The sequence below is a fragment of the Erythrobacter donghaensis genome, from assembly GCF_002155425.1.
In the GTDB taxonomy this organism is placed as follows: domain Bacteria; phylum Pseudomonadota; class Alphaproteobacteria; order Sphingomonadales; family Sphingomonadaceae; genus Erythrobacter; species Erythrobacter donghaensis.
Genome location: NZ_MUYG01000006.1, coordinates 56,026 through 110,184 on the forward strand (window position 1 = coordinate 56,026; position 54,159 = coordinate 110,184).

Consider the following 54,159-nt stretch of genomic DNA (forward strand, 5'->3'; position numbering starts at 1 on the left):
TGGTGGACGAGGAAGCCTCGCTCAAGGCAGCGCTGCGGGAATGGCAGACCTCGCCCGAAGCGCAGCGCTTCCGCCTGCCCGATATCGGCGGCAAGTTCACCGCCGGTCTGTTGCAATCGCTGGATGCCTGACGCGCCCGGGCGCGGGTCGGCTCAATAGCCCTGCAACCAGTTGCGGCGGCTGTTCCACACCTCGCGCCACATGTCCCGCTTGCTGCCGCCCTTCCCAAGCAGGCCGAACAGCGCATAGGCGGCATTGCGGTTGAAGGCGGTGAACCATAGCAAGGCGAGCGCAGCACGCTTGCGCAGCGCGCCAAAGTGGTCGCGCACGATCGTCGCCTTGCCGCGATAGGACTGAAGCTGCTTGGTCGCGCTGGAGATCGCCGAAGCGCCGCCGTGGTGAATGATGGTGGCCGCCGGGGTCACCATTGGCCGATAGCCCAGCTTGCCGGCCCGCAGGCACAGATCGGTCTCTTCGGCATACATGAAATAGCGCAGATCGAAGCCGCCCAGCTCGCGCCACAGCTCGGTCTTGAGCAGGAAGAAACACCCGGTCACGACGTCGACCTGACGCACTTCATCCATCATCGAACCGGTCACGCGTTCAGTATCGAACAGCGGGTTGCCCTTGAAGATCTGCGAGAGATAGGTCGAATAGCAGAACAGGCTCCACACCGTCATGCGGTTGAAGCAGGACGTCGCGTTGAGCGACCCGTCACCGAACAGGGTGCGCCCGCCGACGATACCCGCCTGCGGATTGGCCTTGGCGAAGGCGAGCAGGTTCTGGATCGCGCCTGGCAGGGTTTCGGTATCCGAATTGAGCAGCAGCAGCCATTCGCCGGTCGCGGTTTCGGCCGCCCGGTTGTTGCCCGCCGCAAAGCCGAGATTGTCGGGGCAGCGGTGCAGTTCCACCTGCGGAAACCGCTCCGCCACCGCATCGGCGGAACCGTCTGCCGAGGCATTGTCCCATAGGATCACCTGCATCGCGATATCCGATGCGTGCTCGTAGAGAGTTTCAATCGCCTTCAGTGTCATCTCGCGCGTGTTGTAGCTGACGATGATGACGGAAAGCTCGGGCGTCATGGACAATCGTGGTTCCTCTGGTCGGCGGGCCTGTCCCCCTAGTGCGCCCCGGGGGGTCAGGATTGGCCTGATTGTGTCGTGTCTTGGGAAGCACTGCGGCACCCCTTATGTTGCAGTGCAGGATAAGCGGCCATGGCGGGTAAGCAAGTTTGAATTGTGGAGGTCAATCCTTCAGGCGCAGCTGCGGGCCCGGACGTGCCAGCGCAGGTCGGGCCAGCGCGATCGGCGGCGGCCCGGGGCGACGCATCATGATCTGCCGCGCGGGCGTCGCCATGCCGGCGCTGCTCATTGCGGTCATGGAAACGGTCGCTGCCAGCAGCATGTAGAACCAGGTCTGCAGGCCGCCATAGACCGACACCGTGAAGGCCAGCAGGGCAAGGCCGAACAGCGAAATGGCAAGGCCAACGCGCAGGCGCCGTTCGATCTCGGGCATCTTCGCGCTGCGCAGGGAAATCAGCCAGATGGCCGCAATGCATACCACGAAAATCAGCACGGCAGGCGCAAGGCCGAAACGGATCGCCAGCAGCAGCCAGTAATTGTCGACGCTGGGCACCATCCACGGAAGACGCTCGTAGTCAGTGAAGCCGATCCCGATCCACGGGTGCTTCTCGACCGAAGCGGTGCCGTATCGCCAGATCAGGCGACGAAACCGCGCTGTTTGCGGGTTGAGCGTATAGCGCACTAACACATTAACAAGCCCGCCTTCCGACGTCAGATGCGCGACCAGCATAAGTGACGATAGGACGATGACGTTGAGCCGCCAGGTCATGATGGTCACGACCCGCTGCAAGCGTTCCAAGATCAGCAGGAAGCCTGCGATCAGAATGGCGAGGAACGCTGCCGAACTCGCCGAGAACACCGCCAGAAGTGAGGCGACCGTCCCGGTGCCCCGCGGCCATTTGATCAGTCCCGATAGCGCGAACAGCGGCAGGAAGCTCGCCATAAACATGCCAGCATGGATGGGGTGCGAAAACGGCCCCATGGCTCTTAGAATGCCGAGCCTGCTCTCGACGAACAGTTCACCGTCACCGGTGGCCACACCGTTCTCGTAGGTTGGCAGTGATCCGAAAATCAATGATGCTGCGGGGCGCACCAAGTGCCTCGCAGTTAAGGCCTCGGCCATCATACTCAAACCAACGACCAGCAGTCCGGGGGTCGCCAACACGAGAAAACGCCGAAACTGCTGCGATTCGCGAAAGCACAGGCGGCACACCAGGTAGGGGATCAGGACGTCGAACGACAGCGCCCCCCCACGCAACAGCCCCGAACCGAAGCCGTAATAGACGATGAAGGCGAAGACCATCCAGAAACATGAGAAAAAGATCATGTAATCCAGAAGGATAAACCGCACGGGCTGGCGCACCATTTGCCAGATCATCCACGGCAACAGGCCAAATCCTACCAACCGCGGCGGGTAGAATGTCTGCCCCGCGACGCTGATCCTGATCTCGGGCGGAAGCAGCGCAGAATAGAACAGCAACAGCGCCGGAAGAATGACCCACAGTGCCTTGCGCCCGGCCGCAACCGGGGGTCGCCTATATCTTGGAGCAGGCATGGGGCGCTGGGCTGTTGGCATGGTTGCTCTTATAGTTTTGCCGGTCATTGCTGCAATGCGAAACAGGCCGATACTTGCACTGGCAGGGTCAGGCGCGAAAACCATTTTCCTACTCGTGGGCTTTCCTCTAGCCGCGTTTCTGTTTTGTTCCAAATAGGAGAGCGCCCATGCCCATTGATCCTTTCGCCAACGCCGCCGACAGCCTCACCTCGCCCGCCGGAAACTGCTTTGCCATCGTGCCGAGCGATACGGTCGATCTGCCGGTCAATGCCAAGGCGATCTATATCGGCAGCGGCGGCAATCTGGTCGTGCTGGCGATGAACGCGGCGGCCCCCGTCACCTTGCGCAACACGATTGCGGGGAGCATCCTCGATATCAGGGTGCGCCGCATTCTCGCGACGGGCACGACCGCGCAAGATCTCGTGGGGCTCGCCTGATGAGCCGCAATCCGATCGGGGCATCGTCAGGCCGCTATCGCCCGCAGTCCATATCCAGCACGCATCGGAAGGAAGCGACAGTCGCAACCCTGTTCCCCTCGCCGGGCTGGACCGGGGTTGCTGGGAGCGGCTTCGGAACGGTGCCGACCGATCCGGTGCGCACCACCGCCAAGCCCGCGCTGCGGCTGATCGTTCCGCCCAACCAGCGCTTTACTGATGGTCTGCGCGTCGGGGTGCTTGCCTTTGCGCTCGACGGGGAGACCCTCGTCGGCGGCATCGACCGGGTGCGTTTTCACTTCGAAGGTGCCACCCGCGATGTGCTTGCGCCGACCTATAACCGGGTGACCGACGCCAACGGCGTGACCCGCCTCTATCTGGCCTATTGGGTCACGCTGCGCAAACCCGATGGCGTCGAGGGCAATGCCAACCTGTTTGTCGAGGCGATCCCCGCCGATGCCATGTTGCAGCGGCGGGTGATCGGGCCCTATCGCTTCTCGCCGCGCAGCACGCTGTTCGATGCGCAGGTCACGGTCAGCCCGTCGCAGCCCGAGCAGGCGGGGCGCAATTACCATACGGTCGGCGCCGCGATCAGCTTCCATCGCAGCGCCGGACATGATGCAACCCTGATCACGGTCACCGAGGCTTTGACCGAGGATCTTAGCGCCACCATGAGCTCGTCGACTGCCTATGCCGGCGAAAACTATTGCACTGTCACCGCCACCGCACCGGTGACCTTCGCCAAGCCCGCGCTCGGAAGCCTTCCCGCGGCACAGTTCCGCCCCGGTGTGAACCGGCTGCACTTCAAGGGTGAGAACATCATCTTCGACATGCGCCACGTGTCGGCCATCTGGAGCGAGACCAATGTCGATGGCGAGCATTGGTTCGATGGTTGCCGCTTTATCAATTCGGCGGGCCGCGGCGCCTTGTGGCGGGCAGGCTCGCGTACCCGCGATCTCGGGTTTCTGGTGCGCGGCAGCCCGTGGTATACCGAGGTCGCGTTCGCCGATCTGCCCGATTGCTGCAATCTGGCCAATCTGGTGCGCGGCTGCAGCGCCACCCGGGCCTTCAACGATTTCGCCGGGGATGCGCGCTGCGTGGTCTACAACCGCATCGACGATCTCGATTCGACGGTCGACTGGTTGAAAGATCAGCCCGCGATGCAGGTCACCTATACCGGCACCCAGACCACCGCGACCTTTGCGTTGACAGGCGGAAACGAGGCCACCAGCCGGACCTTCACCGCCAAGTGGGGCAGCAACACCGCCAATTTCGTCGTCGGCATCACCGAAGCGCGGCAGGCAATCGCAGATGCGGCGACCTACAATGCTGCGACGGCTGGCGAAGGGTATTACATCAGGAATGTGGTCGACTGGCTCAACAGCCTGCCCGGCTGGAGCGCGACTGTGCTCGACAACAGCCGGCGGGCCGCAGCCGCATCGCTGGCCGGGCTGAAAGGCACGGGCTTCACTGCGCGCAATGTGAAGAACACCATGCTGCCGATCGTGACCTGTTTCGATCTGCACGGCGATTTCTACCAGCAGCGCTTCAACGGTCTGACCGAGAACTGCATTATCGCCTTCAATCGCGGCAGGGCGATGCGGGGGCAGAACATCTTCCTGTCGTCGACACCTGGCCCGTGCCTCGATTTCATCGTGCTCGACAATGCCTTCGCCAACGTGCCGGAGACCACCGGCTATGCGCTCTACACCTCGGTTTCGAGCCAGTGCGATCGCAGCGTTCACAGCCATGTGGTGTTCGCGCACAACTCGTTCCCGACCCAGCTTCTGCGCTTGCGAACCGACAACCCGGCCTATCAGCCCGACCGCTATTGCCTCGTCGCCAACAACGCGATGCTGAACATCCTGTGGCAGGGCGCGGCGGATACCGACGTGAAGATCAGGAACAACGTCATCGATGCCGGCTACACCGCCCCGGCCGGTTCAACCGGCACGGTGATCGGGGGAAGCTATCTCACCAAGTTCGCCAATGCGCTCGGCGGCGACTTTAGGCCCGCAGGACAATTGGCAGCCACGGCGGCAGCGCCCATAGCCCGGCTCGACCCTGATTATCAGGCGCTGGTGCTGAGCGCTCCGGTCGGAGCGCTGCAGGACTGAGGATCGCGGCGGCTTGCCCCCCGGGCGGCCGCCGTCACCTCCTCATTCCACGCTTACTTGTGGCAGAGATAGAGCAGCTCGAAGGGGTCGAGCATCCAGGCGGTCGCCGCCGCATCGTCATCCTCGAAGGCGTCATAGCGCTCGACATCGAAGTCTGCGCGCTCGAGCGCGGCGAGATAGTCGGCCGGGGTGAACAGGCGCAGGTGATCGTCCTGGCCGACGATCCGGATGCGCTCCTCTCCGGTGGAATCGAGCGGCAATTCGATCGACTGCTCCAGCTTCAGCGCCAGTGGCACCTGCAGGATCGCGGTCCCGCCGGGCTTGAGCACACGGCGGATCTGCGCAAGCGCCAGATCGACATCGGGCACGTGTTCGAGCACGTGGTTGCAGATCAGCAGATCGACGCTGTCATCCGCCATCGGCAGCGCCGACAGGTCGGCCTGTTCGACCGTGTCGATATGGCGGTAGCGCGAAGGCTCGAAATCATAGGCGGTGTAGTTCTTCGGCGCGGCTTCGCTGATTCGCCGCGTCAGGCCCTTTTCGGGGGCGAAGTGCGCAATCGTGATGTCACGCGCGAAGCGGAAGCCCTTCCCCGCCTGCGACAGCCAGAACCAGATCAGCCGTTCGCGCGAGCTGGAATGGCACACCGGGCACTGGTCGGCGAAGCGGCGCAGCCCGCCCACGACCTGCAAACGCTCCAGCACTTCAAAGCCATAGCCGGTGTCGCGGAACCGCCGCACGGGCGACTGGCAGACCTGACACCGATGCGGCCCGATATTGATCACCTTCCGCCCGTTTTCGATCACGGGATAGGGGATCATTCGTCCGATTTTTTTCTTGTTCAGCATGGGAGGCGGGCCTTTCCGGGAGCCACTTTTGGTCTAAGGGGTGCAGCCGATGCCCGCAAGCGCGAGATGGGTGTTGCACTGCAAAAAAGATCACCCCAAAAGAGGGCAGCAGGGTCGCGCCGTAACCTCTCTCGCCATCAGGAACAGGAAAAAGCGTGCTCAGAAAGCCCCTGACCACCACCCACCCGCACGGATATGTGCTGGCGCGCAAGGATCGCGCGCTCGGTCTGTTGCGGATTTCCAAGAACGCATCGACCGAGTCCAAAAACCGGCTCGAATGCGCGGACTGGCTGGCGTTTGACGACTATCAGGGCCCGGTGGTTGCCTTCCTGCGCGAACCGGTATCGCGCTTCCTGTCATCGGTCCCTGAAACCGCGCTGCGCATGACCCATTTCGCGATTACGGAAGAATGGCGGCAGGACCGGGTGGTGATCGAAGAGGACATCCATCACGAGCTGATGCGCCTTGCTCAGGCCCCGATCGCCACGGTGATGGAGGCCTTTGTCGAGCTGGTCGCGTACGACTTCTTCGACGCGCATCACGAGCCGCAGCACGCCTTCTTCACCGATCGTCACATGGGCCTGCGTGTCGACCCGCATCTCTACCTGACCGAAAGCTTCGAAACCGCCGTGCAGCAGATTGAGGCACGCTGCGGTATCCGCACGCCTGCGTCTGCCGGACGCGGGAACGAGGGCGGCGCAAAGCCGCGTGCGGGGCGCACCCCGCTGATCGATCTGGCGCGCAAGGTGACGCGCACCGGGGTCTATCGCACCGTGGCCCATGCCGGCTTCCTCGGCCAGCGCTATCGCGGCGATGCGGGCCCGGCCCAAGTGCGCGATCTCAATACGATGGCCAACCAGTTTGCGCGCGAGGTAAAAGGCTATGCCTTGCCCGATACCCTGCGCGAGCGGATTGCCGCGATCTATGCGCTCGACCAGCAGCTCTGGGCCGAGGTCACCGCGCGCGGCGGCGATGTCGCGGCGAGCGCGGTGTGGCCGGGGATTGCCGCCGAGGGCGCCGCTCCGGTCAGCGCCGCAGCACGATCCGCTTGAGCGCGCCCTTCCAGCTCTCACCCAGCCGGATCTCGCCCCATTCCTGAAAGAACCGCCCGTGCGGGCCATCGCGCCCGCAGGTCAGCAGCGGCAGGAGCATGGCGTAGATCTCTTCTGGCGCATGGCCGTAATCGCTCATCGCAGTGCGGGTCGCGCCGGGGCTGAACTCGTTGACCAGCACGTCCGGGTACCGATCGCGGTCGATCTCGCCCGCGATCCCGCGCACCAGCGAATGGAGCGCGCCCTTGGACACCGAATAGGCGAGCGATCCGGGCAGCGGGTTCATGTCGGCGAGCGAGCCCATCACCACCACCCGCCCGTAATTGCGCGTCAGCATCGCAGGCAGCACCGCGCGCACCGCATTGGCAACACCGACCACGTTGATGCGCAGAACGTCGTCCAGATGCTCGGGCGTCTGGTCGAGGAAGTGCGCCTTGGGATAGACCGCCGCCGCCGCGATCAGATGCTCGACCGGGCCATGCGCCGCCTCGGCCGCGGCAAAGCCTTCCGCGCAGGACGCACCATCGGCGACATCGACCGTGATCGGGGTGATGTTTGGGGCAGTGGCGGCGAGTTCGGCAAGCACGGATTCATTGCGGCCCATCGCCGACACGCGGTGCCCGTCAGCGGCAAACTGGCGGGCGAGCGCCTGCCCGATCCCGCCGCTCGCCCCGGTGATCGCGACATGGCGCTGGGCGGCGCTCATGCCCCGGCCTCCGCCCGCGGACGCAGGCGGGCGAGCACTCCGCGCGCGATCCGTTCCGGCCATTCCTTGTGGCCCAGCGCCGGTTCCTCGATCCACCGCCACGAGGCATAGGCGAGGGCCAGCGTGATCGGCCAGCACACCGCGAACAGCGCCAGCCACGAGGTGAAGGGATAGAGGTTCATCAGCATCATCAGCACCACCGAATGCATGAGGTAGACGCCGTAGGACAGGTCGACGCCCGTCGTCAGCGGCGTCTCGGGAAAGCGCAGCAGGCCGATGCCGACCACCAGATAGGTAGTGAGCAAGGGCGCGATCAGGTAGTCGAACGGCGTCGCCCATGCCGCCACCAGCAGCGCCAGCGCCGCCAGCATCAGCGTGCGCGACCACGGCACGACATTGCTGAACAGCTGGATCAGCACACCTGCGCCGAAATAGGCGAACAGGAACAGGAACATGAACGGCTTGCCGCGAACGCCGTCGGCCGCGATCGGCCCCAGCCCGAACCACAGCGCTGCCAGCGCTGCCACGTAGAGCGCCAGAAACAGCCAGCGCTGCCGCATCACGCCCACCCAGGCTAGACCCGCCAGCAGCAGGTAGCACGCCCATTCGAAATGCAGCGTCCAGATCGGCCCGTTGATCGTGTCGCCCCCGTCATAGTCGACCACGCCGGGCAGTTGCAGGCTGAGGAAGGTGGTGACGGTCTTGAGATAGCGCCATGTCACCGGACTGCTGTAATATTCTGCCACCGGCAGCGCGGAAAACCACGGGCCGACGACGAGCGCCGTGCCCACCACCACCGCCGCGAGCAGTGGCATGATCCGCATGAAGCGGCGGCTGAGGTAGCCGATCACGTTGCCGCTCTTTACCAGCCCCGGCGTGATCAGGAAACCGCTGAGCGCGAAGAACACCGACACCGCCAGCAGACCCAATTGGGTGTAGCCGCCCGAAAACCGGAACAGCCAGTCATCGCGCACGATGTCGTGTTCGATCTTCATTGCATGGTGCACCACCACGGCACTCGCCGCGACCAGGCGCAGCATATCGAACCCGGGACCGCGATTGCCGAGGCGCTCATATGCGGTGCGCAGCGTGTCGTAGGGCATGGCAGGCCTTTCGCTTGTCTCTGTTGCGCGGCGCTACACGGCTGCGATCAGCGATATTCTTCCTTGAGGACGCCGTAGCGATTGGTTTCGATGCCCGACCGGATGACCTTGGCCGGGTTTCCGGCGACGATGCTGTTGGGCGGCACATCGCGGTTCACCACCGATCCGGCGGCGACGATGCTCTGATCGCCGATGGTGACGCCCGGCAAGATGATGCTGTGCGCCCCGATGAAGCAGTTTGCGCCGATCCGGGTATCGACCTTAATCAATCGGCATGTGTCGTGAGACAGGATCGTTACCCCAAAGGCAATGGTGGAATAGGCCCCGATATGCATCCCCTCAGGATAGGTCCGGTCGAGCTTCGCGCTGAGCGAAATTCGGGCGGTCGGGTGGATGTCCATGCCCCACACGCGTTTCCAGATGAAGATCTTGAACTGGATGATCGCTGTGCGGAGTGGCAAGAACCAATTGAGACTCCGCATGACGCTCCTGATCCGAAAGATATTCTGATGCGGCCCCGCGCCGTGATAGTGCGAAATGCCCTGCTTGCAAGCGCGGTTTTGGGCCTTGTCGCAGTGCTGCTCTGGCCCGAGCGGATCCGCTGGACGGGCGCGGGCGCGGCGATCGTGGCCCATGATCTGCTGCCCGATCCTGTGCCTGAGCCGCTGGCGATTGCCCCCACTGCGACCATCATTGCCGAAGGGGACAGCCTGATTGCCGGGTCGCGCGGGAAGGACGCAGGCCTGCCTTGGCCGGCCCGGCTGGAACGAAAGCTCGGCGGGCCGAAAGTCGTCAATCGCGGACGCGGCGGCGCGACTGCAAGCGAGGGGGAGGCCCGGTGGCGCGATGCGGCGTGCGGCGATGTGGCGATCATTCTCTACGGCGCCAATGACGCGGGTGTGCGCGGCTGGATCCGCGGCGTAAAGGCCGTGCCGCTCGCGAGCTACCGGCAGGCGCTCGGGCGGATTGTCGCGCGCCAACGCGCCTGCGGGGCGGCGGTGATCGTGCTCGCTCCGCTGCCGCCGGGGAGCACCGCGATGGAAGGCCGCCTCGCCCCCTATCGGGCCGCCACCCGCGCCGTTGCCCGCGAACAGGGCGCGCTGTTCCTCGACCCGCAACCCGCTCTGGCCAGTTGCGCCGCGCCGCTCCAGCGCGATGGATTGCACCTGTCGGACGAGGGCCGCGCCGCGCTCGCCGCCTTTGTCGCCGCCCGGCTGCGCGTCAGCCCCGAAGGCTAGAGCGCCAGCCTCTCGCCCACGCGCGCGCTCACCCGGATGGCATGGGCGGCGACCGTCAGCGCAGGATTGATCCCCAGTGACGAGGGAAACACCGAGGCATCGGCGACGAACAGGCCGGGCTGCCCCCAGACCTCGCCAAAGCCATCCACCACCGAGCTTTCCGGGTCGTGTCCCATCCGGCAGGTGCCCATCGGGTGGCCGAGATTGGGTTCGCCCGGCGCAGTCAAAAACCGCACGTTGAGCGGGCTGAAGGCCTCGCGCATCAGGCCGCGAAAGTGACGCGCCCGCGCGATCAGCTCGCCGCGCGGGCGATAGGTGACGGCGATCCGCTCCACGCCCTCGGCGTCGACCTCGGTCGTTACCCGGTTGTCGGCATAGGGCAGGTCCTGCAAGGCGGCGGTGAACAGCTCGCTGCGCGCGAAGATGCGCTCTGCCACTGCCCCCACGGGACGCAGCAGTACCCGCCCGGCCACGCCGGCGTCGATCCCGATCTGGCGCAGCTTGTCGTTGAGGAAGCTGGTGATCATCCCCGCCTTGCCCACCATGCCGAGCGACTGGCATTCGGCCAGCGGCATCGCGCCCGATGCATAGTGATCGCGCATGGCGATGACCTTGCGCGGCCCATGGAGCGAGTGGCCCTCGGGCGCGGCCACCGCGAATATTTCCGAGGCGTGGAACATCAGCCCGCGCCCGATCAGGTCGGGCACCGCCCCGCCCCACAGCTCGCCCGAGGCTTGCAGCACACGCGGCGAATTGAGCGCGCCGCCCGCGAGGACCACCGCCCGCGCGGTGACGCTGGTTTCCTCGCCAGAGGCCGCCACGTAATCGACCGCCCAGCCCTCTGGCAGCCGCCGCAGCCGCCGCACCATCGCCCCGCGCTGAAGCGTCACCGGCGCGCCAGCCGCCAGTGCCGGGGCGAGCGCACGGTTGAAGCCATGCGCCTTGCAGTCGCGCAGACAGGTCGAGCCCTGACATTCGCTGCAGCCCGGACGGTAGGCGATGCCGACATGCATTCGGAACGGGTGCCGACCATTGGCCTGCAGACGCGCCACGATCGCCTCATGCGCGGGCGACAGCGGCGGCGGCGGTGCGAGGTCGGCATCGTCATCGGGGTCGGTCGGATCGCGGGTGCCGACCGGGGCGAGCAGGCGCTCGGCCTCGCGATAGGCGGTGAGGAAATCGTCATAGGCGACGGGCCAGGCGTTCGGCAAAGCGGTCTCGCCGCCCGCGTCCCACTGGTGCGGCTGGTTGTCGGTCTCGAAATCCCAGCGCCGCGCCCGGCCCAGCGCCGCGCCGTAGATCCGGCCCGATCCGCCAGGACCCATGCCCAATACCGCGTTGACTTCGACCGCCCGCGCGCCTTCGCGGCGGCGCATGATGAGCTGGGTCGGCCAGCGTTCGCCATCATCGACCGGCGCAGCACGCAGCCGCGCCATCAATCCGCGCGGGCGCAGCGCGGCGACCGGGCCGTGCCCCGCTTCGAGCACCAGCACCCGTGCTCCCGCCGCAGCACACCGCGCCGCCGCGATCGATCCGCCCATCCCGGCACCGATCATGACAAGGTCGAATGGCTGGTCGTGCGTAATGATGGAAACCCGCGCTGGCAGTTGCTTGACCTCGGTAAGGGCTTCGGCCATGCCGCAGTGCAGCGCGCGCAGCAAGGCCTAAGCGAAAAGGCAGATCGACAATCGTGACATCGGCGCGTTCCCGACTGACTTCGGACATGTTCACCGGCCTGGCGCTGCGAGGGGCGGGGGCGATTTCGAGCTTCGCACTGGCGTGGATGCTGGCACAGATGTTCGGCGCGAGGATCGTTGGGCTTTATCAGATCGGATTCACCACTGCGACGCTGTTCGGCACAGTCGCTTTGCTTAGTCAGGATCTGGTGCTGGTGCGCCAGATCGCTCCGCTAATTCATGAAGAACGCTGGGCTGACATATCGGCCCGGTTCCGCGGGGTGCGACGTTTCGTGACGATTGCCGGGGTGGTGCTGGCCGGGGCCTGCGCTGCGCTCGCCATTCCGCTGGCGCAGCTGGCGCTGGACGATGCCGCAATTGCGCCCTTCATCATCGCGCTCGCGCCCGCCGTGCTGCTGCTGGCGCTGATGCGGGTGCAGAACGCTCTGCTGCGCTGTCTGGGCAGCGTGCGGCTGTCGCAATCGCTTGAGGGGATATCCTACACCACCATCGCGATGGCCGGGCTGGCTGCGGTGTGGCTGCTGGCCAGCGATCCGCAGCCGCTGGCCGCGCCCGCGCTGGTGATCGCCGGACTGGTGATCTCGGTCGTGATCGGGGCGGTCTATTGCAAGCAGCGGCTGGCGCAATGGCCCGGCGATCTCGCCCCGCTGCCGGCCGATGCCCGCTCGGGCGCTTGGATTGCCGCGGCACCGATCCTGGGGCAGGCGGGAAGCTGGCTGATCCTGCTGCTGATCACCGGCCTGATCGATGCGAGCGCGGGCGGCATTTTCCGCATCGCCCTGCTGACCTGCATGCTGATGCAGCTGATCAACACCTCCTTTGCGACCATGGTCGGCCCCTATCTGTCGCGTGCGGCCAAGGCCGGCGATCAGGCGGAGCTGCGCAAGATCGTCCGCACCGCCGGGCTGATCGGGGTGGCTCTGGCTGCGCCTGTGGGGATTGTGGCGCTGATGCTGCCCGAATGGGTGATGGGCCTGTTTGGCCCGGAATTCGTCGCTGGCGCACAGGCGCTGCAATTGCTGGCTGTCGGCCAATTGATCAACGTGCTGGCCGGGCCGGTCGGGGTAGCGATGATCATGCTGGGGCGCGAGCGGACTGTGCTGGTGGTCGAGTGCGTCGCGACGCTGTCAGGTCTCGGCGCCGCACTAATGCTTCTGCCACAATGGGGCCTCGCGGGGGCGGGCGCAGGGCTGCTGCTCGCCGACCTGATCCGCAATGGCGCGAACTGGGTTCTGGTGCAGACCGCCAGCCGCAGCCTGATGCCGATCGACGCCGATTGAGCCGCTTCAGCCCGCGATCAGCGGCCGCCACCAATGCTCGTTGTCGAGATACCAGCGCAGGGTCTGGCGCAGGCCCTCGTCGAAGCCATGCGCCGGGGCATAGCCGAGCTCGGCGCGGGCCTTGGTCTCGTCAATGGCGTAGCGGCGGTCGTGTCCGGCGCGGTCGGTGACGAAGGTCTTGAGGCTTGTCGTCGGCTCGCCCTTGGCGGCGGGGGCATCGGGGTAGCGTTCGGCCAGCCCCTCGATCTCGGCATAGGCGCGGTCGACCTCGCGGCAGATCGCGGCGATGACCTCAAGGTTGGGCAACTCCGCCCCGCCGCCGATATTGTAGGTCTCGCCCGGCTTGCCATTGGCGAGGCACGCCTCGATCCCGCGGCAGTGATCCTCGACATGCAGCCAGTCGCGCACGTTCATCCCGTCGCCATAGATCGGCAGATTGCGCCCATGGAGCGCGTTGAGCAGGAACAGCGGGATCAGCTTTTCGGGATATTGATAAGGCCCGTAATTGTTCGAGCAATTGCTGGTCGTCACCTCCAGCCCGAAGGTGTGGTGATAGGCGCGCACCAGATGGTCGGACGCAGCCTTGCTCGCCGAATAGGGCGAGTTGGGGGCGTAGGGCGTGACTTCCGAGAAGGCCGGATCACTCGGCCCCAATGATCCGAACACCTCGTCGGTCGAGATGTGGTGGAAGCGGTGCGGTTGGCCGCTGCCCGACAGCCATACGCTGCGCGCGGCCTTGAGCAGGCTGTTGGTGCCGAGAATATTGGTGTCGATGAAGGCGTCCGGCCCGCTGATCGAGCGGTCGACATGGCTTTCGGCGGCGAAGTGCACCAGCGTGTCGATCGCGTGGTCGCGCAGCAGGCCTTCGACCAGCGCGGTGTCGCGGATGTCGCCTTCGATAAGTTCCGCCGCCGTGCCTTCGAGCGTGGAGCGGTTGCCTGCATAGGTCAGCGCGTCGAGCACGATGACGCGGTCTTCGGGGTGCTCCGCGTTCCAGTAGTGGACGAAGTTGCCGCCGATGAACCCGGCGCCGCCGGTGACAAGCAGATTAGCCAAGCTTCGCTTCCTCTTTCAACATCGCGCGCAGATTGTCGCGCCAGGGGACCGCGGCATCGCCCAGAAAGGCGCGGGTCGCGCTGCAATCGAGCAGCGAGAAGGCCGGGCGGCGGGCGGGGGTCGGATAGTCGGCGGTGGTGATCGCGTTGATCACCGGAATGCGGGGGATGAGGCCGAGTGCGTTCGCCTCCTCGGCAATGGCGACAGCAAAGCCGTGCCAGCTGACCGCGCCATCGTCGCTGTGATGGAAGGTGCCGGGCGCGCCCTTTTCGACCAGCGCCCACAGGGTGCGGGCAAGGCCGGTGGCCCAGGTCGGCGAGCCGATCTGGTCGGCGACCACGCCCAGTTCGTCACGCTCTTTCATCAGCCGGATCATGGTCCGCACGAAGTTCGCGCCGCCCGCTTCATAGACCCACGCGGTTCGCACCAGCAGGTCTTCGGGGCGCAGATGATCCTCGCCCTCGGCCTTGGTGCGGCCATAGGCGGACTGCGGATTGCGCGCGGCATCGGGCGAATAGGGTGTCGAGGCCGTGCCGTCGAACACGTAGTCGGTCGACACGTGGACCACCTTGCCCCCGGTCCCCGCCATCGCCTCAACCATCACCGAGACAGCCTCGGCATTGATCGCGCGCGCCAGAGCCTCATCGTTCTCGGCCTTGTCGACCGCGGTGTAGGCGGCGGCGTTGATGATTACATCGGGCGCCTCCACCACCAGCCGCGCGGTGAGCATCGCGGCGTCGGTGAGGTCGACATCTTCGACGTCGACGGCGTTGATATCGGCCCAGGCGGGCGCGGTGCGCTGCAAGGCCCCGCCAAGCTGGCCGTTCGCGCCGGTGATCAGCACCCTCATGCGAACACCGGCACGTCAGCCAGCGCCAGCCCGCGCGCGTCCTTGTCGGAAATCAGCGGATCGGCGCCCAGCGAGGGCCATTCGATCCCCACCGCCGGATCGTCCCACGCGAGCGTATGTTCGCTCTGCGGGGCATAGGGCGCGGTGCACTTGTAGAGGAAATCGGTATTGTCCTCGAGCGTGAGGAAGCCGTGCGCGAAGCCCTCCGGCACCCAGAACATCCGCTTGTTCGCGGCGCTGAGTTCAACGCCAACCCACTTGCCGAAGGTCGGCGAAGAGGCGCGCAGATCGACCGCGACATCGAACACCGCGCCGTTCGCCACCCGCACCAGCTTGCCCTGCGGCTCCGGATTCTGGAAGTGCAGCCCCCGCAGCACGCCCTTCTGCGAGCGGCTGTGATTGTCCTGCACGAAGGTCAGGTCGAGCCCGGCTCCGGCAAAGGCGGCGGCATTCCACGTTTCCATGAAGAAGCCCCGCGCATCGCCGAACACGCGTGGCTCGATGATCAGCACACCGGGAAGCGCGGTTTCGATGATATTCACGGCAGCACCGGCCCGGTCGACGGGTTGTCGAGCAGGTTCAAGAGATATTCGCCATAGCCCGACTTGCGCAGCGGCGCGGCGATTTCGCGCAGGCGATCCGCGGTGATAAAGCCCTGCCGCCATGCGATTTCCTCAGGGCAGCAGATCTTCAGCCCCTGCCGTTCCTCGGTGATGCGCACATAGGTCGCCGCGTCGAGCAGCGAGGCATGGGTGCCGGTGTCGAGCCAGGCGAACCCGCGCCCCATGATCTCGACCGACATCGTGCCTTCGTCCAGATAAAGCCGGTTGAGATCGGTGATCTCCAGCTCGCCGCGCGGCGACGGCGCAAGGTCGCGGGCGCGGTCGGCGACGGTATCGTCGTAGAAATAGAGCCCGGTCACGGCATAGTTCGATTTGGGCGCAGCGGGCTTTTCCTCGATCGAGATCGCCTTGCCGGTTGCGTCGAATTCCACCACGCCGAAGGCCTGCGGATCGCTCACCCGATAGGCGAAGACCGTCGCCCCGGCGTCCCGCGCAGTGGCGTTCCTGAGCAGGTCAGGCAGGCCGTGGCCGTAGAAGATATTGTCGCCGAGGATCAGCGCGCTGGGGCGACCTTTGACGAAGTCCGCGCCGATATGGAACGCCTGCGCCAGCCCTTCGGGACGGGGCTGGACTTCATAGGTGAGCGACACACCGAAATCCGACCCGTCGCCCAGCACGCGCTTGAACTGGGCGGCGTCTTCGGGGGTGGTGATGATCAGGATCTCGCGGATGCCCGCCAGCATCAGCGTGCTGAGCGGATAATAGATCATCGGCTTGTCGAAGATCGGCATCAATTGCTTGGAGACGCCGCGCGTCAGCGGGTAGAGCCGTGTGCCCGATCCGCCTGCCAGAATGATGCCGCGTCTGCTTGTTTCGATGGCCATAGCGACTGCGCGGCACCCTCCGGAAAATGAAATCGCTGCAACCCGCGCGCTGCATTGCAGCACGGTCGCAGCGGGTCAACCGCGAATCGCGAGGCGGCTTGTGCGGGTGCGAGAAATGGCTAGTTGAACGGGATATAACGAATTTGGCGGGCGATCGGCGGGACGGTCGGCGCCGCCATGCCGAAGGGCAGCCGTGTCGCAGCGCCATGCTGGACGAAGGAGCGTAACGCGAACCATGAACGACGCGATCGATCGCTTTCTGGCGTTGTCGGTGCGTCGTGCTGTCCGGGGCAAGGCACCGCCGCCTTGGTCTGAGGACTGGCCCTCAGACGCAGAATTTCACGCGGCCGTTGCGGACCGGGCAGCGTTTCACGGCGTTGCGCTCGCGCTGCTGGGCGCACCCGGAGCGCTGGAGGACTGGCCCGGCGCAGTGGCCGATCGCGTGCGCGAAGAGGCGCGCGGGCAGAGCTTCTGGGAGCTTGGCCACCGCACCGTCGCCGCGCGCCTGATCGCGGCACTGGCCGCAGCCGGAACGCCCGCCGTGCTGACCAAGGGGACGGCGCTGGCCTATTCGGCCTACCCCGATCCGGCGATGCGGCGGCGCGGGGATAGCGACCTGCTGCTTCGCCCGGCTGATCGCAAGGCAGCCCGCGCGGCGCTGGTCGCCAGCGGCTTTCGGCGGGTCGGCGATGCGCGCCCCTTGCAGGAAAGCTGGGCGACCGAATGCGACATGGGCTTTGCGCACCAGTTCGATCTCCACTGGCGGATCAGCGCCAGCGCGCTGATTGCGCAGAAGCTGGAAGCCGGGGGGGTCGGTTCCCGTTCGCTTCCCCTGCCACGCCTGTCCGAGGCCGCGCGCGGTGTCCCGCCGACCGACAATATCATCCTCATCGCCATCAACCGCGCGCTGCACCACAAATACGGCTACCGCAGCGGGGCGGACAAGGCCTTCGAACAGGATCGGCTGATCTGGGCGCTCGATCTGGCGCTGCTGTGCGAGGCCTTCACACCCGCCGACTGGGAGGCGCTGCGCACAACCGCCGCCGCGACCGGCACCGCGCCGCTGGTGCTGTCGCTGCTCGATGCATCTGCGGCGATGATGGGCACCTCCGTTCCGCCCGATCTGCGCGCGGGCCTCGCCGAGGATTCGGGCGATGCGGCGCTGCTGGCCTGCATCGCTCCGCTGCCGAGCATCACCCGCCTGCGGCTCGACCTGTCGGCCAGCACCAGCCTTGCCGAAAAGCTACGGGTGTTTTCCTATGCCCTGCTGCCAGGGCCCGAAGTGCTGCACGAACGCTTCCCCGAAGCCGCACACTGGCCGACCGCGCTGTTGCAGGGGCGGCGGCTGGTGTTTGGTCTTGGCCGAATGCTGACGGGGCGCGCCTGAGATGGAGCGGCCTCAAAAGGGTTTCGGCGCACTCGGCCACTGGGCGCGGCAGCATCGCGGCAGCCTTGCGCTGATCGGCGGTATTTCGCTGCTCGGCTCGCTCGCCACGCTGGCCCTGCCCTGGCTGGCGGCGCGGCTGGCGGCGGGCATTGCCGGGGATGCGGTGATCGACCTTGGCACCACCCTATGGCTGCTGGGCGCGGCGCTGGCCGGGCTGACGGCGGCGACCATCGGCGTGACGATCCTGTCCGAACAGGCCTCGGGCCGCATTCTCGCCGAGCTGCGCGATCAGACCTACGCCCATATTCAGGCCCTGCCGGTGTCCTTCCACGACAGCCACCGGCAGGGCGATCTGCTGTCGTTGATGAGCTACGAGGTGCAGAACCTCAGCAGCTTCCTGACCGCGACCCTTGCGCAGCTGCCCGCGATGATGATCACCGCGGTCGGCGCGGTGGTGCTGATGTTCCTGATCGATCCGGCGATGGCACTGGTGGTGCCCGCGCTGGTGCCGCTCTTCTATATCGGCATGAAGCTGCTGTCCCGGCGGCTGCGAGATCTCGGGGCGCAGGTGCGCGCGGCCGAGGTCGACGTGCTGTGGCAGGCCGGGACCGACCTCGACATGCTGCCCGCTATCAAGGCCTTCGCGGTCGAGGACGAACATTACGCCCGCTACGCCGCTGCGGTCGAACGCGCACGGCTGCTCAAGCTGCGGCAAACCCGGATCACCGCCTTCATCAGCCCGGTCGTCACGCTGGTGGCGGCGCTCGGCGCGATTGGTATCCTGCTGGCGGGGAACGCGTCGATCACCTCGGGCACGCGCAGTCCGGGCGATCTGTTCGCCTTCCTGTTCTATGCCGCGCTGCTGACCCGCCCGGTGGGGAGCCTCGCGGGCACCTATGGCGCATGGCAGCTGGCGCGCGGCGCGCTGGAGCGGCTGGAGGCGGTACTCGCCCTGCCGCCCGAGCCGGGATACGGCCAGCCGCAGCGCCCCGGCCGGACGCGCGGGGCGATTGGCTTTGAGCAGGTCACGTTCGCCTATCCCGACCGGCCGCCCCTGCTCAGCGGCTTCGACCTCGCCATCGCGCCGGGCGAGATTATCGCGCTGACGGGGGCCAACGGCGTCGGCAAGTCGACGCTCGTCAACCTGCTGCTGCGCTTCTATGAGCCTACGGCGGGGCGCATCACGCTCGACGGCAGCGACATCGCCGCGCTCGACGTGAAGGCCCTGCGGCGGCAATTCGGCTTCGTGCCCCAGCGGGCGCTGCTGCTCGACGGCACAATTGCCGAGAACATCGCCTTCGGTCTCCCCGCGCCCGATCCCGCCGCGATCGAACAGGCCGCGCGCAGGGCGCAGGCGTGGGACTTCATCGAACAACTGCCCGAAGGCCTTGCCACCACGATCGGCGATGATGGCGTGCGCCTCTCAGGCGGGCAGCGCCAGCGCATCGCGCTCGCCCGCGCGCTGCTGCGCAATCCGCCGATCTACATCTTCGACGAAGCGACCAGCATGTATGATCTCGACGGCGAGGCCGCCTTTGTCGAAGACTGCATCACTACGCTGGCTGGGCGCACGGTGATCATCATCACGCATCGCCCCGCAAGCCTCGCGTTGGCGGACCGGATCATCGAGCTGACGCCGAGCGGGCCGGTGGTGGCCCCCGGCCCCTTGAGCACCCCGGAGTAGGCGGCGATGAGCGGGATCTGCGCCGTGCTGCACTGCGATGGTCGGCCCGCCGCGACAGGCGAGCTCGCGCCGGTGCTGGCCGCGCTTGAGCGACGCGGGCCCGATGGCAATCACCTCGCGGCGGAAGGGCCGGTGGCGCTCGGCCATGCGCTGCTGGCAACCACCCCGGAAGCCCTCGCCGAGCGGCAACCACTGCGCCATCCCGGCACGGGCTGCCTCATCACCGCTGACATCCGGCTCGACAATCGCGACGATCTGATCGCGGCGCTCGGCCTTGCACCGGGAGCGCGCGTGATCGGCGATGCCGAGCTGGTGCTGGAAGCCTACCTGCGCTGGGACCTTGCCTGCCTCGATCATCTGCGCGGCGACTTCGCGTTCGCGCTGTGGGATCCGCGCTGCGAGCGGCTGCTGTGCGCGCGCGATCAGGTTGGGATGCGGCAGCTGATCTACCACCACGCGCAGGACCGGCTGTTCGCGCTCGCCACCGAAGCGCCTGCACTGCTGCGCCACGAGAGCGTGCCGTGCCGGATCAACGAGGCGCGGATCGCCGACTATTTCGAGCATCTCGAAGCGATCGACCTGACCTCCACCTTCTTCGTCGGCCTTCACCGCCTGCCGCCCGCTCACGCCCTCACCGTGTCGCGGGGCGAGCTCAAAGTGTGGCGCTACTGGCAGCTGACCCCGCCCGCGCCGTTGCGACTGCCGAACGACGCGGCCTATGCCGAGGCCTTTCGCGACGTTTTCGGCGCGGCGGTGGCGGCCCGCCTGCGCTCGCCGGGTCCGGTCGCTGCGATGCTTTCGGGCGGGGTCGATTCGGGATCGGTCGCTGCGCTGGCCGCATCGCAGCTTCAGCAGGCGGGCCGGCCCCCGCTGGCGACATTCTCGGCGATCGATAGCGATCCCGCATGTGTCGAATCGCAGGCGATCCGCGATGCGCTGGGGATGGCCCACCTCGACCCGACTCTGATCGGGCCCGGGGACATGGCCATGCTGCGCCCGGAGATGGAGCGGCTCGCGCTGGCAGTGCAGGAACCCTTCGACACCAACATGACCCTGCTGCGACTGATGTATCTCGCCGGGCACCGCGCGGGCCACAGGGTGATGCTGGACGGCGGCGGCGGCGATATCGTGCTCGGCGCCCCCGACATGGTCGCCTGGCATCTTCGCAGTGGCCGCCCGGGACGCGCCTGCCGCGAGGCGCGCGGGCAGGAAAGATTCTGGGGGCCCGTACCGGGGGCGAGGGAGAACATCGTCCGCCAATTGGCCCGGATCATGGTGCCTGAGCCGCTGCGCGCGCTGCGCCGCCGCCTAGCCGGGCTTGGTCGCGCCGCCGCGCCGACGCCCACGCTGCTCTCGGACGCCTTTGTCGAGCGAATCGACCTTCCCGCCCGCCGCGCCGCCAATGCAAGGCACATCGCGCCGCACCGCTTCGCGCCCGATGGCACGCGCGCGGCGAGCGATATTCATCCCTATCTCGTCGTCGGGCGCGAGCGTTATGACCGGATCGCCTCGGCGCTGGGAATCGAACCGCGCGATCCCTTCTGCGATCTGCGGGTGATCGAATTTGCCGCCTCTCTGCCGCCCGATCAGCTGCAGGACGATGGCTGGCCCAAGGTCATCCTGCGGCGCGCGGGTGCCGGGTTGCTGCCCGATCCAGTGCGCTGGCGGCTGGGCAAGGAACACCTTGGCGGCCTGCTTCAGGACGAATTGTGGGGCGAAAGCCTGCGCGGCGAAGACCGGGCCGCGCTGGTCGATTCGCTGGCTAACCTCGAGCCTTACGTGGCCTCACGCAGCATCGAACACTTAGCAGGTGCAGCAAAAAATGCCCCAGCTTGGGATTCAGAGGTTGCGAGTCTGCTGATGCTTCGCTATGCCTCTGAATGGTTGACGATCAATGACAATCCTGATTGTTGTTGAATAGAATTATGTTCCGGATGGAGAAGTTATGGCAAGCCTGTTGAACAATGATAACGCCAAGGCGTCTTATCAGAGCCCCAAGCTCGCCGTCTATGGTGGCTTCTCGAAGCTGACCGCCGCCGGCAGCGGTACCTTCAACGAAGGTCCGAATCAGGGCCCGATGGCGAAGGCCACGCGCAAGCTTTGATGGCTCGCTCGGCTCCGGCCAAGCGTGCGGGGTTTTGACCCTATCCAGTTTGTTTAGGGAACCCCGCATGTTGCCGGAACTTTTCCGTTCTGGTTCCTTGCCAGATTGGCGAATTACAGACCTCGGGGGCGACCTGCCTCCGGGGTTTTCGCTTGTCAGCTTTGCGGACGAGGATCCCGAAGGCTTTCCTTCCTGCCTCGTGCTGGGGCCCGGCGAATGCGTATTGTCCTTCGCCGGGCTGGCGCGGTTCCTGATCGCCATGGCGCAGCGCAGCATAACGGTCTTCGATGTCCAGCCCGCAGCGACACCGGCCGATATCGAGCATCTCCTGTATGACCACGTGGCGCCGCGCATCGTCGCCGAGCAGGGCCCGCTGGTGCTGCATGGCAGCGGCGTGGAGATCGACGGCGCGCTGGCGGTCTTCCTCGGGGAAACCGGCGCGGGCAAATCGACCCTTGCGGCCAGCCTTCACCGGGCTGGCCACCGGCTGCACGGCGATGACGCGGTGGTGCTGCACGAAGGCCCGCATGGCTACACCGGCAGCGCGGTCTACCCCAGCCTGCGCCTTTATCCCGAGACGATCGCCGAGGTGTTCGGCGATGCCGCGGCGTCCTCGCCAATGGCGCACTATTCCGAAAAGCAGCGGGTCGACCTGCGCTCGATCGCGGCACAGCCTGCCCCCTCGGCACCGATTGCGGGGTTGTTCTTCCTCGCCGGCGGATATGAGGACGACCCGCTCGCCGCCGAACTGATGCGGCCGAGCGAAGCCTGCATGGCGATTGTCGAGCAAAGCTTCGCGCTCGATCCGTCCGACAAGGCCAAGGCCGCCCGGCGGCTCGGCCAGAGCTCGATGCTGGCCAATGCGATCCCGGTCTACCGGCTGACCTACCCGCACGACTTTGCGTGCATGAACGATCTGCACGCCATGATCCTTGCCTGTCTGGGCAGCAATGGCACCCGCCCGATCATGGGCAGAAAGGCGATGAACGACTGATGGGACGTCCGACTGGCTACGATATTGCCTCCTTCGGCCTGATGATCGAGTGCGAACCGCGCATGGCGGTCTATGCCGAGGCGCTGAAGCGCGCGATCACGCCGGGCTGCACCGTGATCGACATCGGGGCGGGATTCGGCATCTTCTCGATGCTGGCCTGCAAGTATGGGGCAGGCGAGGTGATCGCGATCGAGCCCGATCCCGCGGTCGAGTTGATCATGCCGATGGCGCAGGCCAACGGCTGCGCCAACAAAATCACGGTGATCCGCGACATCTCGACCCGCTATACGCCCGAACGCAAGGCGGACGTGATCGTCTCCGACATCCGCGGCATCACGCCGCTGTTCGAACATCACATCGCCTCGATCGTCGATGCGCGTACGCGGCTGCTGGCAGAGGGCGGACGCCTTGTCCCGATGCGCGACACTCTGCGCATCGCTCCGGTGCATTCGCCCAGGCATTACCAGCCCTGCGTACGCCCGTGGCTGTCGAACAATTACGGCCTCGATCTGAGCGCCGGGCACCCCTACGCCGTCAACCTCAGCGCTCCGGCCCAGCTGGAACCGGCAGCCTTCGTCGCACAGCCCGCCAGTTTCGCCACGCTCGACTACCGGACGATCGTCGATCCCAATGTCGATGCGACGGTCGAGTTCGTCGCCGACCGGACCGATACGGTGCATGGCCTGCTGATCTGGTTCGAAGCGGAAATCGGTGAGCGTCTGCGGTTCTGCAATGGCCCCGGCGAACCGCCGCTGGTCTATCAGCAGAAGTTTCTGCCGCTGGAACAGCCGGTCAGGCTGATGGCTGGCGAGGGCCTGACCGCCCGCATCCGCGTGCAGATGGTCGATGGCAAGTATATCTGGTCGTGGGACACCGACATTGCCCCGGGCGCCCAGCGCGCCGAGACGCTGCGGTTCCGCCAGTCGACCTTCAAGGGCGCGGTCTTCTCGCCCGATCGTCTGCGCCCGCATGCGCATGATCAGGTGCCGCAAGCCACCGCGCAGATGGCGATCGACGCTGCCTGTCTGGCACTGGTCGGCGAGGGGCGCACGCTCGAGGACATCGCGGTCGCGATCATGGAGCGGTATCCCGACAGGTTCGGCGACAAGATGGACGCGCTGGGGCACGTCACCAAGCTGCTGGAAAGCTACCGGAGCTAGGCGCCGTCAGTCGATCAATTGCGCTCGTGCAAAGCGCGGTCGCAGGGCCGGGTCGAGCGTCTCCCAAGCGGAACGCGCGAACAGCAGCCGGGCCTGACCCTCGTGGTTCTGCGTGTCGCTCCACCAGTCGCGGCACAGCGTCGCATAGATCAGCGGACGGGCAATCGCGCTGCGGTTGGTCATGCCCTTGTGGAACACCCGGTAATCCCACAGCAGCGCATCACCCACCGGCACCCGCGGTTCGTGATCGGGGAATTCGGGATGGTCGCCCGCCCGGTGTGTGCGCCGCGCGAAGCCGGTGGTGCCGGTCTCGTCATTCATCTCGACCAGCGGAATAGCGAGCGTGACGGCGGTGGCGGGCAGCATGGTTTCGAGCGGATGGCCCGGAAACAGGATCCCCCCGTCGCGGTGCCAGTGCTGCTCCGCCGCGCCGGGCAAGGCATTGATGACGCCCCACGAATCGAACACGAAATCGGGCCCGAGCGCAGCGGTGAGCACCCTTTCGACCGCGGCGGGCAGCAGCACCTCGCGCCGCGCCAGCGCCTCGCCGATCTCGACCGCGGTGTAGAACCGGCCGGTCGACACGAACAGTTTATCGGCCGTCGCATCGGGCTTGAACAGGCGCGGGTGGTGCGCCTCAAGCTGCGCGAGACAGTCGGCGAGCACCGCCCGATCGACCGCCTGCGGCAGCGTGCACACCCCCTCGCGCCACAATTCCTCTGCGGCCTGATCGAGAGCCTGCTGCATCAGCATCGCCAATTCCATGGTCCGGACATGGCCGGGTGGGTCGCAGATTTGCCTGCCTTGTGCAAGCAAGGCAGGGCCTTGCACCGACTGCGCCTTCACATCAGCCGGCAACCGTGCAAAAGGGGCGCAAGGAAATTGGAGACCACTCTTGAGCACCGATGTATTGCAAGAACGCTGGCGCCTCAGTGATGATGCCATCGCCAACCCGGTTGGTGGTGAGACGGTGATCCTGCATCTCGGCAACGGCACCTATTACGGGCTCGACCCCGTCGGCAGCCTGCTGTGGGAGGGCCTCAAGGCCGGACAGCCGGTGGCCGAAGTGTGCGATACCATCCTCGAAAAATACGATGTGGAGCGCGAGACTGTCGAACAGGACCTGCGCCGCTTCCTCGCAGAACTTGCCGAAAATGGTCTCATCGTCCGCCACTGAACGCGGCCGGGGGCCGGTCATGTCGTCGGCCTGTGATGAGAGATTCGCTCTGGACGCGCCGCGATGAGGCTGCGCCACTCCATGCCGTTCCCGCGCTTTGCGGCGTCTGCTGTGCGGGCGGGATTGGAGCTCGCCCGGGCGCGCCTGTTTCTCCATAGCACGCGTCCGGAGGAGGTCTTCCGGCGCAACGCGCAGAGCGCTCGGGCTGGTGCCGCCGCTGCGCCAGACTCGTCGCCCGAAGAGGCCGACAGTCACTACCGGCACGTCGCCGCCTTCATTTCGGCCATGGCCATGCGGGTCCCCTGGCGCGCGGATTGCCTCGTTCAGGCCATGGCGGCCCAGCGCTGGCTGATGCGCAAGGGCTTGCCGAGCGAGATCGTGGTCGGCGCGGCCAAGCATCCCGATGGCCGCTTTGAAGCCCATGCCTGGCTGCTCAGGGGTGAGGCCGTGCTGCTCGGCGGGGATATCGACCGCTTCGAACCCCTGCTCGATTCGGCGCAGGCCGCGCTGCGGCAGCCCTGATACGGCGATATGTTGCTGGCGCACGACGGGAAAACGGAAATCCTTTACCAATTCGGGCTATCAGCGGGTTGCAAAGCTTGCTGCATTGCGGTAGTCCAAATCCCAAGAGTTTTATGAAAAGGGCTTAACCATGATCAAGACCGCTACTCGCCTGATGGCTGCAACCGCTGCACTCGGCCTCGTCGCTGCGCCGATCGTGGCTCAGGCCAACACCCGCGCTGGCGACAGCGGCGCTGTCTACTCGGTCAGCAATGCTGCTCCGGGCCTCGGCCGTGCGGCTGCCGGTGAAGGTCAGGAAGAAGGTTCGAGCCTCGCGATCCCTCTGGGGATCGGCGCTGTTGTCCTGATCGGCCTCGGCATCTACTTCGCGGCCGATGATGATGATTGCGCCTCGCCGGGCGCTTGTTGATCAAGCCTTCTGGGAGCTTTCGAGTTCCAGCAAAGATAGGACGCCCGGTACGATGTGCCGGGCGTTTTGCTTAGGCGGGCACGACGCCCTGCCTCCCCCGGTGCCTTTCTCCGCGAGAATCGACCTTTGGACCGACACCCGGCCGACCGAATCACCTTTCCGCTGATCATCGTTCTGCTGCTGGTCGCCTTTCTGGCCGGTGGCGGAGGGATCGGTGCAGCGCTGGCCAATCTCACCGTGCAGCTGGCCGCGCTGGCTGTCTTGGCGCTGCGCCCACGGGAATGCGCCGCGTTCTGGCGCGAATCGCCGCTCGCCTTGCGCCTGCTGATCCTCGCGACGCTGGCGCTGCCGCTGCTCCAGCTGGTGCCCCTGCCCGAATCGATCTGGCGTTCCCTCCCCGGTCGCACACTGGTGGAGCGCTCGCTCGAGCTGGTAGGCGGCGCGCAAGGCTGGAGGCCGTTCAGCGTCAATCCGCTGCGCACGGCTCTGGCGCTGACCGCGCTGGTCACCCCGCTGGCGGTGCTGCTGGCGGCCTGGAGGCTTCCGCGCGCACGGCTGATCGATCTGGGATGGATCATCGTCGGCTGCGGCATCGTGACCGCGATTCTCGGCGCGGTGCAGCTTGGGGCTGCGGGCGATGCGGGCACCTTCTACGGCTCTCCCGCGCCGGGAGAGATCCTGCTCGGCACCTTTGCCAACCGCAATTCCACTGCGCTGTTCCTGATCTTCGCGCTTGCGCTCGCGCTGCTGCTGCCTGCCCCGCGTCCGCATCCGGCGGTGCTGCCTGCGCGGCTGGCGGTCAGCGCGCTGCTGCTGCTCGCGGTGGTGCTGACCCAGTCGCGCACCGGGGTGGTGCTGGCGCTGCTGCCGATCGCGCTCGGCCTCGCCCGTGCTCTGGCGGAGCGCCGTCGCGGCGGCTCGGCGGGGCGCGCGGTGCTGATCGGACTGGGCGCGCTGGCCGTGCTCGGCGCCGGCCTCGGCACGCTGATGATGTCCTCCGCCCCGGGCCGCATCGGCGCGACGCTCGAACGGTTCGAGGCCAAGGACGATCCGCGCCGCTTCATCTGGGACGACGCTACCTTCAGCGCAGAGCGTTATTGGCCGCTGGGGGCGGGCATGGGCACCTTCGACGAGATCTATCAGGTCGACGAATCGCTCGAAAACCTGACCAAGCGCCGCGCCGGGCGGGCGCATAATGACTACATCGAGCTGGCGATCGAGGCAGGTGCGCCCGGCCTTGCGCTGGCGGCGGCGTGGATGGTGCTGATCGGCTGGCTGAGCTGGCGGGTGCGGCGCTCCTCGCAGCGCTGGGTGGCGTGGAGCGGCAGCGCCTTTCTGCTGGCCATCGCCTTGCAGTCGATCACCGACTATCCTCTGCGCAATCAGACGATCCTCGCGCTCGCGGGGCTGGCGCTGTTGCTGCTCGCCCGCACCGCATTCGATCATGCGCAGGGCGACCGGAGGGCGCTGGCATGATCGGGCGAATCGTCTGGCTCACCGCGCTCGCCGCCACCGCGCTGCTGACGGTGCTGTTGCAGTTCGATCTTGGATCGCGCTCTCGCGGAGCTCTGGTTGGCGTGGTGCCCGAGGCTTTGCGCAATTACGCGCAGGCGCGCGTGGCGCAGGCCGCGACCAGCGGGGATGATCCCGCCGCAGCGCTGGCCGAGGTTGAGCGGCTGGTGCGCCGCCGCCCGCTGCCGGCGGAAAACCTCTCGCTGCTTGCCGTAGCGCAGGCCAAGGCGGGCAAGCTGGATGAGGCCGCGCGGACCATTCAGGTCGCGGGCCAGCGCGGCTGGCGCGAACCGATGGCGCAGGAGGCGGTGCTCCGGCTCGCACTCTCGGCGGGCGACGCGGCGGAAGCCGCGCGCCGCTATGCCGCGCTGTTCCTGATGGATCGCACCCCCGACGCGTTGCTCGAAGAGCTCGGCCCGGCGGTGCTGGGCGAGCCTGACGGGATGGGTCAGCGCACGCTGGTGGCGATCGTCACCGGCGGAGATCGCTGGCACCCGCTGTTCCTGCGCCGCGGCGCGCGGGTGATGCCGCCTGCCGCCTTCAGCGCGATTGCTGCCGAGAGCCTTGCCAAGGGAGCGGCGTTCGATTGCAAGGTGCTGGAACAGAGCCTGCGCGCGCTCACCCGCCGCGATGCCGCTGCGGGCGCACGCCTGCGCGCAGCGGCGGCAGGGCGCTGCCCCGGCTTGGCGGCGCAATAGAGCGATCTGCTAAAGTGTTTCGATGATCCCCGAGAAATCGGTGGCGGCGTGGTCTCTGGCAAAGGCTTCGTAGAGCGACCGGGCATGTTTGCCGAGTTCGACCTTCGCGCCCGCGCTCGTGGCCGCCTCGATCGCCAGATTGAGGTCCTTGAGCATCAGCCCGGCCGCGAACCCGCCCTGATAGCCGTTGTCGGCGGGGGTCACCGGACCCACGCCGGGCACCGGGCAATAGGATGTCATCGACCAGCACTGGCCGCTTGAGACGCTCGAAATGTCGTAGAAGGTCTGCGCGTCCAGCCCGAGCTTCTGCGCCATGGCAAAGGCCTCGCAGGTGCCGATCATGTGGATCGCCAGCAGCATATTGTTGCAGATTTTGGCCGCCTGCCCGTTGCCCGCCGCGCCGGCGTGGATCACCGCCTTGCCCATCGCAGCGAGGATCGGCTGGGCACGGGCGAAGGCCTCGTCGGAGCCACCGACCATGAAGGTCAGCGTCCCGCCCGCCGCCGCCGCAATCCCGCCGCTGACGGGCGCGTCGACCATCCGGTAGCCATGCGCCTCGGTTACTTCGATCACCTCGCGCGCGGTGGCGACGTCGATGGTGGAGCAATCGAGCAGGATCGCGCCTTCAGGGGCTTGGCCGATGACATCGTCCCAATAGACCTGTTTCACGATCGCGCCATTGGGCAGCATCGAGACCACCGCTTCGACGCCCTCACAGGCCTCCTTGGCGGTGGCGAAGGCGGAACACCCCGCAGCCTCGGCCGCCGCACGCGCGGGTTCGCTCAAGTCGAAGGCACGGACGTCGTGGCCTGCCTTGACCAGATTGGCAGCCATCCCGCCGCCCATGTTGCCGAGGCCGATAAAGGCGATTTTCATAACTGTTCCCCTCTCTCGTCATCCCAGCGAAAGCTGGGACCCAGAGCTGCCTGATGCAGCGCTTGCCGCACTAGGCCCCAGCTTTCGCTGGGGTGACGGTTGATCTTACCGCCCCTTCCACTGCCCTTCGCGCTTCTCGATGAAGGCGGCCATGCCCTCGGCCTTGTCCTCGCTCGCGGTCAGGATCTGGAAGATCCGGCGCTCGACGATCAGGCCCTGATCGAGCGTCATCTCGAAGGCCGAATTCACCATTTCCTTGTTGGCGATCACCGCCATCGGCGGCATCGACGCGATAGTGGCGGCGGTCTTGAGCGTTTCGGCGATCAATTCCTCATGCGGCACCACGCGCGCGACGAGGTTGCTGCGCTCGGCCTCTTCCGCACCCATCATCCGGCCGGTGAGGCACATTTCCATCGACTTCGACTTGCCGATCGCGCGGGTCAGGCGCTGCGAGCCGCCCATGCCCGGCGCGACGCCGAGCTTGATCTCGGGCTGGCCGAACTTGGCCTTGTCCGAGGCGATGATGAAATCCGCCATCATCGCCAGCTCGCAGCCGCCGCCCAGCGCGAAGCCGTTGACCGCCGCGATCCACGGCTTGCGGGTCTTTTTGACGATCTCGGACGTCCACGGCGAGAAAAAGTCGTCGAGGTAGAAGTCGGCTGCGGCCTTCTCGCTCATTTCCTTGATGTCCGCGCCGGCCGCAAAGGCCTTGTCGCCGCTGCCGGTGAGGATCGCGCAGAGCTGCGAGCTGTCGGCCTGATAGGCGGCGAAGGCGGCGATCAGCTCTTCGAGCACCTTGGAGTTGAGCGCATTCAGCGCCTGCGGACGGTTGATCGTCAGCAGCGTGACGCCCTTGTGGCCTTGGGCGTCGGCTTCGGCGGTGATGGTTTCGTAGGTCATAGGGGTTTCCATTCCTCGCCCTCGGGCAGGGCTGCGAAGATTGCGTCGAGCAGTTCGTCGGTCACGCCTTCGGGGGTGGCCGGATTCCACTTGGGATCGCCCGTCTTGTCGATAATCACCGCGCGCACCCCTTCCGCGAAATCGGGACGGGTGAGCACGCGGCTGGCGATGCGATATTCCATGCGCATGTTGTCGGCGAAGTCGGTGAGCGTGGCGCTCTCGGCCAGTTGCCGCAGCGCGACCTTGCAGGTCTGCGGGCTCTTGGTGCCGAGCGTGTCGCGCTCCTTCATCGCCCAGTCGTCGCCAGCGGCGGCGGCGGCTTCCAGGCTGGCGAGGATGTCCTCGTAAGCGTCGGAGGCGAAATGCTTGGCGATCTTGTCGGCATTGGCTTCGATCCGCGCCTTGGGCGGGGTGCCCACCGGCTCGCTGAGGATGCCCGCGATCCGGTCAGGATGATCGTGGATGCGCGCCTTGATGTCTTCGAGCATTTCGTGCGGCACATAATGCGTCGCTAGCCCCGTCCACAGGCACTCCGCCCCGTCGAGCCGCGCGCCGGTAAGCGCCAGAAACTGCCCCAGCCGCCGCCCGAGGCGCGAAAGATACCAGCCGCCGCCGACATCGGGGAACAGGCCGATCCCGGTTTCGGGCATGGCGAAACGAGTGTTCTCGGTCGCCACCCGGAACTTGGCGGGCTGCGAGATGCCCACGCCACCGCCCATCGTGATGCCGTCCATGAAGGCGACGATCGGCTTGGGATAGGTGAACATCTGGTGGTTGAGCTGATATTCGTCGTGGAAGAACTTCCGCCCCGACACGCCGCCATCATTCAGCGCCGAATCGCGCAGGAAGGCGATATCGCCGCCCGCACAGAACCCGCGGCCCTCGGCATGGTCGAGGATCACCGCCTTGATGGAGTCATCCCCCGCCCATTCGGTCAGGCCAGCGCTCATCGCGTGGCACATCTCCAGCGTCAACGCGTGCAGCGCCTTGGGCCGATTGAGGCTGATATGGCCGATCGGGCCATTCCTGCGGATCAACACGTCGTCGGTCATTGCCCCATGTCTTTCGGTTCGATCAGGTCCCAGCGGTTGCCGAAAGGATCGCTGAACACGGCCACTGTGCCATAGCTCTCGTGGCGCGGCTGCTCGTGAAATGTCACCCCCGCATCGACGAGGCGTGCCTGAGTGCTTGTGAAATCATCAGTATGCGCGAAAAAGCCCACCCGCCCTCCGGTCTGGTTGCCGATCGCGGCGGCTTGCGCGTCATTGGCAGCTCTGGCGAGCAGCAGGCGGCCACCAGCCTTCCCGCCGACCACCACCCAGCGCTTGCCGCCGCCCGTATCGCTGTCCTCGATCAGTTCGAAGCCAAGCGCGTCCACGAAGAAGGCGACCCCCGCATCGTAATCGGGCACCACCAGCGTCGTCAGGGCAAGCCTTGTGCCCATCACTGGCGCAGCAGATCGCGGCCCACGATCATGCGCATCACTTGATTGGTGCCTTCGAGGATCGAGTGCACGCGCAGGTCGCGCCAGAAACGTTCGATCGGATAGTCCTTCAGATAGCCATAGCCGCCGAACAATTGCAGCGCGTCGTTGACGACCTTCGAGCCGCTGTCGGTCGCCAGCCGCTTGGCCATCGCGGAGAAACGCGACTTGTCGGGCGCGTTGTCGGTCACCTTGGCCGCCGCGAGGTAGAGCAGCGCGCGCGCCGCCTCGAGATCGGTCGCCATGTCGGCCAGCATGAACTGGGTGTTCTGGAAATCGGCGACCGGCTGATCGAACTGCTTGCGATCCTTCGTGTAGGCGATCGCCTCGTCCAGGCAGCGCTGCGCCCCGCCCAGCGAACAGGCGCCGATATTGAGCCGCCCGCCATCCAGCCCCATCATCGCAAAGCGGAAGCCCTCACCCTCGTCGCCGACGCGGTTCGCGACCGGCACGCGCGCGTCCTCGAAGATCACCTGCGCGGTGGGCGAGGCGTTCCAGCCCAGCTTCTTCTCCGGCGCGCCGAAGCTGACGCCGGGGGTGTCCTTGTCGATCACGAGGCAGGTGATGCCCTTGGTCTTGTGGTCGCTGGTGCGCACCATCGTGACATAGACATCATTGACCCCGCCACCCGAAATGAACTGCTTGGTGCCGTTCAGCACATAGTGGTCGCCGTCCAGCCGCGCGGAGGCCTTGAGCGCCGCCGCGTCCGACCCGCTGCCGGGCTCGGTCAGGGCGTAGCTGGCGATTTTCTCCATGGTGACGAGGTCGGGCAGATACTTCGCCTTGACCTCGGCCCCGCCGAACTGGTCGATCATCCAGGCGGCCATGTTGTGGATCGAGATGAAGGCGCTGGTCGAAGGGCAGCCATAGGCCATCGCCTCCATAATCAGCGCCGCCTCCAGCCGGCCGAGGCCGATCCCGCCCGATTCCTCGGACACATAGATCGCGCCGAAACCGAGAGCGGCGCTTTCCTTGATCACGTCGCGCGGGAAGATGTGCTTTTCGTCCCACTCGGCGGCGTTGGGGGTGATACGGTCGGCGGTGAAGCGCTCGGCGACCTCGCGGATCGCGAGCTGGTCTTCGGTGAGTTGAAATTGTCCTTGCATGGCGAGGTGCTCTAACCGGGTTTGCCAGCGGGGAAAAGGCTGGCGCGCGGCGCGCCGGGGCGGAATTTTGCTAGGCGCAGACGATTTGCTGCAACCTTGCAGGCACCTTGATGCGAATAGACTGTCATGAACCCTGCTAACGCGCGCCTGATCCTGGTCTACAACGCCGACAGCGGCTTGCTGAATGCGGTCAAGGACGCGGTGTGGAAGGTTGTACGTCCGGCGACCTACCCCTGCTCGCTCTGCGCGCTGACCTATGGCTGGGTCTCGATGCACGGCGCGTGGCGGGCGTTTCTGGAGACCCAGCCGCTCGCCAAGGTGTTCCACCACAAGGACGACTTCGCAGCGGCCTTCCCCGGCCTCGCGATTTCGCTGCCCGCGATCCTTGTGGCCGAGGGCGAGGGCGCACCGCAAGTGCTGGTGAGCGCTCAGGAGCTGGATGCGCTGTCCGATCTCGAGGCACTGATCGCGCTGGTCAGCCAGCGCCTCGACCGGCCTCAGTCCTGAGCCGCGTCCACCACGGCCTCGGCCTCGATCTCGACGCGCCATTCGGGGCGGCACAGCCACGCCACCCCGGCCATCGTCGCTGCCGGACGGGCCGCGCCGAACCAGCGCGCATGGACTGCGCCGACCGCGTCCTGATCGGGCGGGTCGGTCAGCAGCATCCGGGTGCGCACCACGTCGGTCGCGCTCCCGCCGAGCTCTTGAATCGCGGCGGCGATGATCGCGCAGCAGCGCTCCGCCTGCGCGGCGGCATCGCCCTGCGTGGTCGAACCATCGGGCTCGACCGGCCCGGTGCCCGCGACGATGATGCGGTTTCCTTCCCGCACCGCGCGCGCAAAGCCGAACGTGACCTCAAAGGGTGAGCCCGAGGTCGCCCAGCGCCGCGTGTTCATCCGCAGGTGATCTCGGTGATTTTCATCGCGTCGTCGTAGCGCACGTTCACCCGGTCCTCGCGGTAGTCCATCGTCCAGGCGCTGCGCGGCGGGCCCCAGCGCAGGCTGAACGCGCCGCTGTCCTTGAGGATCGCCGCGCCCATCGCCTGAGTCGCATCATGGCCGATATGCGACTGCGCTGCCGCCGCGTTGCAGGTCATTGGCCCCTCGGCGACCATGTCGGGCGAGACTTCCCGCTCCATCGTGGCGCAACCCGCCAGCCCGCTTGCCAGCGCCAGTGCGGCAATCTTCCGGTGCATCCTGTCCTCCCGCGCGATCTTTTGCCGGGGCGGAAGCTATCAGGCCGCCGCCGCGACGGGAAGCGGTCGTTCGCGGTTTGGGTCCGAAGCCGCCGCCAGCACCGCCAGATCGTCTGCCTTGAGCGGCCGTCCGATATAATAGCCCTGCGCATAGTCGCAGCCGATCCGCTCGAGGAAGGCAAGGCAGGCTTGCTCCTCGATCCCCTCGGCCACCACCTTGAGGCCCAGCTCGTGCGCCAGCTGGATGGTCGAGCGCACCAGCAGCGCATCCCCCCGGTCGATATGGGCGTTGGCGACGAACATACGGTCGATCTTGAGCTCCGACAGCGGCAGGAGCTTGATGTAGTTGAGCGTCGACTGGCCGGTGCCGTAATCGTCCATCGAAATGCGGATGCCCCGCGTGCGGAACCGCTCCAGCGTGGCGATGGCGACCGCAACGTCTTCGAACTGCGCGCTTTCGGTGACTTCGAAGGTCACCGCACCGGCTGGCATCCCGCCCGCCTCCACCAGCGCCAGCGCGCGGGTGGCGAAGCTTTCCGAGGAGAGCAGCACGGCCGAGATATTGATTGCCGCGCCGATGTGCAGCCCGGCCTCGCGCCAGCGGCGCATGTCGGCCAGCGCCTGCCGCAACACCGCCAGCGTCAGATCGTCGATCCGCCCGGTTTCCTCGAACAGCGGGATGAAGCAATCGGGCGGCAGGAAGCCGCGCTCGGGATGCTGCCAGCGCACAAGCGCCTCGACCGCGTCGATCGCGCCCGTCCTGAGATTGAGCTTGGGCTGATAGAACGGGACGATCTGCCCGGCCTCGAGCGCGCCTTCAAGCTCGCCCAGCAGCGAGAACTGGTCCGAAGCCGCCGTGTCCGAAGCCTCGTCGTCCAGCCGCCAGTGCTTGCCCGCGCGCTTGGCGAGGCTGGCCGCGTGGGCGGCGCGGGCGGCGGGATCGCTCGCGCCGCAATCGGCCACGCCGAAGGTCAGCCCCACGCCCAGCCTGCGCCCGGCAATCTCGAACGGGCTGCGCATCATCGCGCGCAGGCCTGCAAGCTGCGCCTCGATCTCGTCGATCTGCAGTGAGGAGACCCACAGCAGCGTGCGTTCCTCGATGCGGTAGATCTGGCCGGCGCCGGTGGCGACTTCAAGACGCTCGGCAAGCCGGCGCAGCAGCGCTCCCAGACCCGCATTGTCCACCGCCAGCTGAAGCGCGTCGAAATCGTCGATCTGGGCGGCGATGACGAAGCGATCACTCGGCGCGGACGGGCGGGCCTCGAAGCCGAGGCGGTTGGGAAGCTGGCTGTGCGGGTCGATCTGGCGACGCAACGCACCGAAGCGCTGGGCGAGCGAAAGGTGCCGCATCGCGCCCGCCGCCGCCAGAAGCGCCAGCGCCGGGGCGATTTCGAACCACAGTCCCAAGGCCTGCCGGGCCGCGAGCCAGCCGATCACCATCAAGGCAAGCGCCGCACCGCTGCGCAGCCACACCGCGCTGCGGCTCCGTGCGATCAGCACCACCAGCGCCATCAGCGCCGCCACAGCCAGCGGCAGCGACCAGGAGCCATAGCGCGGCACGCCCTGCGCGAGGGTCTCGGCGGCGATGGCCTGAATCACCACGCCGGGGATCACGCCATGCTCCGGCACCGCATAGCGATCGCCCAGTTCGATCGCGGTCGCGCCGATGATCACGTCCTTGCCTTTAAGGCTGCCGGGCGGGATCATCCCGCGCTCGATCGCTACGAAGCTGTGGCGCGGAATCGAATCGGGGCGGATCGCGAAGTCGACCGGGAAAAGCTGGTCCACCATGCCGCTCTGCCCGCTGACGAACGAAGCCAGCGATGGGCGTGCTGCCCCGCCGGTGACAGTGCCCAGCGGCAGATGGCGCACATAGCCGTCCGCGTCGGGTGCGACCGAGACCGAGGCGAGATGCGCCGAATCGCGCAAGGCCGGGATCGGCAGCGAATCGAGCTTGCGCTCGTCGCCCGTGCCCGCCCGCTGCGCGAAGGTCGCCAGTGCGACCGGCGCGCGCGCGGCGGCGATGGCTTCAGCCAGCGCACGGTCGCCTGCGGGATCGCCGGCGCTGGAAAGATCGACATCGAAGCTGATCGAGCGCGCTCCGGCTGCATCGAGCGCGGCCACCGCGCGGGCGTAGTGATCGCGCGGCCAGGGCCAGCGCTGGATGGTCGCCATTGATGCGGCGTCCATTTCGACAACGTGGACCTGTCCGCTGGCCGGGCGGTCGAAGAGGCCGAAGGACAGCTCCTCGAGCCGTTGGTCGGCGCCGCGCCACAGTCCCGCCGCGGCCGTCAGCGCCACGGCCAACACCAGCGCGCCGAGTATCAGCGCAAGGATGCGCCAGCTATCGGCCGGGAGGGATGCGGCAGACTTGCCGGAGGGGTTTGCGGAGCGCAGTGGCGAGGGGGGCATGATGACCGTCGGAGCGCCCTCAGCGGCGATTCACGTCAGCGCCAAGGCGCGCTTCGAGGCCGAGGTCGAAGCTCTGGCGGCCCGGATTGCCCCCGCCGCCGTTACCACCGCCGCCGTTACCATTGCCGTTGCCGCCGCCGTTGCCGTTCCCGTTCCCGCCACCCTCATTGCCAGTGCCGTTTCCGCCGCCGTTACCGTTTCCGTTGCCGTTGTTGCCGTTGCCGTTGCCGTTGCCGTTGCCGTTGCCACGGTCACCGTCATCGCCGTCATCGCCATCGTCGCCGTAATCGCCATCGTCGCCATCGTCGCCGTAATCGCCGTCGTCGTCGCCGCCGTTACCGTTGCCGTTTCCGCCGCCGCTGCCGTTGCCGTTGCCGTTGCCGTTGCCGTTCCCGTTGCCCGGATTCCCGTCGTCGCCTCCGCCGCCGTTGCCGTTGCCGCCATTGCCGCCGCCGTTGCCGTTGCCGTTGCCGTTGCCGTTGCCCGGCTTTCCGTCGTCGCCTCCTCCACCGTTGCCGCCGCCATTGCCGCTGCCGCCACCGTTGCCGTTGCCGTTCCCGTCATCGTTGCGTCCGGCGGAGTTTCCGAAGGCCGGGGCGTTGCCGCGGGCCGTGTTGTCGGCCGCCACCACCGCCGCCAGCGCGGTCACTTCGCCCGAGACGAATCCGCGCGACATTTCACCGAGGTCGCTGGGCGTGCTGACAATCGCCTGCTCGATCCGGGCCCGGCCCTGGCCCGAAGCCGCCGCTGGTTGTAGCCCACCCGCACCGGGCGAGACTGCGGGAGGCCCGCCAGCCGGGCGTGCGGGCGAATCGATCACGCGCCGCCCTTCACCCTCCACCACCATGCGCAGCGGGTCGCCAGCCGCAATCATCGCCACCGAACCGGGCAGGATCAGGTCGCGCGCGCCCCCATCGAGCGTCGAGGTCTCCACCGCACCCTCGGTCACTTGCAGGCTTGCGCCCTCGCCGCTTACCGTGATGACGAAGGTCGTGCCCTTCACCACCGCCGCCAGATAGGGCGTCTCCACCCCGAAATGCGGGTTGGGCTGCTTGCCGATATTGAACAGCGCGCTGCCATAATCCTGAATGATCTGGATGATCCCGCGCTCTTTCTGCTGCGCAGGAAGGGGAATGCGCAGCTGGGCGTTCTGGCGCAGCGTCACGAATTCGCGCCCGCGCACGAGCACTGCGGAAGAACGCGCCTCGGTGCGCACTGTCGCTCCGGGAGCCAGCGGCGTGCCCGCCTTGGCGGCGCGCTGGCCCTTGGCGTCGATCACCACGACAACGCCCTTGGTTTCGCTCACACTCCACCCGCCGCTTTGGGCAAGCGCAGGCACGCCGCTGAACAGCAGCAGGACGAGGGGCAGAAGCAGGCGTGACAGATTGCGCATGGCTTTCTCCATGCCTGCCACATAGTGCGAAGACTCGCCTATCACGTTTAAGCGATTGGTTAATGGGGACTTACACTGAGCATTGGTTAACCTTTCGGATGTAGGCAACGCGCTCGTTTCTGTTTCGGGGGCCCATGATAACTTCGCGTCCGGTTAAGGTTTGCGCATTCGGCTGCGTGCTGCTGGCGACTCCGCTGGCGGCGCAGGATGCGCTCGACCGGACCAATCCGGGCGCACAGGTGACCCGCGAAGAAGAGCCCCCCCGCGATTCCACCCCGATCCGGATCGAGGCACGGCCCGTGCTCAACGGGTCGACTGCCGGGCCGGTCGGCGAGACGCTCGATGTCGGCGCGATCGTGATCGACGGGCTGACCGTGCTCGACCGCGCGAGTTTTGCCGATGTGATCGAACCCTTTGCCGGACGTCCACTCGACCGCGTGGAGCTCGCCCGGCTGACCGATGCCCTTGCCGCTCGCGCGCGGGACGAAGGCTATCTCCTCGCCACCGCCTGGATTCCCGAACAGACGCTCACCGGCGGAACGCTGCGGGTGCGGATCGACGAGGGCACGATCGACGCGGTGCGAATCGAGGGCAGCGACAATCCGGCGATCCGCCGCCAGCTCGAAACGCTGGTCGGCCCCGCGCCCGTCACCCTCGCACAACTTCAGCGCGCGGTGCTGCTGGCCGACGATCTGCCCGGCGTGTGGATCCGCTCGACCCGATTCGCACGCGACGGCACCCGGCGCGTGCTGGTGGTCGATGCGGGGCGCAGCGATGCCAGCGGCAATGTGCAGGTCTCCACCGATGGCACCAAGCCACTCGGCCCGGTGCGCGCGCGGATCGCCTTCGATGCCAACGGGCTGATCTCCCCGCGCGACCGGGTCGACCTCAGCGTGTCGATGACCCCGTTCGAGCCGGACGAACTGGCCTTCTTCAGCGCGCGCTATGCGGTGATCGTCAATGACGCGGGCACCAGTATCGGCGCCTTCGGATCATACTCGCGCACCGAGCCCGGCGCCTATCTCGCCGCGCGCGAGCTCAGGGGCGATGGATGGCAGACGGGTCTGCGCCTGCGCCATCCGCTGCTGCGCACCCAGGCCCGCAGCCTCTGGCTGGAGGCGAGCGGCGAATTGCAGGATCTGCGGCAGAAGGTCGCGGGCAGCCTCGCCCGGCATGACCGAATCGCGCTGGCGCGACTGGGTTTCTATGGATACGGCCCGCTGGCGGGGGGCACGCTTCAGGGACGGGCGACGGTGAGTCAGGGCCTGCCGATCCTCGACGCCAGCCGCGCCGGCGACCCGCTTGCCTCGCGCTTCGATGCGGTGCCCGACTTCACCACGCTGACATGGTGGCTGAACTGGCGGCGCGGGATCGCCCCGCGCGTCAGCCTACAGCTGGCAAGCACCGGCCAGCTCTCCACCGCATCGCTGCTGGTGGGCGAAAGCTTCGCGCTTGGCGGCAACAGCTTCCTGCGCGGCTATGATTTTGCCCAGCGTGTGGGGGACGAGGGCGTCGCGGGCTCGGCCGAACTGCGTTACGACTGGCCCAAGGCGCTGGGCGCCGCGCGCAATGTGCAGCTCTATGCCTTTGCCGATGGCGGGACGGTGTCGAACCTCGGCACCGGAGTGGGCAGCGGAACGCTCGCATCGAGCGGCGCGGGCCTACGCACCGACATCACCCGCGATCTCGACCTCGATTTCGAAGTGGCCGTGCCGCTCACGGAGGACCGCTACGACACGGGTGACAATTCGCCGCGCCTGAACCTGAGGGTCAGCCAGTCGTTCTGAGGGTGCGAGTCAGCGATCCTGTGCCGGGACCGCGAGCCAGGCGGCAAGACTGGGATAAATGACTGTCCCCGGCCAGCGCGGATCGGTTTCGCGGTGCCAAGTCAGATGCACCTGCGCAACGGAGCCATCCTCCAGCCGGAACAGCACATCGTCCGTTCCGTCGTGCCGCGCGATCAAAACGACTTTGCGCCCGTAGAGCACATGCTGAGGGCAGAGCTCGCGGGCCAGTTCGCGCGGGAAGACAACAAGGTCCTCGAGGTGTTCGGCGGCGTACCATTGGCCGCCCCAATCCACCGCGTCGCCCATTGTCAGCCCTTGTGCTTTTCCAGCTCATCGCCCGCCACGCTGACGACGTGGAGCAGGTTGGTCGCGCCGGGGGTTCCGAACGGCACCCCGGCCAGCACGATAAGGCGGGTGCCCGCTTCGCTGAAGCCGTGGCGCAGCGCCATGCGCTTGCCCTTGCCGATCATCTCCTCGAAGCTGCCGATATCCTTGGTCGCCACCGCGTGCGCACCCCACAGCAGCGCCATCCGGCGCGCGGTGCGCATCGAGGGGGTGAGCACCAGCACCGGGGTCGCGGGCCGCTCGCGCGCCACGCGCCGCGCGGTCGATCCGCTCGAGGTGAACACCGTGATCGCGCTGATCGGCACGGTGTCGGCGATGGTCATGCAGGCATGGGCCAGCGCGTCGGAGGTGGTCGCATCGGGCGGGGTGTCGAGCATCCGCACGCGCGCCTTGTAGCCCTCGTCACGCTCCACCTGCACCGCGATGCGGTCCATCATCGCGACCGATTCCTCCGGCCAAGCCCCTGCCGCGCTTTCGGCCGAGAGCATTACTGCATCGGCCCCGTCGTAGACCGCGTTGGCGACGTCGGAGACCTCTGCGCGCGTCGGCGTCGGGGCCTCGATCATCGATTCGAGCATCTGCGTCGCCACGATCACCGGCTTGCCCGCGCGGCGCGCCATGTTGACGATTTTCTTCTGGAGCGGCGGCACCTCATAGGGTTCCAGCTCCACGCCCAAGTCTCCGCGCGCGACCATGATGCCGTCGGCCAGTTCGATGATCGAATCCAGCCGGTCGACCGCCTTGGGCTTTTCGATCTTGGCGCAGATCGCGGTGCCGTGGTGGCCGATCAGCTTGCGCGCTTCGGCAATGTCCTCGGGCCGCTGCACGAAGCTTAGCGCGATCCAGTCCGCCCCATGCTCGGTCGCGAAGGCGAGGTCGCGGCGGTCTTTCTCGGTCAGCGCGGGGATCGGCACTTCGGCATCGGGGACGTTGACGCCCTTGCGGTCCGAAATCACCCCACCGACTTCGGCGCTGCACAGGATGCGGCTGTCGTCCGCCTCCAGCACCTTCAGCCGGATCTTTCCGTCATTGATCAGGAGGCGCTGGCCGCGATGCATGATCCCGAACAGCTCCGGGTGTGGCAGGCAGACGCGGTTGTCATCGCCCGGTGTCTCGTCCCGATCGAGCACGAAGTGGCCCGAATGGCGGATCACCGCCTGCCCATCCTTGAAGGTGCCGACCCGAAGCTTGGGCCCCTGAAGATCGGCGAGGATCGCGATCGGCCGGGCAAACTGCTTTTCCAGCGCGCGGATCGCGGCGACCACCGGCTCGTGATCGGCGTGGCTGCCGTGGCTCATGTTGAGGCGGAAGGCGTCGGCCCCGGCGCGCACCAGCTTCTCAAGCATATCGGGCGAGCGGCTGGCGGGGCCGATGGTGGCGAGAATCTTGACCTTGCGGCCGCGCGGGTCGATCCGTGACTGATCGCGTCGTGACATTTTTGGTGATCCCTAGTTACGCTCGCCTATGGCACACCCGTTTTTCAACTCAAGGAAAAGCCGCGATGAATAGCAATGCCGATCCGCTCGACGCGCTGGATGAACTCGACGACGCGATTGCCGCTGCCGCCTTCCGTCGGTTGGTGCGCCACCTGCGGCATCGCCATGATGCGCAGAACATCGATCTGATGGGATTGGCGGGCTTCTGCCGCAACTGCCTCGCCGACTGGATCCGCGATGCGGGCTACGAAGGCGACAAGGAAGCGGCGCGCGAAGTGATCCACGGAATGCCCAGCGCCGAATGGAAGGCGTCCCGCCAGACCCCCGCGACCGAGGAGCAGCTCGCCCGGATGCAAGCCAGCGTCGCGAAGAACGCACAGGAATAATTTTCGCGGGCGGTTCAATCGGGGCCGCGGGCTGGCTATCGCCCCGCCAACCGATTCTCATTTTCCGATGGAGACCCCCATGGCTGACGCCACCGACGACCGCCTGCGCCTGCTGATCGAGCGCATCGAACGCCTCGAGGAAGAAAAGAAGGGCATCGCCGACGATATCCGCGACGTCTACATGGAAGCCAAGGCGGTCGGCTATGACCCCAAGATCATGCGCCAGATCGTGCGCCTCAGGAAGATGAAGCCCGACGATCGCAGCGAGCAGGACATGCTGCTGGAAACCTACAAGAACGCGCTCGGGATGGCGTGATCCAGCACGGGATGCCGTTGCAGTTTTGTCCAGCTGTGTTATTTCAATAACACGGCTTTGAATGGAGAGACGAACAATGGCATCCCCCTGGAAAGACTCGCGCGGAATAGTCGTCAGCACCACCCCGACGCTGGAGGGCCGTCCGATTCAGGACTATCTCGGCATCGTCACCGGAGAGGTGATCGTCGGCGCGAATGTGTTCCGCGATCTCTTCGCCAATATCCGCGACATCGTCGGCGGGCGCTCGGGCAGCTATGAGCGCATTCTGGCCGACGCGCGCAAGCAGGCGATCGAGGAACTGCAGGCCGAAGCGGCAACGCTGGGCGCCAACGCGGTGGTGGCGATTGATCTCGACTACGAGGTGATCGGCCCCAACGGCTCTATGCTGATGGTCTCGGCGAGCGGGACTGCGGTGCGGGTCTGAGGGCCTACCATCCGGCGGATTGCGCCGCCATCCACACCGCGTTGAAGGCAAAATGGTGCGCGATTGCCGCCCTCAGCCCCAGCCGCGTCCGGGTGTAGGCGAGCAGCAATCCGCCAATGGTCTGCGGCAGCACCACCAGGAGGCCGAGCGGGTGGGTCAGCGTCTCGAAATTGCCGAAATGGATCGCCCCGAACAGCAGGGTGCTGCCCCACACAATCCAGTGGAAGTGGCGCACGAACCACTCCGGCACGCTGGCTTCGCTGTGGCGGGTGCGACGCCACTGGATCAGCGCGATAATCATTCCGGTAACCGTGCCTTTTGACAGCGGACCGCCATACTGATCGGGAAGGCTCTCGCTCACGATCAGCAGGGCCATCGCCGCCATCCCCCATGCCGCCAGCTTGAGAGTGGCGATGCGGCCTGTCAGCCAGCCGCGGAACAGCAGTTCTTCCAGCACCGGCGCAAGCAGCAGCGCTTCCATCCATTGCACAGCCAGGGTGCTGTCACTTTCCACCAGCGTCGGCATCGGCCCGCCCGTCGCGGTATTTCCCAGCAATGCCAAAGCCTTGACCGCCGCCAATCCGACCGTAAGGTCAAGCGCCAGCAGCACCAGCAACGCCGCCGCTGCCGGCCCTCCCCAGGCCATCGAACGAGGAGCGTAAGTCGGCCGCACAGCGAACTGCCCGATATCCGCCAGCCGTTCGCCCAAGGTCATCGCACGCACCCTTGCATCCCCTGCGCCCCCCGGAGTAAGGCCCGCGCCACCATTTCCAACATTCCGGTGAAGTCGTCCAATGGCAGGCCATTCCAAGTTCAAGAACATCATGCACCGCAAGGGTGCGCAGGACAAGAAACGCGCGGCGATGTTCTCCAAGCTTTCGCGCGAGATCACCGTGGCGGCCAAGATGGGCATGCCCGATCCCGACATGAACCCGCGCCTGCGCCTCGCGGTCAACGCCGCCAAGGCACAGTCGATGCCCAAGGACAACATCCAGCGCGCGATCGACAAGGCCGCACAGGCGGGCGGCGAGGACTATATCGAGATGCGCTACGAGGGCTACGGCCCGGGCGGGGTTGCGCTGATCGTCGAGGCGCTGACCGACAACCGCAACCGCACCGCCACCAACGTGCGCACCGCATTCAGCAAGAACGGCGGCAACCTCGGCAGCGAAGGCTCGGTGAGCCATGGCTTCGAACGTCGCGGGCTGATCGAATATTCGGCCGCTGCGGGCGATGAGGAGAAAGTCCTTGAAGCCGCTATCGAGGCGGGCGCGGATGATGTCGAAAGCTCGGAAGACGGCCACACCATCTGGACCGCCGCCGAAGACCTCCACGGCGTTGCGGGAGAACTCGAAAAGGTGCTCGGCCCGGCGGACAACGTGAAGCTCGCTTGGAAGCCCTCGCTCACCGTCGACGTCGACGAAGCGACCGCGACCACGCTGATGAAGCTGATCGACACGCTCGACGATGACGACGACGTCCAGACCGTGTGGGGGAATTACGAAATCTCCGACGAAGTGATGGAGAAGTTGGGCTGAAGCTGCGCGAGTGGCTTCTGGCAATGGCACTGGCGGCCACTTTCCTCCTTGCGATGCTGTGGCGCCTTGGCTTCAGGGTCGGGCTGTAACTGCGTGCTGATCCTCGGCCTCGATCCTTCGCTGTCCTCGACCGGTTGGGGCGTGATCCGCAGCGAGGGCGCGCGGATCAGCCATGTCGCCAACGGGCAGATCAAGACCGACCCGCGAGCCCCCATGGCCGACCGGCTGGCGGCGCTTCAGGCAGGGCTGGCGGCGGTGATCGCCGAACATCGGCCCACCCGCGCGGCGGCGGAGGAAATCTTCGTCAACAAGAACCCGCAATCGACGCTCAAGCTCGCCCAAGCGCGCGGCGTGGTGCTGGCGGCCTGCGGAGCGGCCCGGCTGACGGTCAACGAACACGCCGCGCGGCTGGTCAAGAAAGCGGTCACCGGCACCGGGGCGGCGGAAAAGACGCAAGTCGCGGCGATGGTGAAGGTGCTGCTACCCGGCGTGCAGATCGCGGGGAGTGATGCCGCCGACGCGCTCGCCGTGGCGATTGCCGACGCGCATCTGGGAAAACGCCCTTGACCCGTTCGCCCTGAGCTTGTCGAAGGGCAGCACTTCCTTACCGCTCTGCGCTCCGAAGTGAAAAGCAGGGCTTCGACAGGCTCAGCCCGAACGGAGTTAAGAGTGATCCACCTCTATGGCATCCCCAACTGCGACACGGTCAAGAAGGCCCGCACGTGGCTCGACGCGCAGGGCAGAGCCTATACCTTCCACGATTACAAGAAGGAGGGGGCGGAGCCCGAGCGCATTGCCGGCTGGATCGCCGCAGCGGGGCTGGATGTGGTGGTGAACCGCAAGGGCGCGACCTACCGCGCGCTGTCCGATGACAACAAGGCGCGCGCCGCGGATGCGGCCACCGCCCCCGCGCTGCTCGCCGCCAATGCATCAGTGATCAAACGGCCGATCGTGGAGCATGACGGAGGCATCCTCGTCGGCTTCAAGCCCGAGGAATGGGCCGCCGCGCTCGGCTAAGCCACACGCCCGAAATGAACCCGCTCGAGATCATCGCCGTTGCGCTCGGCATTGCCAATGTCGGCCTGCTGGTGCGCCGGTCGATCTGGAACTACCCCTTCGGCATGGCGATGGTGGCGCTCTATTCCGTCATCTTCGCCGAGGCGCGGCTCTATGGCGAGGCGGGGCTGCAGGTGTTCTTCTTCGTCGTGCAGGGCTGGGGCTGGTGGCTGTGGGCGCGCGCCGGGGGGGTGGCGCAGGTGGTGAGCGTGCACTGGATGGACTGGCGCGCGCGGCTGGCCGCGCTGGCGCTGGTCGCGGTTTCGAGCATCGGTATCGGATGGGCGATGGCGCGCTTCACCGATGCGGCGCTGCCCTATGCCGATGCGACCATCGCGGGCGCGAGCGTGGTGGCGCAGGTGCTGCTGGGCTTGCGCCGGGTAGAGAACTGGGCGCTGTGGATCGCGATCGATGTGCTGTCGATCGGGGTCTACCTCAACCGCGAGCTTTACCTGACCGCGGGGCTCTATGTGGTGTTCCTCGCGCTGGCGGGCGCGGGGCTCGTCCAATGGGCGAAGGCCGCGCGCAGTGGTGAGGCCATCGTCGCGTGACGAAGCGCGGCTTCCTGCTCGGCAAGTTCATGCCCCCGCACGCGGGGCACTTGGCGCTGATCCACGCCGCGCGGGCGCTGGTGGACGAGCTGACGGTGCTGGTATGCTGGCTGCCGGACGACCCTATCGCAGGCGAGGCGCGGCTCCGATGGATGAAGGGCCTCGCCCCCGATTGCCGGGTGGTGGGGCATGGCGACATCGTACCGCAGACCCCGGAGGACTCCCCCGACTTCTGGCCGATCTGGCGCGGGATCGTCGCTGCCGCACACCCCGAACCCATCGACTATCTCTTTGCGGGCGAGGATTACGGGGCGGAGCTGGCGCGGCAGGTGGGCGGGCTGTTCGTGCCGCTCGGGGGCCGGGTGCTGGGGCTGACGGAGGATCCGCTATCGGGCCTCTCGGCCAGCGCGGTGCGGGCCGATCCGGCGGCGCATTGGGCCTTCCTCCCCAAGCCCGTGCAGGCGCATTACCGCCGCACCGTCTGCCTCCACGGCGCGGAGAGCACCGGCAAGACCACCCTCGCTGCCGCGCTCGCCAGAGATACCGGCGCGCTCACCGTCGGCGAATATGGCCGCAGCCATTGCGAAGCGCACCGCGAACCGCTGACGCTCGACGACTTGCTCCTCATCGGCCGCGCCCAGACCGCAATGATAGCCGCCGCCGCCGAATGGGCCGGGCCGCTGTTGATCGCCGATACTGATGCGCTGATGACCGCGGCGTGGACCGAGATGCTGCTCGGCATGCGCCCCGCCGAACTGATGGAAGCGCCCAAGGCCGATCTCTACCTGCTGCTCGAACCCGATCTGCCATGGGTGGACGACGGCACCCGCTTCTTCAGCGACCCGGCAGACCGTCACAGGTTTGCAAGGATCGTGGAGCAGGTGCTGCTCGATGCAGGCGCGCCTTTCGTGCGGATCGCCGGGCAGGGAGACGAACGGCTCACCGCCGCGTTAGGAGCAATCGATGTTTAAGCCCCGCCTGATCCTTGCCGCGCTGCTCGCAGCGGCCTCTCCGGCGCTGGCGCAGGGAGACGATATGCTGATCATCGCCCACCGCGGCGCGAGTGCCGAGCGGCCCGAACATACGCTGGCCGCCTATGAACGCGCGATCGATCAGGGGGCGGATTACATCGAGCCCGATCTGGTCGCGACCAAGGATCTGGTGCTGGTGGCGCGGCACGAGAACGAGCTTTCGGGCACCACTGATGTCGCGCGCCGCGAGGAGTTTGAAGACCGCCGCCGCGAAAAGACCATCGACGGTCGGCTGGTCGCGGGATGGTTTGCCGAGGACTTCACCCTCGCCGAACTGCGCACCTTGCGCGTCAAGGAGCGTGTCCCCTCGCTGCGCCCCGCCAATGCGCGCTTCGACGGGCTCTGGCAGGTGCCGACGCTTACCGACATCGTCGCGCTGGTGCGCGCCAAGGAGGCCGAGACCGGGCGGCGGATCGGCCTCTATCCCGAGCTCAAGCATCCCAATTTCCTGCTCCAGAGCGAAGACATCGACCTTGTCGACCTGCTGCTGCGCGAGTTCGGGGCGCTCGGGATCAAGCCCGAAGACCCGGTGTTCATCCAGAGCTTCGAAATCGCGCCGCTGCAGCGCCTCAAGCAGCGAGGCGGTGGGTTCCGGCTGGTGCAGCTGATCGAGCCACTCGGCGGCCCGGCGGATGAACCGTCGATGCGCTATGCCGAGATGGTGACGCCCACTGGGCTCGCCGAAGTGGCGAAATATGCCGACGCGGTGGGGGCGCATATCGGAATGGTGCTCGCCCCCGAGGGCACGCCGACATCGCTGGTGACGGATGCGAAGGCGGCGGGGCTCGACGTGCACGCTTGGACGATCCGCCCCGAGAATGACTTCCTGCCCGCAATGCTGCGCACGGGCGACGACCCGAGGGGCAAGGGCTGCGGCGACGTGAAGCTTGCCGCACTGCTCAAGGCGGCGGGCGTAGCGGGGGTGTTCTCCGATGGGCCGCTGAAGGGGCGCAACTGCCCCTGATCGCCATCTGGGCGCAGGTGCCGGACAACGATTTCTTCACCGTTTCAGCCTATTAAGACCCTCCAACTTGCTTGAGGGGGTCGCAGAATGAAACAGGTCTGGCTTCTGGCCGCAATGGCGCTCGTCACGGGATGCGGCGGGCCCCAGACGCTCGATGAGGCGCTAGAGAGCGCGGCGAAGCATTTCAACAACCGCGGCACGGGGATGCTGTCGAATGAATTCAAATCGTCGCGGGTTGAGGCTGCGGTGAGCGGCGGGAACATGCTGGTGCTGCGTGTCCTCGACACGCCGACCGGCAATGCCACGCTCGATTCCGTCGTCGCCCGCGAGACCCTGGGCCCGCGCCTGTGCGACATGAGCCGGGTGCGCAATGTTCTGGCAAAGGGCGGCACGCTGCGGGTCGAGATCGTCTCGAACATCGGGGTCGAGGCGACCTCGTTCCAGATGGCGAAATGCTGAGCCGCTAGGCCCGCCGCGCGCTGAGGATGTAGTTGAGCGCCATGTCGTCGGACAGGTGCAGCCCCTTGCCGGGCCGCCACGCGATGCCGCGCTTCGCCGTCACCGTCAGGCCGACCTCGGCCAGCAGCGCTTCGAGTTCATCGGGGGTAACGAAGTCGCTCCAGTGGTGCGTTCCCTTGGGGACATATCCCACCGCCTCCGCCGCGCCGACCAGCAGCACGCGGCTGGCGGCGGTGCGGTTGGGGGTGGACATGACCAGCAGGCCATCGGGGGCCAGCCGCGCCGCGACATCGCGCAGGAAGGCGGGCTTGTCTGCCACGTGCTCGATCACCTCGACGCTGGTGACCAGATCGAACTGGCCGATATCGAGCGTCGCAACCTCGCCCGCCATGTAGCGGATATCGAGGCCCACCCCCTCGGCATGGGCCGCCGCTGCAGCGACATTCTCTGCCGCCGCATCAACGCCCGTCACCGCACCGCCCAGTCGGGCGAGCGGTTCGCACAGCAGCCCTGCCCCGCAGCCGATATCGAGCGCGCTCTTGCCCGCCAGCGGCTTGGCGGCAACCCGCGCATCAGGCCAATGCGCATCGATCGCGTCCCGCACGAAGGCGAGGCGCACCGGGTTCACCTGATGGAGCGAGGCCATCGGGCCTTTCGGATTCCACCAGTCGCGCGCCAGCTTTGCGAAAAAATCTGCCTCTTCGGGGCGGATTGTAACATTCGGAATGTTTGCGTTTCCCATGAACCCCCCCTAACAGCGCGCGCGAACACTCACCAGCAGGAGCTTTCTCTTGGCCCGCATCGTGATGAAATTCGGCGGTACCTCGATGGCCGGGACGGAGCGCATCCGCCGCGTCGCCAATATCGTGCGCGCGCAGGCGGCGCGCGGCGATCAGGTGGCGGTGGTGGTCAGCGCGATGGCGGGCGAGACCGACCGGCTGGTCAATTTCTGCCGCGAGGCCAATCCGCTCTATGACCCCGCCGAATACGACGTCGTCGTCGCCAGCGGAGAGCAGGTGACAAGCGGCCTGCTGGCGCTGACCTTGCAAGCTTTGGGCTGCAAGGCGCGCAGCTGGCTCGGCTGGCAATTGCCGATCCACACCATCGAAGCCCACGCCAAGGCGCGGGTCGAATCGATTGATGCGGACGCGCTGCTCGCCTCGATGGAAGCGGGCGAGATCGCCGTCATCCCCGGCTTTCAGGGGCTTTCGGAAGACAATCGTGTCACCACGCTGGGGCGCGGGGGTTCGGACACTTCGGCGGTGGCGGTGGCGGCGGCGATCAAGGCGGACCGCTGCGACATCTACACCGACGTCGACGGCGTCTACACCACCGACCCGCGCATCGTCGCAAAGGCGAAGAAGCAGAAGGCGGTGACCTACGAGGAAATGCTCGAACTCGCCAGCGTAGGGGCCAAGGTGCTCCAGACCCGCTCGGTCGGCCTTGCCATGAAGGAAAAGGTGCGGGTGCAGGTGCTTTCGAGCTTTATCGGCGAGGGCGCGCCGCCTGCCGACGATCTTCCGGGGACGATGATCGTCTCGGAAGCTGAAATGGACGAATTGGTGGAGAAGGGCCTGATGGAACGCCAGCTTGTGACCGGCATCGCGCATGACAAGAACGAGGCGAAGGTGATCCTCACCCGTGTGCCCGACCGTCCGGGCGCGGTGGCGAACATCTTCGAACCGCTCGCTGCGGCCTCGATCAATGTCGACATGATCATTCAAAACGTCGGCCGCGACAAGGGCGAGACCGACGTGACCTTCACCGTGCCGCAGACCGATCTCGCCCGCGCGCAGGCGCTGCTGGAAGACCGGCGCGGGGAGATCGGCTTCAACCGCATCATCACCGACAGCAAGATCGCCAAGATCTCTGTCGTCGGCGTAGGCATGAAGAGCCACGCGGGCGTTGCGTCCTCGATGTTCCGCGCGCTGTCGGATCGCGGGATCAACATTCAGGCAATCAGCACCTCCGAAATCAAGATCAGCGTGATGATCGACGAGGACGAGACCGAACTCGCCGTGCGCGTGCTGCACACAGCCTATGGGCTGGACGCGAAGGACTGATCGAGGTCCGGCAGCGCCAACCAGCGGCCCAGCTGCGCATAGGGGTGCTCGCCATCGCGGGAGGGACCCGTGCGGCGCTCGGTCATGGCGAGCGCGAAGGGGCCGTTGCCGAAAGCGGCATCGCTGCTGAGATATGACGGGAGCAGCAAGGGCGGGATGATCGGCACGCCGACGGCCGCGCTGGTGCGACGCGCAATCACCGCGCGCCCGCGCAGGATTTCGCCCGCCACCGGGCGCAAGGTGTAGTCGGCGCTGGCGAGCGGAGCGTCTTGCACCAGTCGCTCGGGCCCGGCGAGCCGCGCTTGCCACAGTGCCTCCACCGCACCGCTATCACCCCCGGCCCCGGCCCATTCGACCAGCCCGCCCGGACCGCGCGGCTGCACCACTCTGGCAGGATCGGCGGCGTTGCTGGGAACAAGACGGAAGGTCGCGGCGCCCTCCGGATCGGCGATCGTCACCGACGTCACCGCGTCGATGGCAAGCACGGCGAGACACAGATCATCGCAGGCCCTTTCGGAGAAGGCATAGTCCTCCTCGATCCGCACATCGCCGGACAGGGCGATCCGCTCGGGCGGGGTAATGTCGGGGACCGCAGCGCGCCGATCATGCTCGGCGATTGCGGCCAAGCGCAGCGGCAGCACCGCGAGGCTCGCCACCCCCACGACGATCACCAGCGCCGCCGCGCGCGCCAGCCCTACCCCTCGGACCGGCAGCAGCGCCGACACGCCCCAGATCGCCAGCAGATAGAGGAACAGCGTCGGCATCAGCAGCAGCAACCCGACCGGCGGGATGAAGGCAAAGAAACCGATCACGTCCCCTACCAGCAGCGCCAGCAGCGACAGCACCCCCGTTACGATAACCGCCCACTTCATTCGCTAACGCTCTCCGGCTCCCGTTAGCCGAAAGGTAGTGCGGTTCATCGATATTAACCATCTCTGGTGAGACTGCCTTAACTTTTGCGGCCGGATTCTGTGCGCGTCTTCTCCTGCCGGAACCGAAAGGGCGCATACCATGGCCATCAAGGCACATCTCGACCAGCCAACTGTCGGCGACAGCCAGCGCACCGCGCCGCGCCGCGCGCTGCGGCTGGAGACCAGCGGCCTCGCCCCCGATGGCGAGGAAACCAACGTCACCATCCACAACATCTCGGCCGCCGGGCTGCTGATCGAAACCGAACTCGATCTGGCGACTGGCGAGGAACTGGCGCTTGACCTGCCGCTCGCCGGCGTGGTGAGCGCGAGCGTGGTTTGGCGCAGCGAACATCTTTATGGCTGCGCTTTTGAACGCGCGCTCGGCCCCGCGGCGCTCGCCGCGGCGCAGTTGCAGGGCTTTGCCCCCGGCGTGCCGAGCCAGCCGCTGGGCACCGCAGCGCCCTCCACCGCCACCGGCCCGATGCTGGGCACCGCGCAAGGCGAAGCGCTCGGCACCCGGCTCAGCCGATTCCGGCGCGAGGCGGGGCTGACCCTCGCCGAAGTCGCCGCGACGCTCGGGGTGAGCAAGCCCACGGTCTGGGCATGGGAAAAGGGCAAGGCGCGCCCGCTGCCCGAACGGATCGATGCGATTGCCGCCGCGCTTGGCGTCGCGTCCGAAACGCTCGCCGCCGCCTCCGGCACCGGCGCGGCGGGCCCGCTCGACAGCGTGATCGCCGAATGCCGGGCGCGCATCGCCGAAGCCAGCGGCACCGACCCCCAGGCGGTGCGGATCATGATCGAATTGTAGAGCAGCTTCCGGCCATTCCGACCAACCGTGATTGGTTCCCGCCCCTAGAAGCCATACTTACTGCGCCCAATACGTATTGGAGAGACTGACCCATTTGAAAAATATGGTAAACGAAACCCGGAGGTGATTCGTTTTTTAGTCGAGTATGTTTACTTAGCTAACAACTATAAAGGGTCCGCTTCGGGAAAACAGGGGAATGTTTTCACTAAATCGTATCTCGTTAGTTACCAAGTAATTCTGACTAAGAGCGAGTTGGCGAGTATTTCGTTGGACCGCTGGGGCACTGTCGGTATGAAAATTGGTTTGAGTGACGTCGAAGGCCACGTCTTGCACGGCCTGCTTGAAGAAACCTCGGGCGATATCGTGATCCGTCTGGATCGCCAGGGTTTCATCATCCACGCATCCGCGAACATCGCCGAACTGGGGCTCGATACCTCGGCCGCCTTGCTGCTGCCGCATATCACCGACCTCGCCGAACGCGATCATGCCGCCTTTCTCGGGGAGCATGTCGGCGCGGTGTTGGCCGGGCGCGTGCAGACCGGATGGGCCGAATTCCCGGTGATCGCCTGCGCCAACCGCGACACTTGCCGCGAGGCGCAGTGCCAGCGCTGGTATGCGCTGAGTCTCAGGCCGATGAGCGATTCCACCGGCACGCCCGATGGTGCGCTGTGCCTGATGCGATCGGTGCAGCGGCTCCGCAGTCTCGAGGGCGAGCTGCACAACCGCGCGGTCACCGATCCGCTGACGGGGCTCGCCAACCGGCAGGCCTTCTGCGCCAGCCTCAGACGCCATCTGGCGCGCGGCGGCGGGCAGATGGTCGCGGTCTTCGCGGTTGACGGGATGCGCGCGCTGCTGCTGCGCTATGGCCAGCGCACCGCTGACGAGGTGCTCTGGGGCTTTGCCAAGTTCCTCGAGACCATGGCCCTACCGGGCCACGAAGTCGCGCAGCTCGATGGCGAGCGGTTCGGCGTGCTGCTGCCCGAAATGACCTCGCGCGGCGCCCGCGAATGGGCCGAGGATGTGGTGACGACCTTCGCTGGCCTCACCGCACCTGCCTCTGCCAAGGCTCCGCAGCTGACTGCCAGCGCAGGACTGGCGCGGGTCGAATGCACCGTTGACTGGACCCTGCGCGAGGCCGAGCTCGGGCTGGTGCTGGCCCGCGCGGGCGGCGGGCGGCAGGTCGCGGTGGCGGGGTATCGCAGAGCGGCTTGATTTTCTGATCGCGCTGACGCGCGATGCAGACCTCCCGCCCCGCCTCCCCACCCGGCCACCATACCGTAATGGTATTCTTGGTGGCCGGGTGGGGAGGCGGGGCGGGAGGTCTGCGCCACCGAAGGTGGCTTGCAAGCAAGCCTGCGGCAGGTAAACCCTCCGCCATGAGCCACATTGCCACCATCCTGCTGCTCGGTTCGGGCGAGCTGGGCCGCGAATTCGTCATTTCCGCCAAGCGTCTCGGAGCGCGGGTGATCGCCTGCGACAGCTATGACAATGCCCCCGCGATGCAAGTGGCCGATGCGCGCGAGGTGTTCTCGATGCTCGACGGCGCGGCACTGCGCGCGGCGGTAGAGAAGCATCGGCCCGATCTCATCGTCCCCGAGATCGAAGCGATCCGAACCGAGGTGCTGGGCGATCTGGAAGCGGAAGGCTTCACCGTGGTGCCCTCGGCCCGCGCGGCGCGGCTGACGATGAACCGCGATGCGATCCGCGATCTGGCGGCGGGCGAGCTGGGGCTGGTGACCTCGCAATATGGCTATGCCGAAAGCTTCGCCGAATGCGAGGCCATCGCCGCGCGCATTGGCTATCCGCTGGTGATGAAGCCGGTCATGTCCTCTTCGGGCAAGGGCCAGAGCAAGGTCAACGGGCCGGAGGCGCTGGAGGCCGCGTGGGACTATGCCGTCGCCAACATGCGCGGCGACCGGGCGCGGGTGATCGCCGAACAGTTCATCGCCTTCGACTATGAAATCACCCTGCTGACCGTGCGGCACAAGCACGGCATCAGCTTCTGCCCACCCATCGGCCACCGGCAGGAACGCGGCGACTACCGCGAAAGCTGGCAGCCCGCCGCCATGTCCGCCGCCGCGCTTGCGAGCGCGCAAAACATGGCCGCCAAGGTCGTCAACGCGCTGCAAGGGAAGGGGCGCGGCTGGGGGCTCTATGGGGTGGAGTTCTTTGTTCGCGGCGAGGAAGTGATCTTCTCCGAATTGTCGCCCCGCCCGCACGATACCGGGATGGTGACGCTCGCCTCGCAAGACCTGACCGAATTCGATCTCCACGCCCGCGCGATCCTCGGCCTGCCGGTGCCGGAGAGCATCGCCGCGCGCCCCGCCGCTTCCGCCGTGATCCTCGCCGATCGGGATTCGGGCAAGTTCGCCTTCGAGGGGCTGGCCGAGGCGTTGGCGCTGGGCGATACCGATGTGCGGATTTTCGGCAAGCCCGTCACCCGGCCATACCGCCGTATGGGCATCGCCCTCGCCCGCGCCGGTGATACGCCTGCCGCGGTCGACCTCGCCAAACGGGCCGCCGATGCGGTGCGGATTGTCTATTCTCCGACAACCGACTAAGCGCCCGGCCTATGAGCACCTACCCCCAAACCGCCGCGATGATGAA

The 54,159-nt window shown here is 66.7% G+C and carries 60 protein-coding genes (2 of these 60 cut by a window edge); 34 read left to right on the forward strand and 26 right to left on the reverse strand.

Features of this window, described 5'->3' with window-relative positions; translation table 11 throughout:
* On the forward strand, positions 1-131 hold the 3' end of the coding sequence (locus BZF59_RS01605; RefSeq protein ID WP_158094243.1) for a glycosyltransferase. The gene continues 1,090 nt to the left of window position 1, outside the view; the window shows 131 of its 1,221 coding nt (coding positions 1,091-1,221); its start codon lies beyond the left edge, outside the window; its stop codon occupies positions 129-131.
* A 21-nt stretch (positions 132-152) separates the two neighbouring features.
* On the opposite strand, the gene BZF59_RS01610 is transcribed toward BZF59_RS01605, so the two are convergent.
* Both BZF59_RS01610 and BZF59_RS01615 read right to left on the reverse strand, forming a co-directional pair.
* Positions 153-1,082: a glycosyltransferase family 2 protein gene (locus tag BZF59_RS01610; RefSeq protein WP_086606500.1), complete on the reverse strand. Its 930-nt coding sequence runs from the start codon at positions 1,080-1,082 to the stop codon at positions 153-155.
* Positions 1,083-1,245: 163 nt separating this feature from the next.
* On the reverse strand, positions 1,246-2,685 hold the full coding sequence (locus BZF59_RS01615) for an O-antigen ligase family protein (protein WP_158094244.1): 1,440 nt from the start codon (positions 2,683-2,685) through the stop codon (positions 1,246-1,248).
* Positions 2,686-2,804: 119 nt separating this feature from the next.
* Between BZF59_RS01615 and BZF59_RS01620 the strand changes: the two genes are divergently transcribed.
* Positions 2,805-3,074, forward strand: coding sequence for a spike base protein, RCAP_Rcc01079 family (locus BZF59_RS01620; protein WP_086606502.1), 270 nt, complete (start codon positions 2,805-2,807; stop codon positions 3,072-3,074).
* The gene (locus tag BZF59_RS01625; RefSeq protein ID WP_086606503.1) at positions 3,074-5,188 is read left to right on the forward strand and encodes a hypothetical protein; all 2,115 of its coding nucleotides are present in this window, start codon (positions 3,074-3,076) and stop codon (positions 5,186-5,188) included. Before BZF59_RS01620 ends, BZF59_RS01625 begins: the two co-directional genes overlap by 1 nt.
* Positions 5,189-5,241: 53 nt before the next feature.
* Here BZF59_RS01625 and BZF59_RS01630 read toward each other — a convergent pair whose 3' ends face one another.
* On the reverse strand, positions 5,242-6,036 hold the full coding sequence (locus BZF59_RS01630; RefSeq protein WP_086606504.1) for a class I SAM-dependent methyltransferase: 795 nt from the start codon (positions 6,034-6,036) through the stop codon (positions 5,242-5,244).
* A 155-nt stretch (positions 6,037-6,191) separates the two neighbouring features.
* Between BZF59_RS01630 and BZF59_RS01635 the strand changes: the two genes are divergently transcribed.
* Positions 6,192-7,088, forward strand: coding sequence for a hypothetical protein (locus tag BZF59_RS01635; protein WP_086606505.1), 897 nt, complete (start codon positions 6,192-6,194; stop codon positions 7,086-7,088).
* On the opposite strand, the gene BZF59_RS01640 is transcribed toward BZF59_RS01635, so the two are convergent.
* Genes BZF59_RS01640 through BZF59_RS16460 form a run of 3 tightly spaced genes read right to left on the reverse strand, consistent with a single transcriptional unit; the run spans position 7,063 to position 9,358 of the window.
* Positions 7,063-7,794: an SDR family NAD(P)-dependent oxidoreductase gene (locus BZF59_RS01640; RefSeq protein ID WP_158094245.1), complete on the reverse strand. Its 732-nt coding sequence runs from the start codon at positions 7,792-7,794 to the stop codon at positions 7,063-7,065. The genes BZF59_RS01635 and BZF59_RS01640 overlap by 26 nt on opposite strands.
* Positions 7,791-8,897 carry an acyltransferase family protein gene (locus tag BZF59_RS01645; protein WP_086606507.1) on the reverse strand — a complete coding sequence of 369 codons (1,107 nt, stop codon included), beginning with the start codon at positions 8,895-8,897 and terminating at the stop codon, positions 7,791-7,793. Before BZF59_RS01645 ends, BZF59_RS01640 begins: the two co-directional genes overlap by 4 nt.
* A gap of 47 nt (positions 8,898-8,944) precedes the next feature.
* Entirely contained in the window at positions 8,945-9,358 is a 414-nt protein-coding gene (locus BZF59_RS16460) for an acyltransferase (RefSeq protein WP_281251628.1), read from the reverse strand.
* A gap of 114 nt (positions 9,359-9,472) precedes the next feature.
* On the opposite strand from BZF59_RS16460, the gene BZF59_RS01655 reads away from it, so the two are divergent.
* Entirely contained in the window at positions 9,473-10,135 is a 663-nt protein-coding gene (locus tag BZF59_RS01655) for an SGNH/GDSL hydrolase family protein (protein WP_158094246.1), read from the forward strand.
* On the opposite strand, the gene BZF59_RS01660 is transcribed toward BZF59_RS01655, so the two are convergent.
* Positions 10,132-11,772: a GMC oxidoreductase gene (locus BZF59_RS01660; RefSeq protein WP_086606510.1), complete on the reverse strand. Its 1,641-nt coding sequence runs from the start codon at positions 11,770-11,772 to the stop codon at positions 10,132-10,134. The two genes, BZF59_RS01655 and BZF59_RS01660, sit on opposite strands and share 4 nt — an antisense overlap.
* Before the next feature lie 86 nt (positions 11,773-11,858).
* Between BZF59_RS01660 and BZF59_RS01665 the strand changes: the two genes are divergently transcribed.
* Positions 11,859-13,112 carry a lipopolysaccharide biosynthesis protein gene (locus BZF59_RS01665; RefSeq protein ID WP_086606511.1) on the forward strand — a complete coding sequence of 418 codons (1,254 nt, stop codon included), beginning with the start codon at positions 11,859-11,861 and terminating at the stop codon, positions 13,110-13,112.
* Positions 13,113-13,118: 6 nt separating this feature from the next.
* On the opposite strand, the gene rfbB is transcribed toward BZF59_RS01665, so the two are convergent.
* Genes rfbB through rfbA form a run of 4 tightly spaced genes read right to left on the reverse strand, consistent with a single transcriptional unit; the run spans position 13,119 to position 16,465 of the window.
* Positions 13,119-14,168 carry a dTDP-glucose 4,6-dehydratase gene (gene rfbB, locus BZF59_RS01670; RefSeq protein ID WP_086606512.1) on the reverse strand — a complete coding sequence of 350 codons (1,050 nt, stop codon included), beginning with the start codon at positions 14,166-14,168 and terminating at the stop codon, positions 13,119-13,121.
* Positions 14,161-15,018 (reverse strand): dTDP-4-dehydrorhamnose reductase, encoded by an 858-nt coding sequence (gene rfbD, locus BZF59_RS01675; RefSeq protein ID WP_086606513.1) that lies wholly within the window; start codon positions 15,016-15,018, stop codon positions 14,161-14,163. The genes rfbB and rfbD overlap by 8 nt, the downstream gene beginning before the upstream one ends.
* Positions 15,015-15,560 (reverse strand): dTDP-4-dehydrorhamnose 3,5-epimerase, encoded by a 546-nt coding sequence (gene rfbC / locus BZF59_RS01680; RefSeq protein WP_169712038.1) that lies wholly within the window; start codon positions 15,558-15,560, stop codon positions 15,015-15,017. The genes rfbD and rfbC overlap by 4 nt, the downstream gene beginning before the upstream one ends.
* A complete protein-coding gene (rfbA, locus tag BZF59_RS01685) occupies positions 15,557-16,465 on the reverse strand; it encodes a glucose-1-phosphate thymidylyltransferase RfbA (RefSeq protein ID WP_086606515.1) in 909 nt (302 codons plus the stop codon). The genes rfbC and rfbA overlap by 4 nt, the downstream gene beginning before the upstream one ends.
* 235 nt (positions 16,466-16,700) lie before the next feature.
* On the opposite strand from rfbA, the gene BZF59_RS01690 reads away from it, so the two are divergent.
* The 6 genes from BZF59_RS01690 to BZF59_RS01710 all read left to right on the forward strand — a co-directional run bounded on the left by BZF59_RS01690 (position 16,701) and on the right by BZF59_RS01710 (position 23,794).
* Positions 16,701-17,852 (forward strand): nucleotidyltransferase family protein, encoded by a 1,152-nt coding sequence (locus BZF59_RS01690; RefSeq protein ID WP_086606516.1) that lies wholly within the window; start codon positions 16,701-16,703, stop codon positions 17,850-17,852.
* Position 17,853: 1 nt separating this feature from the next.
* Positions 17,854-19,536 carry an ABC transporter ATP-binding protein gene (locus BZF59_RS01695; protein ID WP_086606517.1) on the forward strand — a complete coding sequence of 561 codons (1,683 nt, stop codon included), beginning with the start codon at positions 17,854-17,856 and terminating at the stop codon, positions 19,534-19,536.
* 6 nt (positions 19,537-19,542) lie between these two features.
* Entirely contained in the window at positions 19,543-21,453 is a 1,911-nt protein-coding gene (locus BZF59_RS01700; RefSeq protein ID WP_086606518.1) for an asparagine synthase-related protein, read from the forward strand.
* 28 nt (positions 21,454-21,481) lie between these two features.
* The gene (locus BZF59_RS16160; RefSeq protein WP_158094247.1) at positions 21,482-21,640 is read left to right on the forward strand and encodes a hypothetical protein; all 159 of its coding nucleotides are present in this window, start codon (positions 21,482-21,484) and stop codon (positions 21,638-21,640) included.
* Positions 21,641-21,839: 199 nt separating this feature from the next.
* Positions 21,840-22,634 carry a hypothetical protein gene (locus BZF59_RS01705; RefSeq protein WP_086606519.1) on the forward strand — a complete coding sequence of 265 codons (795 nt, stop codon included), beginning with the start codon at positions 21,840-21,842 and terminating at the stop codon, positions 22,632-22,634.
* A complete protein-coding gene (locus BZF59_RS01710) occupies positions 22,634-23,794 on the forward strand; it encodes a 50S ribosomal protein L11 methyltransferase (protein WP_086606520.1) in 1,161 nt (386 codons plus the stop codon). The genes BZF59_RS01705 and BZF59_RS01710 overlap by 1 nt, the downstream gene beginning before the upstream one ends.
* A gap of 6 nt (positions 23,795-23,800) precedes the next feature.
* Here the strand turns inward: BZF59_RS01710 and BZF59_RS01715 are convergent, their stop codons facing one another.
* Positions 23,801-24,559: a phytanoyl-CoA dioxygenase family protein gene (locus BZF59_RS01715; RefSeq protein ID WP_158094249.1), complete on the reverse strand. Its 759-nt coding sequence runs from the start codon at positions 24,557-24,559 to the stop codon at positions 23,801-23,803.
* 130 nt (positions 24,560-24,689) lie between these two features.
* On the opposite strand from BZF59_RS01715, the gene BZF59_RS01720 reads away from it, so the two are divergent.
* From BZF59_RS01720 to BZF59_RS01740, 5 genes are all read left to right on the forward strand, one after another.
* On the forward strand, positions 24,690-24,971 hold the full coding sequence (locus BZF59_RS01720) for a PqqD family protein (protein ID WP_158094250.1): 282 nt from the start codon (positions 24,690-24,692) through the stop codon (positions 24,969-24,971).
* Between the two features lie 81 nt (positions 24,972-25,052).
* Positions 25,053-25,493 (forward strand): lasso peptide biosynthesis B2 protein, encoded by a 441-nt coding sequence (locus BZF59_RS01725; RefSeq protein ID WP_245805988.1) that lies wholly within the window; start codon positions 25,053-25,055, stop codon positions 25,491-25,493.
* A gap of 130 nt (positions 25,494-25,623) precedes the next feature.
* On the forward strand, positions 25,624-25,902 hold the full coding sequence (locus BZF59_RS01730; protein WP_086606523.1) for a hypothetical protein: 279 nt from the start codon (positions 25,624-25,626) through the stop codon (positions 25,900-25,902).
* A gap of 126 nt (positions 25,903-26,028) precedes the next feature.
* Positions 26,029-27,378: an O-antigen ligase family protein gene (locus tag BZF59_RS01735; protein WP_143738060.1), complete on the forward strand. Its 1,350-nt coding sequence runs from the start codon at positions 26,029-26,031 to the stop codon at positions 27,376-27,378.
* Positions 27,375-28,112, forward strand: a complete 738-nt coding sequence (locus tag BZF59_RS01740) for a hypothetical protein (RefSeq protein ID WP_086606525.1) — start codon at positions 27,375-27,377, stop codon at positions 28,110-28,112. Before BZF59_RS01735 ends, BZF59_RS01740 begins: the two co-directional genes overlap by 4 nt.
* Positions 28,113-28,121: 9 nt before the next feature.
* On the opposite strand, the gene mmsB is transcribed toward BZF59_RS01740, so the two are convergent.
* The 5 genes from mmsB to BZF59_RS01765 all read right to left on the reverse strand — a co-directional run bounded on the left by mmsB (position 28,122) and on the right by BZF59_RS01765 (position 32,477).
* Positions 28,122-28,988: a 3-hydroxyisobutyrate dehydrogenase gene (gene mmsB / locus BZF59_RS01745; RefSeq protein ID WP_086606526.1), complete on the reverse strand. Its 867-nt coding sequence runs from the start codon at positions 28,986-28,988 to the stop codon at positions 28,122-28,124.
* Positions 28,989-29,093: 105 nt separating this feature from the next.
* Positions 29,094-29,888, reverse strand: coding sequence for an enoyl-CoA hydratase-related protein (locus tag BZF59_RS01750; protein WP_086606527.1), 795 nt, complete (start codon positions 29,886-29,888; stop codon positions 29,094-29,096).
* Positions 29,885-30,940, reverse strand: coding sequence for an enoyl-CoA hydratase/isomerase family protein (locus tag BZF59_RS01755; RefSeq protein ID WP_086606528.1), 1,056 nt, complete (start codon positions 30,938-30,940; stop codon positions 29,885-29,887). Before BZF59_RS01755 ends, BZF59_RS01750 begins: the two co-directional genes overlap by 4 nt.
* Complete coding sequence (locus BZF59_RS01760; protein WP_086606529.1) at positions 30,937-31,332, reverse strand: VOC family protein; 396 nt, start codon at positions 31,330-31,332, stop codon at positions 30,937-30,939. Before BZF59_RS01760 ends, BZF59_RS01755 begins: the two co-directional genes overlap by 4 nt.
* On the reverse strand, positions 31,332-32,477 hold the full coding sequence (locus BZF59_RS01765; RefSeq protein ID WP_086606530.1) for an acyl-CoA dehydrogenase family protein: 1,146 nt from the start codon (positions 32,475-32,477) through the stop codon (positions 31,332-31,334). The genes BZF59_RS01760 and BZF59_RS01765 overlap by 1 nt, the downstream gene beginning before the upstream one ends.
* Before the next feature lie 126 nt (positions 32,478-32,603).
* Between BZF59_RS01765 and BZF59_RS01770 the strand changes: the two genes are divergently transcribed.
* Positions 32,604-32,984 carry a hypothetical protein gene (locus BZF59_RS01770; RefSeq protein WP_086606531.1) on the forward strand — a complete coding sequence of 127 codons (381 nt, stop codon included), beginning with the start codon at positions 32,604-32,606 and terminating at the stop codon, positions 32,982-32,984.
* On the opposite strand, the gene BZF59_RS01775 is transcribed toward BZF59_RS01770, so the two are convergent.
* Genes BZF59_RS01775 through BZF59_RS01790 form a run of 4 tightly spaced genes read right to left on the reverse strand, consistent with a single transcriptional unit; the run spans position 32,975 to position 37,477 of the window.
* Entirely contained in the window at positions 32,975-33,373 is a 399-nt protein-coding gene (locus tag BZF59_RS01775; protein WP_086606532.1) for a RidA family protein, read from the reverse strand. The genes BZF59_RS01770 and BZF59_RS01775 overlap by 10 nt on opposite strands.
* On the reverse strand, positions 33,370-33,672 hold the full coding sequence (locus tag BZF59_RS01780) for an I78 family peptidase inhibitor (protein ID WP_086606533.1): 303 nt from the start codon (positions 33,670-33,672) through the stop codon (positions 33,370-33,372). The genes BZF59_RS01775 and BZF59_RS01780 overlap by 4 nt, the downstream gene beginning before the upstream one ends.
* 39 nt (positions 33,673-33,711) lie before the next feature.
* Positions 33,712-36,084: a putative bifunctional diguanylate cyclase/phosphodiesterase gene (locus tag BZF59_RS01785; protein WP_086606534.1), complete on the reverse strand. Its 2,373-nt coding sequence runs from the start codon at positions 36,082-36,084 to the stop codon at positions 33,712-33,714.
* A 19-nt stretch (positions 36,085-36,103) separates the two neighbouring features.
* Positions 36,104-37,477, reverse strand: a complete 1,374-nt coding sequence (locus BZF59_RS01790) for a FecR domain-containing protein (protein ID WP_158094251.1) — start codon at positions 37,475-37,477, stop codon at positions 36,104-36,106.
* A 134-nt stretch (positions 37,478-37,611) separates the two neighbouring features.
* On the opposite strand from BZF59_RS01790, the gene BZF59_RS01795 reads away from it, so the two are divergent.
* A complete protein-coding gene (locus BZF59_RS01795) occupies positions 37,612-39,264 on the forward strand; it encodes a ShlB/FhaC/HecB family hemolysin secretion/activation protein (RefSeq protein ID WP_086606536.1) in 1,653 nt (550 codons plus the stop codon).
* Between the two features lie 9 nt (positions 39,265-39,273).
* Here the strand turns inward: BZF59_RS01795 and BZF59_RS01800 are convergent, their stop codons facing one another.
* On the reverse strand, positions 39,274-39,570 hold the full coding sequence (locus BZF59_RS01800; RefSeq protein ID WP_211277333.1) for a hypothetical protein: 297 nt from the start codon (positions 39,568-39,570) through the stop codon (positions 39,274-39,276).
* 2 nt (positions 39,571-39,572) lie between these two features.
* Positions 39,573-41,045 (reverse strand): pyruvate kinase, encoded by a 1,473-nt coding sequence (pyk, locus tag BZF59_RS01805; protein ID WP_086606537.1) that lies wholly within the window; start codon positions 41,043-41,045, stop codon positions 39,573-39,575.
* A 65-nt stretch (positions 41,046-41,110) separates the two neighbouring features.
* Here pyk and BZF59_RS01810 point away from each other — a divergent pair, with 65 nt between their 5' ends.
* The 3 genes from BZF59_RS01810 to BZF59_RS01820 all read left to right on the forward strand — a co-directional run bounded on the left by BZF59_RS01810 (position 41,111) and on the right by BZF59_RS01820 (position 42,171).
* Positions 41,111-41,431 carry a DUF1244 domain-containing protein gene (locus BZF59_RS01810; protein ID WP_086606538.1) on the forward strand — a complete coding sequence of 107 codons (321 nt, stop codon included), beginning with the start codon at positions 41,111-41,113 and terminating at the stop codon, positions 41,429-41,431.
* Positions 41,432-41,510: 79 nt separating this feature from the next.
* A complete protein-coding gene (locus tag BZF59_RS01815) occupies positions 41,511-41,747 on the forward strand; it encodes a DUF2312 domain-containing protein (protein ID WP_086606733.1) in 237 nt (78 codons plus the stop codon).
* Positions 41,748-41,823: 76 nt separating this feature from the next.
* Positions 41,824-42,171: a heavy metal-binding domain-containing protein gene (locus tag BZF59_RS01820; protein ID WP_211277334.1), complete on the forward strand. Its 348-nt coding sequence runs from the start codon at positions 41,824-41,826 to the stop codon at positions 42,169-42,171.
* A 4-nt stretch (positions 42,172-42,175) separates the two neighbouring features.
* Here the strand turns inward: BZF59_RS01820 and BZF59_RS01825 are convergent, their stop codons facing one another.
* Positions 42,176-42,886, reverse strand: a complete 711-nt coding sequence (locus BZF59_RS01825) for a CPBP family glutamic-type intramembrane protease (protein ID WP_158094252.1) — start codon at positions 42,884-42,886, stop codon at positions 42,176-42,178.
* A 79-nt stretch (positions 42,887-42,965) separates the two neighbouring features.
* Here BZF59_RS01825 and BZF59_RS01830 point away from each other — a divergent pair, with 79 nt between their 5' ends.
* The 7 genes from BZF59_RS01830 to BZF59_RS01860 all read left to right on the forward strand — a co-directional run bounded on the left by BZF59_RS01830 (position 42,966) and on the right by BZF59_RS01860 (position 47,770).
* Positions 42,966-43,709 carry a YebC/PmpR family DNA-binding transcriptional regulator gene (locus BZF59_RS01830; protein ID WP_086606539.1) on the forward strand — a complete coding sequence of 248 codons (744 nt, stop codon included), beginning with the start codon at positions 42,966-42,968 and terminating at the stop codon, positions 43,707-43,709.
* Positions 43,710-43,802: 93 nt separating this feature from the next.
* Positions 43,803-44,276 (forward strand): crossover junction endodeoxyribonuclease RuvC, encoded by a 474-nt coding sequence (gene ruvC / locus BZF59_RS01835; protein ID WP_086606540.1) that lies wholly within the window; start codon positions 43,803-43,805, stop codon positions 44,274-44,276.
* Between the two features lie 102 nt (positions 44,277-44,378).
* Positions 44,379-44,726 carry a Spx/MgsR family RNA polymerase-binding regulatory protein gene (locus BZF59_RS01840; protein ID WP_086606541.1) on the forward strand — a complete coding sequence of 116 codons (348 nt, stop codon included), beginning with the start codon at positions 44,379-44,381 and terminating at the stop codon, positions 44,724-44,726.
* Entirely contained in the window at positions 44,705-45,316 is a 612-nt protein-coding gene (pnuC, locus tag BZF59_RS01845) for a nicotinamide riboside transporter PnuC (protein ID WP_342744102.1), read from the forward strand. Before BZF59_RS01840 ends, pnuC begins: the two co-directional genes overlap by 22 nt.
* A complete protein-coding gene (locus tag BZF59_RS01850) occupies positions 45,313-46,287 on the forward strand; it encodes an AAA family ATPase (protein WP_245805970.1) in 975 nt (324 codons plus the stop codon). Before pnuC ends, BZF59_RS01850 begins: the two co-directional genes overlap by 4 nt.
* Complete coding sequence (locus BZF59_RS01855; RefSeq protein WP_086606543.1) at positions 46,280-47,311, forward strand: glycerophosphodiester phosphodiesterase family protein; 1,032 nt, start codon at positions 46,280-46,282, stop codon at positions 47,309-47,311. The genes BZF59_RS01850 and BZF59_RS01855 overlap by 8 nt, the downstream gene beginning before the upstream one ends.
* An 87-nt stretch (positions 47,312-47,398) precedes the next feature.
* Positions 47,399-47,770, forward strand: a complete 372-nt coding sequence (locus tag BZF59_RS01860; protein WP_086606544.1) for a hypothetical protein — start codon at positions 47,399-47,401, stop codon at positions 47,768-47,770.
* Between the two features lie 4 nt (positions 47,771-47,774).
* Here the strand turns inward: BZF59_RS01860 and ubiG are convergent, their stop codons facing one another.
* On the reverse strand, positions 47,775-48,512 hold the full coding sequence (gene ubiG / locus BZF59_RS01865; protein ID WP_086606545.1) for a bifunctional 2-polyprenyl-6-hydroxyphenol methylase/3-demethylubiquinol 3-O-methyltransferase UbiG: 738 nt from the start codon (positions 48,510-48,512) through the stop codon (positions 47,775-47,777).
* A 49-nt stretch (positions 48,513-48,561) separates the two neighbouring features.
* Here ubiG and BZF59_RS01870 point away from each other — a divergent pair, with 49 nt between their 5' ends.
* Positions 48,562-49,833 carry an aspartate kinase gene (locus tag BZF59_RS01870; protein ID WP_086606546.1) on the forward strand — a complete coding sequence of 424 codons (1,272 nt, stop codon included), beginning with the start codon at positions 48,562-48,564 and terminating at the stop codon, positions 49,831-49,833.
* Here BZF59_RS01870 and BZF59_RS01875 read toward each other — a convergent pair.
* Positions 49,809-50,705 carry a hypothetical protein gene (locus tag BZF59_RS01875; RefSeq protein WP_086606547.1) on the reverse strand — a complete coding sequence of 299 codons (897 nt, stop codon included), beginning with the start codon at positions 50,703-50,705 and terminating at the stop codon, positions 49,809-49,811. The genes BZF59_RS01870 and BZF59_RS01875 overlap by 25 nt on opposite strands.
* A gap of 139 nt (positions 50,706-50,844) precedes the next feature.
* Between BZF59_RS01875 and BZF59_RS01880 the strand changes: the two genes are divergently transcribed.
* From BZF59_RS01880 to BZF59_RS01895, 4 genes are all read left to right on the forward strand, one after another.
* The gene (locus BZF59_RS01880; protein WP_086606548.1) at positions 50,845-51,552 is read left to right on the forward strand and encodes a helix-turn-helix domain-containing protein; all 708 of its coding nucleotides are present in this window, start codon (positions 50,845-50,847) and stop codon (positions 51,550-51,552) included.
* A 303-nt stretch (positions 51,553-51,855) separates the two neighbouring features.
* Entirely contained in the window at positions 51,856-52,764 is a 909-nt protein-coding gene (locus BZF59_RS01885) for a GGDEF domain-containing protein (protein ID WP_158094253.1), read from the forward strand.
* Between the two features lie 164 nt (positions 52,765-52,928).
* Complete coding sequence (gene purT, locus BZF59_RS01890; protein WP_086606550.1) at positions 52,929-54,113, forward strand: formate-dependent phosphoribosylglycinamide formyltransferase; 1,185 nt, start codon at positions 52,929-52,931, stop codon at positions 54,111-54,113.
* A gap of 11 nt (positions 54,114-54,124) precedes the next feature.
* Positions 54,125-54,159, forward strand: the 5' portion of a protein-coding gene (locus BZF59_RS01895) for an NAD(P)H-dependent flavin oxidoreductase (RefSeq protein ID WP_086606551.1). It continues 979 nt past the right edge of the window; 35 of the gene's 1,014 nt are visible here — the first part of the coding sequence; its start codon is at positions 54,125-54,127; its stop codon lies off the right edge, out of view.

Coding starts and splice junctions, on each gene's coding strand:
- BZF59_RS01800 (WP_211277333.1), bottom strand. CDS start 39,570: ATGGGCGACGCGGTGGATTGGGGCGGCCAATGGTACGCCGCCGAACAC.
- BZF59_RS01630 (WP_086606504.1), bottom strand. CDS start 6,036: ATGCTGAACAAGAAAAAAATCGGACGAATGATCCCCTATCCCGTGATC.
- BZF59_RS01640 (WP_158094245.1), bottom strand. CDS start 7,794: ATGAGCGCCGCCCAGCGCCATGTCGCGATCACCGGGGCGAGCGGCGGG.
- BZF59_RS01730 (WP_086606523.1), top strand. CDS start 25,624: ATGATCAAGACCGCTACTCGCCTGATGGCTGCAACCGCTGCACTCGGC.
- BZF59_RS01790 (WP_158094251.1), bottom strand. CDS start 37,477: ATGCGCAATCTGTCACGCCTGCTTCTGCCCCTCGTCCTGCTGCTGTTC.
- BZF59_RS01620 (WP_086606502.1), top strand. CDS start 2,805: ATGCCCATTGATCCTTTCGCCAACGCCGCCGACAGCCTCACCTCGCCC.
- rfbD (WP_086606513.1), bottom strand. CDS start 15,018: ATGAGGGTGCTGATCACCGGCGCGAACGGCCAGCTTGGCGGGGCCTTG.
- BZF59_RS01660 (WP_086606510.1), bottom strand. CDS start 11,772: ATGGCCGAAGCCCTTACCGAGGTCAAGCAACTGCCAGCGCGGGTTTCC.
- BZF59_RS01665 (WP_086606511.1), top strand. CDS start 11,859: ATGTTCACCGGCCTGGCGCTGCGAGGGGCGGGGGCGATTTCGAGCTTC.
- ubiG (WP_086606545.1), bottom strand. CDS start 48,512: ATGGGAAACGCAAACATTCCGAATGTTACAATCCGCCCCGAAGAGGCA.
- BZF59_RS01700 (WP_086606518.1), top strand. CDS start 19,543: ATGAGCGGGATCTGCGCCGTGCTGCACTGCGATGGTCGGCCCGCCGCG.
- BZF59_RS01810 (WP_086606538.1), top strand. CDS start 41,111: ATGAATAGCAATGCCGATCCGCTCGACGCGCTGGATGAACTCGACGAC.
- BZF59_RS01750 (WP_086606527.1), bottom strand. CDS start 29,888: ATGACCTACGAAACCATCACCGCCGAAGCCGACGCCCAAGGCCACAAG.
- BZF59_RS16160 (WP_158094247.1), top strand. CDS start 21,482: ATGGCAAGCCTGTTGAACAATGATAACGCCAAGGCGTCTTATCAGAGC.
- BZF59_RS01795 (WP_086606536.1), top strand. CDS start 37,612: ATGATAACTTCGCGTCCGGTTAAGGTTTGCGCATTCGGCTGCGTGCTG.
- BZF59_RS01725 (WP_245805988.1), top strand. CDS start 25,053: ATGCCGTTCCCGCGCTTTGCGGCGTCTGCTGTGCGGGCGGGATTGGAG.
- BZF59_RS01690 (WP_086606516.1), top strand. CDS start 16,701: ATGAACGACGCGATCGATCGCTTTCTGGCGTTGTCGGTGCGTCGTGCT.
- BZF59_RS01880 (WP_086606548.1), top strand. CDS start 50,845: ATGGCCATCAAGGCACATCTCGACCAGCCAACTGTCGGCGACAGCCAG.
- BZF59_RS01770 (WP_086606531.1), top strand. CDS start 32,604: ATGAACCCTGCTAACGCGCGCCTGATCCTGGTCTACAACGCCGACAGC.
- BZF59_RS01615 (WP_158094244.1), bottom strand. CDS start 2,685: ATGACCGGCAAAACTATAAGAGCAACCATGCCAACAGCCCAGCGCCCC.
- BZF59_RS01610 (WP_086606500.1), bottom strand. CDS start 1,082: ATGACGCCCGAGCTTTCCGTCATCATCGTCAGCTACAACACGCGCGAG.
- pyk (WP_086606537.1), bottom strand. CDS start 41,045: ATGTCACGACGCGATCAGTCACGGATCGACCCGCGCGGCCGCAAGGTC.
- rfbA (WP_086606515.1), bottom strand. CDS start 16,465: ATGGCCATCGAAACAAGCAGACGCGGCATCATTCTGGCAGGCGGATCG.
- BZF59_RS01775 (WP_086606532.1), bottom strand. CDS start 33,373: ATGAACACGCGGCGCTGGGCGACCTCGGGCTCACCCTTTGAGGTCACG.
- BZF59_RS01740 (WP_086606525.1), top strand. CDS start 27,375: ATGATCGGGCGAATCGTCTGGCTCACCGCGCTCGCCGCCACCGCGCTG.
- BZF59_RS01715 (WP_158094249.1), bottom strand. CDS start 24,559: ATGGAATTGGCGATGCTGATGCAGCAGGCTCTCGATCAGGCCGCAGAG.
- BZF59_RS01860 (WP_086606544.1), top strand. CDS start 47,399: ATGAAACAGGTCTGGCTTCTGGCCGCAATGGCGCTCGTCACGGGATGC.
- BZF59_RS01765 (WP_086606530.1), bottom strand. CDS start 32,477: ATGCAAGGACAATTTCAACTCACCGAAGACCAGCTCGCGATCCGCGAG.
- BZF59_RS01695 (WP_086606517.1), top strand. CDS start 17,854: ATGGAGCGGCCTCAAAAGGGTTTCGGCGCACTCGGCCACTGGGCGCGG.
- mmsB (WP_086606526.1), bottom strand. CDS start 28,988: ATGAAAATCGCCTTTATCGGCCTCGGCAACATGGGCGGCGGGATGGCT.
- purT (WP_086606550.1), top strand. CDS start 52,929: ATGAGCCACATTGCCACCATCCTGCTGCTCGGTTCGGGCGAGCTGGGC.
- BZF59_RS01855 (WP_086606543.1), top strand. CDS start 46,280: ATGTTTAAGCCCCGCCTGATCCTTGCCGCGCTGCTCGCAGCGGCCTCT.
- BZF59_RS01645 (WP_086606507.1), bottom strand. CDS start 8,897: ATGCCCTACGACACGCTGCGCACCGCATATGAGCGCCTCGGCAATCGC.
- BZF59_RS01625 (WP_086606503.1), top strand. CDS start 3,074: ATGAGCCGCAATCCGATCGGGGCATCGTCAGGCCGCTATCGCCCGCAG.
- BZF59_RS01760 (WP_086606529.1), bottom strand. CDS start 31,332: ATGGGCACAAGGCTTGCCCTGACGACGCTGGTGGTGCCCGATTACGAT.
- BZF59_RS01780 (WP_086606533.1), bottom strand. CDS start 33,672: ATGCACCGGAAGATTGCCGCACTGGCGCTGGCAAGCGGGCTGGCGGGT.
- BZF59_RS01820 (WP_211277334.1), top strand. CDS start 41,824: ATGGCATCCCCCTGGAAAGACTCGCGCGGAATAGTCGTCAGCACCACC.
- BZF59_RS01785 (WP_086606534.1), bottom strand. CDS start 36,084: ATGCCCCCCTCGCCACTGCGCTCCGCAAACCCCTCCGGCAAGTCTGCC.
- BZF59_RS01710 (WP_086606520.1), top strand. CDS start 22,634: ATGGGACGTCCGACTGGCTACGATATTGCCTCCTTCGGCCTGATGATC.
- pnuC (WP_342744102.1), top strand. CDS start 44,705: ATGGGCCGCCGCGCTCGGCTAAGCCACACGCCCGAAATGAACCCGCTC.
- BZF59_RS01875 (WP_086606547.1), bottom strand. CDS start 50,705: ATGAAGTGGGCGGTTATCGTAACGGGGGTGCTGTCGCTGCTGGCGCTG.
- BZF59_RS01815 (WP_086606733.1), top strand. CDS start 41,511: ATGGCTGACGCCACCGACGACCGCCTGCGCCTGCTGATCGAGCGCATC.
- BZF59_RS01825 (WP_158094252.1), bottom strand. CDS start 42,886: ATGACCTTGGGCGAACGGCTGGCGGATATCGGGCAGTTCGCTGTGCGG.
- BZF59_RS01830 (WP_086606539.1), top strand. CDS start 42,966: ATGGCAGGCCATTCCAAGTTCAAGAACATCATGCACCGCAAGGGTGCG.
- BZF59_RS01755 (WP_086606528.1), bottom strand. CDS start 30,940: ATGACCGACGACGTGTTGATCCGCAGGAATGGCCCGATCGGCCATATC.